At 46.3% G+C, this 49,617-nt stretch carries 45 protein-coding genes, 2 tRNA genes, 2 rRNA genes and 1 pseudogene (1 of these 50 only partly in view); 17 read left to right on the plus strand and 33 right to left on the minus strand.

The genetic code is table 11. The features are described from left to right. Together GLV97_RS07185 and GLV97_RS07190 are read left to right on the plus strand one after the other, a co-directional pair. Nucleotides 1-452, plus strand: the 3' portion of a protein-coding gene (locus GLV97_RS07185) for a DeoR/GlpR family DNA-binding transcription regulator (protein WP_160839451.1). 307 nt of this gene lie to the left of the window's left edge; only the last 452 of its 759 coding nucleotides appear in the window; its start codon lies beyond the left edge, outside the window; its stop codon occupies nt 450-452. Between the two features lie 14 nt (nt 453-466). Further along, complete coding sequence (locus tag GLV97_RS07190) at nt 467-856, plus strand: tautomerase family protein (protein ID WP_160839453.1); 390 nt, start codon at nt 467-469, stop codon at nt 854-856. Between the two features lie 106 nt (nt 857-962). Here the strand turns inward: GLV97_RS07190 and GLV97_RS07195 are convergent, their stop codons facing one another. Both GLV97_RS07195 and GLV97_RS07200 read right to left on the minus strand, forming a co-directional pair. After that, entirely contained in the window at nt 963-1,862 is a 900-nt protein-coding gene (locus GLV97_RS07195; RefSeq protein ID WP_237418585.1) for an ROK family protein, read from the minus strand. 185 nt (nt 1,863-2,047) lie between these two features. Beyond that, on the minus strand, nt 2,048-2,995 hold the full coding sequence (locus tag GLV97_RS07200; RefSeq protein WP_160839455.1) for a nucleoside hydrolase: 948 nt from the start codon (nt 2,993-2,995) through the stop codon (nt 2,048-2,050). Nucleotides 2,996-3,144: 149 nt separating this feature from the next. Here GLV97_RS07200 and GLV97_RS07205 point away from each other — a divergent pair, with 149 nt between their 5' ends. The 4 genes from GLV97_RS07205 (at nt 3,145) to GLV97_RS07220 (ending at nt 7,351) form a co-directional block, all read left to right on the plus strand. Next, a complete protein-coding gene (locus GLV97_RS07205; protein ID WP_160839457.1) occupies nt 3,145-4,560 on the plus strand; it encodes a hypothetical protein in 1,416 nt (471 codons plus the stop codon). A gap of 291 nt (nt 4,561-4,851) precedes the next feature. Next, entirely contained in the window at nt 4,852-5,667 is an 816-nt protein-coding gene (locus tag GLV97_RS07210) for an alpha/beta fold hydrolase (RefSeq protein WP_160839459.1), read from the plus strand. Between the two features lie 147 nt (nt 5,668-5,814). Continuing rightward, the gene (locus GLV97_RS07215; RefSeq protein ID WP_160839461.1) at nt 5,815-5,973 is read left to right on the plus strand and encodes a DUF1540 domain-containing protein; all 159 of its coding nucleotides are present in this window, start codon (nt 5,815-5,817) and stop codon (nt 5,971-5,973) included. 193 nt (nt 5,974-6,166) lie between these two features. Then, nucleotides 6,167-7,351 (plus strand): macrolide family glycosyltransferase, encoded by a 1,185-nt coding sequence (locus GLV97_RS07220; protein ID WP_160889395.1) that lies wholly within the window; start codon nt 6,167-6,169, stop codon nt 7,349-7,351. A gap of 44 nt (nt 7,352-7,395) precedes the next feature. Here GLV97_RS07220 and arsC read toward each other — a convergent pair whose 3' ends face one another. Genes arsC through GLV97_RS07235 form a run of 3 tightly spaced genes read right to left on the minus strand, consistent with a single transcriptional unit; the run spans nt 7,396 to nt 9,498 of the window. Next, nucleotides 7,396-7,818 carry an arsenate reductase (thioredoxin) gene (arsC, locus tag GLV97_RS07225; RefSeq protein ID WP_160839465.1) on the minus strand — a complete coding sequence of 141 codons (423 nt, stop codon included), beginning with the start codon at nt 7,816-7,818 and terminating at the stop codon, nt 7,396-7,398. A 27-nt stretch (nt 7,819-7,845) separates the two neighbouring features. Beyond that, entirely contained in the window at nt 7,846-9,135 is a 1,290-nt protein-coding gene (locus tag GLV97_RS07230; RefSeq protein ID WP_160839467.1) for an arsenic transporter, read from the minus strand. 18 nt (nt 9,136-9,153) lie between these two features. Beyond that, the gene (locus GLV97_RS07235; protein WP_160841246.1) at nt 9,154-9,498 is read right to left on the minus strand and encodes an ArsR/SmtB family transcription factor; all 345 of its coding nucleotides are present in this window, start codon (nt 9,496-9,498) and stop codon (nt 9,154-9,156) included. A gap of 660 nt (nt 9,499-10,158) precedes the next feature. On the opposite strand from GLV97_RS07235, the gene GLV97_RS07240 reads away from it, so the two are divergent. Beyond that, nucleotides 10,159-10,977 carry a pyruvate, phosphate dikinase/phosphoenolpyruvate synthase regulator gene (locus GLV97_RS07240; RefSeq protein WP_160841245.1) on the plus strand — a complete coding sequence of 273 codons (819 nt, stop codon included), beginning with the start codon at nt 10,159-10,161 and terminating at the stop codon, nt 10,975-10,977. Nucleotides 10,978-10,997: 20 nt separating this feature from the next. Then, nucleotides 10,998-13,640, plus strand: a complete 2,643-nt coding sequence (ppdK, locus tag GLV97_RS07245; RefSeq protein ID WP_160841511.1) for a pyruvate, phosphate dikinase — start codon at nt 10,998-11,000, stop codon at nt 13,638-13,640. Between the two features lie 85 nt (nt 13,641-13,725). Here ppdK and xylE read toward each other — a convergent pair whose 3' ends face one another. Next, nucleotides 13,726-15,183 (minus strand): D-xylose transporter XylE, encoded by a 1,458-nt coding sequence (xylE, locus tag GLV97_RS07250; RefSeq protein ID WP_160839473.1) that lies wholly within the window; start codon nt 15,181-15,183, stop codon nt 13,726-13,728. Between the two features lie 902 nt (nt 15,184-16,085). Between xylE and GLV97_RS07255 the strand changes: the two genes are divergently transcribed. After that, the gene (locus GLV97_RS07255; protein WP_160841510.1) at nt 16,086-17,066 is read left to right on the plus strand and encodes a permease; all 981 of its coding nucleotides are present in this window, start codon (nt 16,086-16,088) and stop codon (nt 17,064-17,066) included. Nucleotides 17,067-17,078: 12 nt separating this feature from the next. Beyond that, nucleotides 17,079-17,951, plus strand: a complete 873-nt coding sequence (locus GLV97_RS07260; protein ID WP_160841244.1) for a TIGR03943 family putative permease subunit — start codon at nt 17,079-17,081, stop codon at nt 17,949-17,951. Nucleotides 17,952-17,990: 39 nt separating this feature from the next. Here GLV97_RS07260 and GLV97_RS07265 read toward each other — a convergent pair whose 3' ends face one another. Then, nucleotides 17,991-19,139: an FAD/NAD(P)-binding protein gene (locus tag GLV97_RS07265; protein ID WP_160889396.1), complete on the minus strand. Its 1,149-nt coding sequence runs from the start codon at nt 19,137-19,139 to the stop codon at nt 17,991-17,993. Between the two features lie 536 nt (nt 19,140-19,675). On the opposite strand from GLV97_RS07265, the gene GLV97_RS07270 reads away from it, so the two are divergent. After that, on the plus strand, nt 19,676-21,193 hold the full coding sequence (locus GLV97_RS07270; protein ID WP_160889397.1) for a multicopper oxidase family protein: 1,518 nt from the start codon (nt 19,676-19,678) through the stop codon (nt 21,191-21,193). 59 nt (nt 21,194-21,252) lie between these two features. Here GLV97_RS07270 and rpsN (GLV97_RS07275) read toward each other — a convergent pair whose 3' ends face one another. The 10 genes and pseudogenes from rpsN (GLV97_RS07275) to GLV97_RS07320 form a co-directional block, all read right to left on the minus strand. Further along, nucleotides 21,253-21,522, minus strand: coding sequence for a 30S ribosomal protein S14 (rpsN, locus tag GLV97_RS07275; RefSeq protein WP_160839480.1), 270 nt, complete (start codon nt 21,520-21,522; stop codon nt 21,253-21,255). Between the two features lie 437 nt (nt 21,523-21,959). After that, complete coding sequence (locus GLV97_RS07280) at nt 21,960-22,439, minus strand: flavodoxin domain-containing protein (protein ID WP_160889398.1); 480 nt, start codon at nt 22,437-22,439, stop codon at nt 21,960-21,962. A gap of 463 nt (nt 22,440-22,902) precedes the next feature. Further along, on the minus strand, nt 22,903-24,366 hold the full coding sequence (locus GLV97_RS07285; RefSeq protein ID WP_160839484.1) for a surface carbohydrate biosynthesis protein: 1,464 nt from the start codon (nt 24,364-24,366) through the stop codon (nt 22,903-22,905). Between the two features lie 62 nt (nt 24,367-24,428). Continuing rightward, complete coding sequence (locus GLV97_RS07290) at nt 24,429-25,721, minus strand: DUF4910 domain-containing protein (protein ID WP_202410598.1); 1,293 nt, start codon at nt 25,719-25,721, stop codon at nt 24,429-24,431. Between the two features lie 9 nt (nt 25,722-25,730). Then, nucleotides 25,731-26,510 carry an AAC(3) family N-acetyltransferase gene (locus tag GLV97_RS07295; RefSeq protein WP_160839486.1) on the minus strand — a complete coding sequence of 260 codons (780 nt, stop codon included), beginning with the start codon at nt 26,508-26,510 and terminating at the stop codon, nt 25,731-25,733. 402 nt (nt 26,511-26,912) lie between these two features. Next, a pseudogene (locus GLV97_RS07300) lies at nt 26,913-27,662 on the minus strand (SDR family NAD(P)-dependent oxidoreductase). Nucleotides 27,663-27,908: 246 nt separating this feature from the next. Further along, nucleotides 27,909-29,504, minus strand: a complete 1,596-nt coding sequence (locus tag GLV97_RS07305; protein WP_160889399.1) for a zinc ABC transporter substrate-binding protein AdcA — start codon at nt 29,502-29,504, stop codon at nt 27,909-27,911. Between the two features lie 229 nt (nt 29,505-29,733). Beyond that, nucleotides 29,734-30,912 carry a GTP-binding protein gene (locus GLV97_RS07310; protein ID WP_160889400.1) on the minus strand — a complete coding sequence of 393 codons (1,179 nt, stop codon included), beginning with the start codon at nt 30,910-30,912 and terminating at the stop codon, nt 29,734-29,736. A 111-nt stretch (nt 30,913-31,023) separates the two neighbouring features. Beyond that, on the minus strand, nt 31,024-31,293 hold the full coding sequence (gene rpsN, locus GLV97_RS07315; protein WP_160839496.1) for a 30S ribosomal protein S14: 270 nt from the start codon (nt 31,291-31,293) through the stop codon (nt 31,024-31,026). Nucleotides 31,294-31,352: 59 nt separating this feature from the next. Next, nucleotides 31,353-31,730: a hypothetical protein gene (locus GLV97_RS07320; RefSeq protein ID WP_160889401.1), complete on the minus strand. Its 378-nt coding sequence runs from the start codon at nt 31,728-31,730 to the stop codon at nt 31,353-31,355. Nucleotides 31,731-32,169: 439 nt separating this feature from the next. On the opposite strand from GLV97_RS07320, the gene GLV97_RS07325 reads away from it, so the two are divergent. Next, nucleotides 32,170-33,105: an ornithine cyclodeaminase family protein gene (locus GLV97_RS07325; RefSeq protein ID WP_160889402.1), complete on the plus strand. Its 936-nt coding sequence runs from the start codon at nt 32,170-32,172 to the stop codon at nt 33,103-33,105. 316 nt (nt 33,106-33,421) lie between these two features. Then, nucleotides 33,422-33,883: a DinB family protein gene (locus tag GLV97_RS07330; protein WP_337194086.1), complete on the plus strand. Its 462-nt coding sequence runs from the start codon at nt 33,422-33,424 to the stop codon at nt 33,881-33,883. A 189-nt stretch (nt 33,884-34,072) separates the two neighbouring features. On the opposite strand, the gene GLV97_RS07335 is transcribed toward GLV97_RS07330, so the two are convergent. From GLV97_RS07335 to groES, 4 genes are all read right to left on the minus strand, one after another. Beyond that, nucleotides 34,073-34,519: a threonine/serine exporter family protein gene (locus tag GLV97_RS07335; RefSeq protein WP_160839504.1), complete on the minus strand. Its 447-nt coding sequence runs from the start codon at nt 34,517-34,519 to the stop codon at nt 34,073-34,075. 18 nt (nt 34,520-34,537) lie between these two features. Beyond that, nucleotides 34,538-35,281, minus strand: a complete 744-nt coding sequence (locus GLV97_RS07340; protein WP_337194085.1) for a threonine/serine exporter family protein — start codon at nt 35,279-35,281, stop codon at nt 34,538-34,540. Between the two features lie 572 nt (nt 35,282-35,853). Next, complete coding sequence (groL, locus tag GLV97_RS07345) at nt 35,854-37,488, minus strand: chaperonin GroEL (protein ID WP_160839536.1); 1,635 nt, start codon at nt 37,486-37,488, stop codon at nt 35,854-35,856. Nucleotides 37,489-37,538: 50 nt separating this feature from the next. Continuing rightward, a complete protein-coding gene (groES, locus tag GLV97_RS07350; RefSeq protein WP_027955522.1) occupies nt 37,539-37,823 on the minus strand; it encodes a co-chaperone GroES in 285 nt (94 codons plus the stop codon). A gap of 262 nt (nt 37,824-38,085) precedes the next feature. On the opposite strand from groES, the gene GLV97_RS07355 reads away from it, so the two are divergent. Both GLV97_RS07355 and GLV97_RS07360 read left to right on the plus strand, forming a co-directional pair. Then, nucleotides 38,086-38,796, plus strand: a complete 711-nt coding sequence (locus GLV97_RS07355) for a CPBP family intramembrane glutamic endopeptidase (RefSeq protein ID WP_160839538.1) — start codon at nt 38,086-38,088, stop codon at nt 38,794-38,796. Nucleotides 38,797-38,800: 4 nt separating this feature from the next. Further along, nucleotides 38,801-38,998 (plus strand): YdiK family protein, encoded by a 198-nt coding sequence (locus tag GLV97_RS07360; RefSeq protein WP_160839540.1) that lies wholly within the window; start codon nt 38,801-38,803, stop codon nt 38,996-38,998. Nucleotides 38,999-39,125: 127 nt separating this feature from the next. Here GLV97_RS07360 and GLV97_RS07365 read toward each other — a convergent pair whose 3' ends face one another. Further along, nucleotides 39,126-40,535, minus strand: a complete 1,410-nt coding sequence (locus GLV97_RS07365) for an MDR family MFS transporter (RefSeq protein ID WP_160889404.1) — start codon at nt 40,533-40,535, stop codon at nt 39,126-39,128. 186 nt (nt 40,536-40,721) lie between these two features. Between GLV97_RS07365 and GLV97_RS07370 the strand changes: the two genes are divergently transcribed. After that, nucleotides 40,722-41,543, plus strand: coding sequence for an SDR family oxidoreductase (locus GLV97_RS07370; protein WP_160889405.1), 822 nt, complete (start codon nt 40,722-40,724; stop codon nt 41,541-41,543). A gap of 38 nt (nt 41,544-41,581) precedes the next feature. Here the strand turns inward: GLV97_RS07370 and GLV97_RS07375 are convergent, their stop codons facing one another. Together GLV97_RS07375 and moaC are read right to left on the minus strand one after the other, a co-directional pair. Next, a complete protein-coding gene (locus GLV97_RS07375) occupies nt 41,582-42,241 on the minus strand; it encodes a redox-sensing transcriptional repressor Rex (RefSeq protein WP_160839565.1) in 660 nt (219 codons plus the stop codon). Between the two features lie 14 nt (nt 42,242-42,255). After that, nucleotides 42,256-42,744, minus strand: a complete 489-nt coding sequence (gene moaC, locus GLV97_RS07380) for a cyclic pyranopterin monophosphate synthase MoaC (protein WP_160839567.1) — start codon at nt 42,742-42,744, stop codon at nt 42,256-42,258. Between the two features lie 159 nt (nt 42,745-42,903). Between moaC and GLV97_RS07385 the strand changes: the two genes are divergently transcribed. Further along, nucleotides 42,904-44,838 (plus strand): ABC-F family ATP-binding cassette domain-containing protein, encoded by a 1,935-nt coding sequence (locus GLV97_RS07385; RefSeq protein WP_160839569.1) that lies wholly within the window; start codon nt 42,904-42,906, stop codon nt 44,836-44,838. 322 nt (nt 44,839-45,160) lie between these two features. Here the strand turns inward: GLV97_RS07385 and tsaD are convergent, their stop codons facing one another. The 9 genes from tsaD to GLV97_RS07430 all read right to left on the minus strand — a co-directional run. Beyond that, nucleotides 45,161-46,204 (minus strand): tRNA (adenosine(37)-N6)-threonylcarbamoyltransferase complex transferase subunit TsaD, encoded by a 1,044-nt coding sequence (gene tsaD / locus GLV97_RS07390; RefSeq protein WP_160889406.1) that lies wholly within the window; start codon nt 46,202-46,204, stop codon nt 45,161-45,163. Beyond that, entirely contained in the window at nt 46,201-46,644 is a 444-nt protein-coding gene (gene rimI / locus GLV97_RS07395) for a ribosomal protein S18-alanine N-acetyltransferase (protein ID WP_160839573.1), read from the minus strand. Before rimI ends, tsaD begins: the two co-directional genes overlap by 4 nt. Nucleotide 46,645: 1 nt before the next feature. Then, nucleotides 46,646-47,332: a tRNA (adenosine(37)-N6)-threonylcarbamoyltransferase complex dimerization subunit type 1 TsaB gene (gene tsaB, locus GLV97_RS07400; protein ID WP_160889407.1), complete on the minus strand. Its 687-nt coding sequence runs from the start codon at nt 47,330-47,332 to the stop codon at nt 46,646-46,648. Further along, a complete protein-coding gene (gene tsaE, locus GLV97_RS07405; RefSeq protein WP_160839577.1) occupies nt 47,329-47,784 on the minus strand; it encodes a tRNA (adenosine(37)-N6)-threonylcarbamoyltransferase complex ATPase subunit type 1 TsaE in 456 nt (151 codons plus the stop codon). The genes tsaB and tsaE overlap by 4 nt, the downstream gene beginning before the upstream one ends. Then, on the minus strand, nt 47,785-48,771 hold the full coding sequence (gene thiL / locus GLV97_RS07410; RefSeq protein WP_160889408.1) for a thiamine-phosphate kinase: 987 nt from the start codon (nt 48,769-48,771) through the stop codon (nt 47,785-47,787). A gap of 134 nt (nt 48,772-48,905) precedes the next feature. Further along, nucleotides 48,906-48,982 (minus strand) — tRNA-Asp (locus GLV97_RS07415). A gap of 71 nt (nt 48,983-49,053) precedes the next feature. Then, a tRNA-Met gene (locus GLV97_RS07420) sits at nt 49,054-49,130 on the minus strand. Between the two features lie 36 nt (nt 49,131-49,166). Continuing rightward, nucleotides 49,167-49,280 (minus strand): 5S ribosomal RNA (rrf, locus tag GLV97_RS07425). Between the two features lie 148 nt (nt 49,281-49,428). Next, nucleotides 49,429-49,617: ribosomal RNA gene (locus tag GLV97_RS07430) — 23S ribosomal RNA — on the minus strand; the annotation flags it as partial.

Below are 49,617 nucleotides of genomic sequence, written 5' to 3' on the forward strand. Positions count from 1 at the left end.
CCCACTTCATATTAGATGAACTGCCGTCAGACATGGAGTTCACTCTGATCACGAACAGCCTTGAAGTCATCAATAAAGCGGTCATTTTCCCTAATGTGAACGTTATGATCATCGGGGAAACGTACAAACGCTCAACCAAATCCTTCACGGGAATTACTGATGAACAGACAATTACCAAATTCAACATCAATAAGGCATTCATGTCCGCAACAGCATTTTCCATCAATAACGGAGCCTCCAACTCAGACCTTCTGGAAAACCGCATTAAAAAAGAGGTCTGTGACCGAGCCAATGAAGTATACCTGCTGATTGACTCTACGAAATTTGGAAAAAGCTCCTTGTTCACCTACTGCAACCTGCAGGGTGTGAACACCATCGTTACCGACAGCAGCGTGGATACGTCCTATGCCGAAGAGATTCAAAAAGCGAATAAAACGCTGATTACTGTATAAAGGAGAGGGTCATTGTGCCATTATTGAAATTCCATATGTATGAAGGAAGAACAGAACAGGAAGTGAAGGAGCTGCTGGACGTTACCCATGAAGTGATGGTCAATGCTTTTGAAGTACCAGAAAGAGACCGCTATCAAGTGGTGCACGAACATAAACCATACCAGATGATCATGGAGGATACAGGTCTAGGTTTTACACGATCCGAAAAATTCCTACTGATCCATATGATTTCGAGAAAGCGGACAAAGAAACAGGTGACCTCTTTTTATGAAAACCTGGCTCATGCTCTCGATGAACAATTCGGCATTACATCTGAGGACTTAATGATCTCCATCTCCGTAAATGGAGACGAAGATTGGAGCTTCGGCGGCGGGAAAGCTCAATTTTTGACTGGAGACCTATAAAAAACAGGCATCTGAAATTCATCAGATGCCTGTTTTATTTAGGAGAAAAACGGTTTTCTGAGCGTCAGCCCCTATTCCTATGGGACTGTTACATTACCACCGATTTTTAAAGCGCTTCTGTCCGACCTAAAAGAGCTGCTCCAATCAACCCTGATTTCGTTCCCAGTTCCGCCGGCTCAAGTTTCACCTGATTCCTCAATTGCGGATACAGAAAATCATTCAAACGTTCCCGCAGAGGAACAAGCAGCAGATCTTCCGCCTGCATCACTCCACCTCCGAGAACAAACACAGAAGGATTTACAATGTGAGTGAGGTTGGCAATGCCCATGGCTAAATAGGTGATCGTATCATCGATGATGATGGCCGCTCCTTCGTGTCCTTCCTTCACTTTCCGGAAAACTTCTTCCGCTCCGCCATCGACACCAAGGCGCGCTTTTCCTTCTCTTCCGATAGACGTTCCGGAAGCGAGCGCTTCAAAGGAACCAGCGTTCAGGTTGGACCAGCTCGGACCGTCCGGCTTTAAAATCATATTGCCGATTTCCCCGGCATACCCCTGGGCCCCTTGAACGATTTTCCCGTCGAGGACGTACCCACCGCCGATCCCGGTGCTGATCGTTATGTAGTAACTGGAGCTATGACCACGACCAGCGCCGAATTTCGCCTCAGCGAGTGCAGCCGCATTGGCGTCATTGTCGAGATACACCGGAATATCGACGGCTGCCTGCACTTCATCAACAAGCGGAACATCATCCCACCCCGGTAGATTTGGGGGGCTGAGAATTCTTCCTTCGTGAGGGTTCAGTGGACCTGGAGATCCGATTCCGATGGATGCAATGTCATGGCTGTCCATCAGTTCCTTGATCATGTCGTTCATCTGCTGAATCACATAAACCGGCTCTTTATCCGTTTCGGTACGGATGCTTTTCTCAACAAGAATGCTTCCCTTTTCATCTACGACACCTGCCCGGAGGTTAGTGCCTCCTAAATCAATACCGATGGTCTTCATGGCCATCACTCCTTTACGATTTATCCTGATATATCTACTATACACGGGGCGGCCGCGGCCACCAAATGAAACTTGGGAACAAGCAGGACCTTCTTCCTTTTCATTACCATTATAAAGCAGTCATTACTCTTCTTTTTTTGAGGAATCGCTGTTCTGCATGACTCCCGCCGGCACCCTTACCGGAACTATTCTATAGAAGACAGCACGCGGAGTAAGGTCTGCTTAAACTTATGACGATTGACAGACTCACAGACACGGACGTTTGGTTCACGTCCACTTCTATTATGAATATCGACCATGCTGTAGCCCCGGGTCAGCTTCCCTTGGGTCTCCACTTCGACATAATAAGAATGCGCTCCAGTCATGATAGAAGCATCCGCGGCTATCGCAGCAAGCAGTGTGTCCGGATGGGTCGTTCCCGGGAGGCGGTGGACTTCTTTATTAAACTGCCTTACCACCTGGTTGACGGCTGTGAAAAATCGTGAACCCGCGGTACCCAGCTCCTCAATTTCCCTGTGGTCTTCCTCATCCATGACTGAATAATCCACGCACATATCCCAGCCGACCATCGTAATCGGAACCCCGGCATGCAGGACGATATTGGCCGCTTCCGGATCGACCCAGAAGTTGTATTCAGCGGCGGCTGTAATGTTGCCCAGGGAGTTGTTCGTCCCTCCCATGATGTACACATGTGGAATCAGCGGAATAATACCCGGGTCTTTTTGAAAAGCCATGGCAATGTTGGTCAGCGGCGCTATAGCTAAAAGCTCAATGTCTCCTGGATTGTTCCTGATGGATTCAATGATAAAATCCACCGCATGCTTCGTTTCAGGCCGCTGAACGGCTTGATCAAAAAAGGCATTTCCCATGCCGTCCTTTCCGTGGACCTCCTCGACCGTCCGGTGAGTGGTCATGCCCACCGCATTCAGGGGGCGTTCCATCCCTTTATATACCGGCACCCTCTCCCCCGGGGATGCGACCTGAATCGTATAAAGGGCATTTTCTACTTCCTGATCAAATGCAACATTCCCTCCGGTAATCGTTACACCCTCGACCTTGAAATGATGAAGAGTCGTCAACAGAGCAATTGTATCGTCGCCGGCAGTATCCGTATCAATGATCACACGTCTCATCTTCTTTCCCCCTTATGTATAAATCATTCCTTCCTATTCATCATACTAAAGAAAGCAGCCCCTCGCTTCTGTGCACATCTTAAGATAATTGCGCCGCCATGTGATACGATATGTGAGTCAATACAAAGCAAGAGATGGGAGCATCCACCATGAAAGCAATGGCCAAACGAGGCTACACTTTATTCATCAGCCTCTATGTCCTTATTTATTTTATCGTTTCGTTTACGGGCGGAGAGACCTTGTCCACAGCTATGTCGTTGTTTGGTCTGGCCGCCTTTATCATCGGTTATGTCCTCCTGCCTGTAAAGCAGGCATGGATTTCCTTACTTCTGTTAATCATTGCCCTGATCGTACACCTCGTTGCGGGTACATCGCTCACCCAGGGAGTGGTTGATGGCTTTACAGTGATGAGCGGATTGATTGCGCTTCTTCTTATCGTCCCTGCGATCAGCTGGGTGCTTGAGGAAAAGCCATACATCGAGTCTGTGATCAACTTTGCGCAGAGACTGTTGAATACGAGCCGGAAGTTTTATTTCGGAATGATGGTCATTACTCAGATCATCTCCTACTTCCTGTTGTTCGGATCCATACCAATGGTCTATGGAATGATCAACGATTTCCTCAATAAACAGAAAGGAGAAGCATGGGAGAACTATAAAGGGACGGCTCTGCTGCGGGCCTTCAGTTTAACAACGATGTGGGTCGTCAGTATCCCGAGCTTCATTTTCGCCGTGGATGCCCTCGGTGCCTCACTCGGGTTATCGATTTTGCAGGGGTTCTTTATTTCCTTTGCCGGTATCCTTCTGTCTGTTCTCTTTTCCAAATATCAGGAACGTCACTACGGAGTGGATTTAACGGCCGGCATCCAGGAGCAGCTGGCTGAAATTGCTGAACAGAAAAAGCAGGATTCCCGCGGCAATAAAGACGCCGTCGAGTTTGCTGTATTATTTGTGACCTTGTTCGGATCCATCTTCTTCCTGAATGCCGTATGGGCTGTCGATCTGCTGTTGATCATTCCCATCGTCATTACCGCCTGGGTCATTCTCTACTTCATCGTCCGAGGGCGCACGGGAGCGATCGTAGAGAACGGAAAGGTTTATTTGAAGGAAAGTATTCCAAATAAAGCGCAGCAGTTTTCCATTCTGCTGGCGGCCGGCTTCTTAATTAATGCGGTCAACCAATCAGGATATGGCGAATACATTATCGATGGGTTGTTTTACCTGACCGATGTTGTCCCGTTCCTGAACTTCCTCTGGGTGCTGCCATTTGTTGTTATCGTCCTCGGATTCATTGGTCTGGGACCGTTGACGGTCATCGTTCTTGTATCCGGAATTCTTCAAGGGGTGGAACTTCCATACCCGCCGGAAATTGTCGTTCTCGGCATCACATCGGGAAGCGTAATTTCCATCATGGTATCGCCGCTCATTCTACCGTCTATCATCTTAAGCTCCGTAAATAAATTAAGCATCGTCAAAAACGGACTGATGTTCAACTACAAATATGCAATCGTCTTTTATTTAATGGTGCAGCTGTATCTACAGCTTGTTGTTTTCTTCTTCCTATAATATAAAACGACAGCCCTTCCACCGGTCCTCAGGAGCTGCGACCACTCCCAAAAGAGATTAGGAAGGGCACATGGAGTGTCCGGTCGTGACGCCTGCGGGAACAGCGCGAGCCGCAGGCAGGCATCCACCGATCAGCGAAACGTGACCATTGCAGCTCCATTAGATGAGAAACACTTTTACTCTAAAATCCGACGACAGGCGTTCAGCCTGTCGTTTTTTAGTATGACGGTTCAAAGAAATGGGAATCGGTTGATATGAATAGAATGAGGTAACAACCTTCGGAGGTGGAGCATGAAAACGTATATTGAAGTAGAGCCAGGTGTCGAGTTATATGTAGAAGAGCACGGAGCGGGAGACGCCCTCGTTTTCATACCGGGATTTACTTTCACGACAGAGGTTTTCTCCAGGCAGGTGAACTACTTTTCCAAGACATACCGGACGATTGTCATCGATCCAAGAAGTCACGGGCGCTCGACAATGACGGTTCACGGCAACGATTATGTCACGCATGGAACCGATCTGAAGAAAGTCTTACAAGAGATGAATATCGAGAACCCCACGCTGATCGGCTGGTCATTCGGTTGTCTAACGGTTTGGGAATACATCCGCCAGTTCGGCACAAAAGGAATAAAAGGGCAGGTCCTTATTGATATGCCTCCAAAATCTTTATCCCTTAACGAGAATCGGGACTGGGTAGAAGGAAAGATTGATGATATGGCGGCTGCCTACACCAACTACCTCCGCCATCCTAAGGGACAGCGGGATTTCATTTCGGCTTATGCAAATGGTGTGATGGTCCAGCGGGATTTAACAAATGACGAACTGGCATGGCTCGTGGAACAATCCCTCACGACGCCTTATTACATTGCAGCGAACCTCTTTTCGTCCGGGCTGTTTTCAGACTACCGGGAGGAATCTGAATCAGGAAGTAAACAAATTCCAACGCTGTACGTCGTAGCTGAGCACTGGAGCAGCACGGCCCGCCCTTACTTAAACAAACTTGCTCCGAAAGCAGAGGTCGATGTGCTCGGAGGCCATATGATGTTCTGGGAGCACCCCGGCAGATTCAATACGCTCCTGGAGACCTTCCTTCATAAACAAACCTGACTTCGAACGGCTCTGTAGATTCATCAACAGCGGCCTCCCGTGTCATGGAGGTCGTTTTCCATCATATATATCTATTATGGACGAGGTGTTGTGTAATGGTTAAGAAATGAGGGTATAGGTTTATAACATTCAGGGAGGTGAACCCGAATGGCTTTGGAAGTCCTTTGCGAAGTGAACAACTGTATCCATAATGAAGGTGGAGAAAAATGCGGAGCCCCTGCGATCTCCATCGTAAGCGAATCCGGAAGGACCGCTTCCTCTCAGGAAGAAACCGACTGCCGGACATTTGAAGCAAAAGAAGCGTAACGGTCTCCCTATTCATAGTGGCCTTCACGGCTGCTCTTTTTTTCCACCACACTGATAAAAAGAATCATTTTCACTCTTCTTCCACCTCTCCCTCTTTTCTCCCATTTATAATCATGATGGTTCCCTCCAGCTTCTCCTCCCTTTAACATGAAACGTGAGTGTTGACTCACATTTCATAAAGGAGTGACGAAAATTGGCTGATATCTTGATGATAAACGTCCCTGCAGAGGGCCATGTAAACCCGAGCCTGGGTGTTGCGAAAGCCTTTGTCGACCGTGGAGACAACGTCCACTACATAACTACTGAAAAATATAAAGCCCGCCTTGAAGGTGTAGGCGCACACGTCTATCTACACGAGGATCACCTGTTGATCGGCGGCGTGGATCCTGCTTCAGAAGAAGGCATCCATTTCTTCATGAACGTGATGCTGAAGACCTCACTTGATATTTTATCGATAACGAAACAGCTGGCAGAAGAGATCTCCTTTGATTTTGTCTATTATGATTCCTTTGGTGCAGGTGAACTCGTCCGTGACTACCTGGAGGTCCCCGGCTTCTCATCGTCGGCTTCTTTCCTGATTCCTGAAGACTACCGCAAACGTCTTCCGCTTCATCCGGAAAACACTGGTACACTGGAGTACAGCGAAAAAAACAGACAGTTGTTGGAAACTATGAAACAGGAATACGGAGTGGCGCCATCGTCCATGCTTCAATTCATGAACAATCAGGGCGGACGGACAATGGTCTACACAAGTGCCTATTTTCAGCCCCGCTTAGAGGAATTTGGTGAAGAGAATCACTTTATCGGCCCAAGCTTTCCTGAGCGGAAGGGCGCCCATGATTTCCCTCTACATGAATTGAAGGATGAAAAAGTGCTCTACATCTCGATGGGCACCGTCCTCGATCAAGTAGAGGAATTTTTCAACCAATGTATTGACGCTTTTGCCGATTTCAACGGAAAAGTAGTCATTGCGGCCGGGACATTTGCCGACTTTAACAAAATCAAAAGTGCTCCGGAAAACTTTATCATCCGGTCCTACGTCCCTCAGCTCGAAGTGTTGGAATACACCCATGTCTTTTTGACCCATGGCGGGATGAACAGCGTGAATGAGGCCATTGACCGGGAAGTCCCGATGGTTGTTCTTCCCCGGGATAAAGATCAACCTATGGTGGCAGCAAGGCTTGAGGAGCTTCACGCCGGTTATCCGATTTTCCCGAACGACGTATCGAAAGAAGCGCTGCACCGAGGGGTGGATCAAGTCGTGAATGATGAGGCATATCTGGAAGGAATCCGAAAAATAAAGGAAAGCTTCGATCACTGCGGCGGCCCGCAGGAAGCCCTCGCCGTTATCGATCGGTATCTGAAAAAAAGCAGCTGATAGAAAGAAGCCGGGACTTAATACAGTCCCGGCTTTTCTCATTCTTATTTTTTCTCTTCGGCAAATGTCTTGATGCGGTCGGCAATTTCGTCACGGACACGTTGGAAGACCGCCCATTTTTCTTCCTCTGTCCCTTCCGCTTTCGCTGGATCATCGAATCCCCAGTGGAAACGTGTGACGTGCGGAGGTGTCATCGGGCACTTATCATTGGCATCTCCGCAGAGGGTAATCGCATAAGCCGCGTTATTCAGAACATCGTTATCAATGATCTCAGACTTCTGACCGCTGATATCGATCCCCATTTCATTCATCGCTTTTACAGCGTTCGGGTTTAAGCCGTGGGCTTCAATTCCAGCCGAACGGACGTCGAACTCCTCTCCCAGGTATTCTTTTCCGAATCCTTCCGCTATTTGGCTGCGGCAGGAATTTCCTGTACATAGAAAGTAAATGACTGGTTTGTTAGACATAAGGCAGTTCTCCTTCTTGAATTATAATTATAAAATGAGCAGCCAGACATAAAGGCCGGCCAGTGTAATGAATAAGGTAGGTACGGTAAGAATGACTCCGATCTTAAAGTAATAGCCCCATGAGATTTTCACACCTTTTGTTGAAAGGACGTGAAGCCATAATAAAGTGGCCAGGGAGCCGATCGGGGTTATCTTCGGTCCAAGGTCAGAACCGATGACGTTGGCATAAATCAAGGCTTCTCTCATCGTTCCCGTTGTATTCGTCTCAGCAATCGCCAGAGCATCAATCATTACTGTCGGCATGTTATTCATAATGGACGACAGGATCGCCGCAATGAATCCCATCGATACGGTACCGACAAACAACCCTTGGTCTGCTGTGGCCTGAATCACATCAGCCAGGACATCTGTTAACCCGGCATTACGCAGACCGTAAACAACGACATACATCCCAACCGAGAAGAAAACGATGGCCCATGGGGCTCCCTTGATGACTTCTCCTGTTTTTACAGCGGCACTTCTGCGCGCCATCATTAAGAAGAAGATGGCCACAATGCCGGCAATGATCGATACTGGAATACCAAGCGGTTCACTCGCGAAGTATCCAACTAACAGAACCGCCAGAACGGCCCACGATAAGCGGAACATTTTATGATCCTGGATCGCATCCACCGGCTTTTTCAACTGTGCCAGATCATACTGCCCCGGGATACTCTTTCTGAAAAACAAGAATAGAACGAGGATACTTGCCGCTAAGGAAAACAAGTTCGGTACAATCATCCGGGATGCGTATTCAATAAAGCCAATCTCAAAAAAGTCCGCAGATACGATGTTGACGAGGTTACTGACAATCAGCGGCAGAGAAGTCGTATCCGCAATAAAACCACTCGCCATAATAAACGGAAGCACCATCGCTTCCTTAAAGTTCAAGTTTCGTACCATCGCCAGAACGATCGGGGTCAAAATGAGCGCCGCCCCATCATTAGCGAATAAAGCGGCTACGACCGCTCCAAGCAGGGTGACGTATATAAACATACGCCGGCCATTTCCTTTAGCAGCACGGGCCATATGCAGCGCCGCCCATTCGAAAAAGCCGATCTCATCCAAAATCAGCGATATGATGATAATCGCCACGAACGCGAGAGTGGCGTTCCAGACGATATCCGTCACAGCGAGAACATCCTGAAAATCAACGACACCAAAAATCAGAGCAAGTATGGCACCCGCACAGGCGGACCATCCAATCCCGAGATTTTTAGGCTGCCAGATGACAAAAATCAAGGTAAGTATAAATATAATCGTTGCTATCCATGCCAAATCCAAACAATCCTCCTACTAGTCACACTGGATGCGTTTACCAGCTTTATCCAATGCGATTAACTTTTCTTTTTGATCAGGTATTTGATTTAATATCTCTTCCATAATGGGGTACGTCTCATGACTAGTGTTCAAGGAATAGAAAACCCACTGCCCTTTGCGCTTCTCCTTGACTAAGCCGGCATCCCGCAGCTTCCTTAGATGCTGGCTGACCGAAGGCTGACTCATCTCCAGGACATCTACAAATTCGCAGACACAGCATTCGCCATCTTTCAGCAGTCCAACAATTGTCAGACGGGTTTTATCTCCAAGAAGCTTCAGCGTTTTTGCAGCTTCTTCCAACGTTATTATGGTCTTCTCCATAACATCACCTCAACCATCAGTGTATAAGTATATGCTTATATTTGCAACATGAAATTACCCCTTTTCCTTTTCTTTGTCCTTCCAGGGACTCCATAGGTCCCCCCTATCCTTCGACCGGACAGGACGGCCTGCAAAACGCAGCAGCAAATAACTTCCAATCAGAATAGACCATAAAAACATAAGAGAATCAAAAGGAATCATGACCTCTCCATCCCATATCCCTCACCAGATTTTCGAGTAACCATACACACCCTCCTTAAAATAGTTATATAAGTATATACTTATAAGTTAATAAAGATATGTTACCTCAAGATAAATAGAAAGTAAATATTGAATAAAGAAAACCTTCCATATAAAAACCCCTTTGGCATTCCTTATGTACCAAAAGGGTTGGCTTAGCGCAAAAATCTTTCAAGGAAGGTGCTGATGTTCCCTTTCTCCCAGCAGTCCACAGATGCTGAAAAAACAGACGACTCTATAAAAAACTTCCTATTGTAACTCCCCGGGAATGGTGATATCATACTATCCATAAATAGTATGACACATTAACTTACATTCGCTCATTAGTGTGTCATATTAAGTCGCAATCCAAAAAAGAATAGCGAAATAACTCTAACATCCTCGGATACTGCGGCCATTAACCAAACAGGGAGAGGTCTTGTGACTAAACAAATAACGGTATACATTGTTTCGGACTCCGCGGGTGAGTCCGCCGATCTTATGATTAAGACAGTCATGAGTCAATTTACTGGTCAGGATATCATCATGAAGCATTTTTCCTATGTGCAGGATCATCAGGAAATGGAAAATGTCATCACATTAGCCAAGTACAACCCTTCCATCATCGCCTATACGATCGTCACGCCCGTGCTCAAACATTATCTTGATCAGCGTGCGGAAGAAGAAGGAATGACGGCTGTGGATATGATGAATCCGCTCATGGATGTGTTTTCTCAAAAGTTTCTAATGGAACCCACCTGTGAACCAGGACAGATCAGAAAGCTGGACGAAGACTACTTCAAGAGAATCGAAGCGATTGAATTTGCCGTAAAGTACGATGACGGCCAGGAAGCAAGAGGGTTGAACCAGGCAGATCTTGTACTCGTCGGTGTCTCCCGGACATCCAAAACACCGTTATCGATGTATTTAGCGAATAAGAAAATTAAAACCGCCAATGTGCCGCTTATCCCTGAGATTCCGCCACCACCGGAACTTTTCTCAATCCCTGGAATCCAATGCATCGGACTGATCATCACTCCCGAGAAACTGAACGACATCCGTAAAGAACGGTTGAAAAATCTCGGACTTACCGGCCCGGCCAATTACGCTTCACTGAACAGGATTTTGGACGAGCTGGATTATGCGCAGAACATTATGAAACGCATCGGGTGTCCAATCATCGACGTATCCAATAAAGCCATCGAAGAAACGGCTGACATTATTTTAGATCTATATAACAAAAGGGGGAGTTTTGCGTGATAGAGAAAACATTCGTTTATATGTTCGATCAAATAAAAAAGGCAGGTAAGGAACTGTTGGGAGGGAAAGGAGCCAACCTGGCAGAAATGACGAAAATCGGCCTGCCGGTTCCTTACGGTTTTACGATCACGACAGATACGTGCCGCTCCTACTACGACTCCGGCCAGCAGCTTCCCGAAGAGGTCGAAGGACAGGTGCTTGATGCGCTGAAAAAACTGGAGGAGACCACAGGCAAGGAGTTGGGCAGTCCATCAAATCCCCTTCTCGTGTCTGTCCGTTCCGGTGCGGTTCATTCCATGCCCGGGATGATGGACACCGTTTTGAACCTTGGCATGAATGATGACACGGTCAAGGGGATGGCCGAACTGACCGGAAACCCCCGTTTCGCCTATGACTCCTACCGCCGCTTCATTCAAATGTTCAGTAATGTCGTTTTAAAAGTGGATCACTATCATTTTGAGCAGCGTCTCGAAAACGCACGGGCTGAAAATGGATACACTTCTGATACGCAAATCACTGCAGAGGATTGGAAAGGCATCATCGAGGATTTCAAATCCATTGTCAGCGCCCAGACCGACCGGACTTTCCCGGAGGACCCGAAGGAACAGTTGTTTCTCACTATCCGGGCTGTTTTTGACTCCTGGAACAATCAGCGTGCCGTTTTATACCGCCGTCTCAACCAAATCCCAGGCCACCTCGGAACAGCCGTCAATGTCCAGAGCATGGTTTTCGGTAACATGGGCGAAGATTCCGGTACAGGTGTAGCGTTCACCCGAAATCCGTCCACCGGCGAAGCCAAGCTATACGGAGAATACCTCATCAACGCCCAAGGTGAAGACGTCGTTGCCGGCATCCGTACCCCACAGCCAATCGCCAGCCTGGAAGACGACATGCCGGAGGTCTATCAACAGCTGGTGGACACGTGTAATCTGTTAGAAAATCACTATAAAGATATGCAGGATATCGAATTCACGGTGGAACGCGGACATCTATATATTCTGCAGACCCGCACAGGAAAACGCACAGCTCAAGCCGCCATCCGGATTGCCGTTGAGATGGTACGGGAGCAGATTATGGACAAGCGCGAGGCCCTGCTGCGCGTAGATCCGGATCAGCTCCACCAGCTCCTCCACCACCGCATTGATCCAGGACACGGGCGCCCTCAGATCGCATCAGGACTGCCGGCATCTCCAGGAGCTGCCTCTGGACAAGTCGTTTTTGATGCCGATGAAGCCGAAGAACTGGCCGGAAACGGAAAGAAGGTCATCCTCGTCCGCCCGGACACGACACCGGATGATATTCACGGCATTGTAGCAGCACAGGCTGTCGTCACAAGCCGCGGCGGAATGACCAGTCATGCGGCCGTTGTCGCCAGAGGCATGGGGAAAGCGTGCATCTGCGGCTGTGACTCCATCAAGATTGATCTTGAAACCGAACAGTTCACCACAGGATCTGTCACGATCAAGCACGGCGATCTGATTACGATCGACGGAGGCACTGGTGATATTTTCGACGGAGCCATTCCGATGATTGAGCCGGAGCTTTCCGATGAATTCCAGCTGCTCCTTCACTGGGCCGATGAGGAAGCTCATATGGGTGTGCGGGCCAACGCCGACAACCCAGTCGACGCTGCCAAAGCTTTGGAATTCGGTGCAGACGGCATCGGGCTCTGCCGGACCGAGCACATGTTCATGGACGCTTCCCGGCTGCCGACGGTACAGAGTATGATTTTGTCAGAAACGACCATCGAACGGAAAGAAGCATTGGATAAGCTGCTGCCGATGCAGCAGGAGGATTACGAGAAAATCTTTGAAGTCATGCAGGGACATCCGATTACGATCCGCTTGTTGGATCCACCACTCCACGAATTCCTCCCTGATAAGGAAGAACTGCTCGTCGACGTAACAAGACTTTCCTACACGGATCCTGACTCGCAGGAACTGCAGACGAAGAAAGACATGCTGCGTAAAGTGCGGCTTCTGGAAGAATCCAATCCGATGCTCGGCCACCGCGGCTGTCGTCTCGGTATGATCCATCCTGAAATCTATGAAATGCAGGTCAGAGCCGTCTTCCAAGCCGCGGCCAATGTTATGAAAAAAGGAATCACGGTCATCCCCGAAATCATGATCCCTTTAGTAACCCATGTCAACGAACTGAAACACATGCGCCGACTCGTCCTGAACATCAGCCGTCAGGTGGAAGAGCAGGAAGGAGAGGCGTTTCAATACTCGATCGGAACGATGATTGAAACGCCGAGAGCCGCGTTAACGGCCGACCAGGTCGCACAGGAAGCCGACTTTTTCTCCTTTGGAACGAACGACTTGACCCAGACCACATTCGGGTTCAGCCGGGATGACGCAGAAGGGAAATTCCTCCACCATTACGTCGAAAACGATGTCCTTCCACAAAATCCGTTCGTATCACTGGATCAGGATGGCGTCGGGAAATTGGTAGAAAGCGGCGTGAAGCTGGGCCGTCAGACGAAGCCATCTTTAAAAACCGGCATCTGCGGAGAACACGGTGGCGAGAAGACATCCATCCAGTTCTGCTTTAACCTGGGGATGGATTATGTCAGCTGCTCCCCTTTCCGGGTCCCTTCCGCCCGGCTGGCAGCAGCTCAGGCATCCGTTCGTCATTCACTCCACGTTCCGCAATATCAATAATAGAAGAATCAAGATATTTTCCACAAAAGAAAGGACGCTGAACCGCCCCTCCGAGGTGTTTGTTCAGCGTCCTTTTTCTATGAAATTACCAGGATACCTTTTTCCCGCTCAGCTTCTTCACACCGATTTCTTTGGTTTGCTTTTTCTTCTGCTGTTTACTGAGCCAGTACTGCTCGATTTCTTCGAGTGTCTTCCCTTTCGTTTCCGGAACGAGCTTCCAGACGAAAGCAAAGGATAGAACACACATCAGGCCGTAGAGACCATACGTGAAGCCTGCACCCAATTCAAGAAGAGTCGGGAACGTCGTTGACACGAGCAGGTTACTTCCCCAGTTCACCGCAACGGTCAAAGCCATGACCTGCCCACGGATTTTGTTCGGGAATAGTTCTGATGCGAGCACCCATGTCAACGGACCGAAAGATAAGTTGTAAAATGCCACAAACACCAGGATGGAAATCAGTGCGCCAATGCCCATCGATCCGGCGAATGACAGGGCAGCAATGCCGAACATCCCCACTGCCATTCCGACAGAACCGATAAGAAGCAGTCGCTTACGACCCACTTTTTCAACGAACATAAGAGCAATCAGGACGAAGATGAAGTTTACAACACCAATCATGATCGTCTGCAGCATGGAGCTGTCTGAAGATGCACCCATGTTGGCGAAAATACGCGGCGCGTAATAAAGGATAACGTTGATTCCGACGAATTGTTGAGCGATTGCCAGCAGCAGTCCTACAGAGACGACCAATTTACCATAAGAGAAGATGCTCGTTTTCGTCTTATCAAGCTTGTCAACGGCCTGTCTGATATTTTTATAAATCTCCCGAGCCGCTTCTTCAGAGCCGTTCACTTTCTTAAGAATATTCATCGCTTTTTTATCCTTATTTTTCATAACCAGATAACGCGGCGTCTCCGGTACGAGGAACAATAATCCGAAGAACAACAGAGCCGGTATAGCTTCTGAAGCAAACATATACCTCCAGCCAATATCATTGATCCAGCTCATACTTTGTCCTGCAACGATTCTCCAGTTAATAATGTATACAACCAGCATCCCGAAAATAATCGCGAGGTTATACAGAGTGACCAGCTTCCCTCGGATTTTCGCCGGTGCCGTTTCACTGATATACAACGGCCCCAGTCCGGATGCAAGCCCTACGCCGATACCACCAATGATTCTATAAATATTGAACATAATGAAAAGACCCATGGTCGGTTCACCTTTAGTAAAGAATAAAAACTCCGGTGAACTGGAAAGGAGTGCGGAAAAGAAAAACAGGACAGCCGCAACGATCAGTGAATTCCTCCGTCCAATCCGATCGGAAATCATCCCGCTCATCAATCCACCAGCAATACAACCAATCAAAGCACTGGAAACCGTCAACCCTTGAAATAATTTACTCAATCCTAAACTATCTATGAAGTAGACTTCCAGAGACTGTTCTGCACCAGAGATAACAGCTGTATCATAGCCGAACAAAAGCCCTCCCAATGCTGCAATGACTGATAAGAATATAATATACGTCCGACTTCGTTTCATCTGCTTGGAACATCCTCTCTTAGTAATTCGATGACTATAACAGTACGTTGCTTGAATGATATGGAATGCATTCCATATTGATTACCTCCTGAAAGCTCCTGCTCCCTCCTTCAGCCTTTGAACTTCAATAAATAGGTAAATATGAAATCTTAGCTATACATTTCTCTGAATCTCGACTTTTAAAACATTCCCTATAAAATGAAAGGGTTTACAAAATAACTTTTATACGCTGAATGTGCCCGCACGCCTGGGATAGACGGTTCTTAGAAAAAATTTACTATTGATTGTTATTTTGAAGTTTATAATAAGTTTATAACATTTATAAAAAGTTTAGTTCTTTATGAAGAACAGACAATTGTATGCGATTACATAAATAAAAAAAGACGAACTCCCTTTGATTAGGAATCCGTCTTTTTTTCAGCTTTTGCATAGGTGGGAATCATAAGTGACCCTATGATGAACACAGCGTAGGAAAGGATCCGGATAACATCATAATAGTCTCCTGACTTGAAGTATGCCAAGTTGATTATCATTGAGGCTGCGCTTGAAACGACGAATAGGGCCCCCCACTTTTGTTTGGTCATTACCCCTCTCACTCCAATCATTTTTCACACCCTTCATTTACCAAATTGCGGTAATTGAGTTACTTGTTTTATGGAGATTTACAAAAAAGTTCTTCATGCATGTACTCTTCGTTCACCTTTATCTATTCTTCCAAATCTCTATTAAACAAATTGTAACCACTACGAATTAACCTCCCTTTTCTATCATATACTTTTCTTGTATCTAGCATGGACAAAGCTGTTAATTCCCGGTTGACCGTACATGTATATAATCGAGGGATTACGATTCACATTCAAGGAGGACTGCATTTGTACCAGGATCACTCTTCGCCATCCAGTATGATTTATTTACTATTGGTCGTCTTTTTCGCTCTCTTTCTTTTTGGGGACACCCTCCCTTTTGAGGCCTTGTTTTCCATCCCGCCTTCTTTATTGGATTTAAACACGATGTTCATCAGCATTGTATTGGAAGCCATCCCCTTTGTCCTTCTGGGGGTGTTTATATCTGCCATTATCCAAACCTTTTTAAAAGAAGAAACGCTTAAAAAATTCATACCCGCCAATCCCTATCTCGCTCTGTTCCCTGCAGTTGCCATTGGAGCTGTCTTTCCGGTATGTGAATGTGCGATTGTCCCGATTGTCAGAAGGTTGATACAAAAAGGGATGCCCCTCCATGTGGGAATTGTCATCCTTGTCTCCGCCCCTGTCCTGAATCCCATCGTGTTTTTGTCGACGTTTTATGCTTTCCAGACGGACCTCAGCATTGCCTGGGCACGCATGGGGCTGGCCTTCGTCGTCTCTCTACTAGTGGGCGCAGTGATTTATCAATTTTTCGGGAATCGCTGGCAGCTGAATAAAGCCACGACCGAAGCCATGAATCACCATCACAATCATGCTCACGCCAACGATCGGGGAGGTAAGATAGCAGAAACCTTCCAGCATGCCAGTGATGAATTCTTCGACATGGGAAAGTTCCTCATTATTGGAGCTTTATTTGCCGGTATCGTTCAAACCTTTGTCGCAAGGGAAACGTTGATGGAGATCGGAAACGGGGCATTGGCAGGACCCGCAGTGATGATGGGACTTGCCTACATCTTATCCTTGTGTTCAGAAGCTGATGCCTTTGTGGCTTCTTCTTTTAAAGGACTCTTTTCTTCGACCTCTATTCTTGCTTTTCTCGTTTACGGACCGATGACGGACTTAAAAAACACGATTTTAATGCTGGCTTATTTCAAAAAAAGGTTTGTCCTTGCCTTTTTAGTGATCGTCACCGTTGTCGTTTACGCCGTCAGCCTGTGGTATGACGCATTCTTTATATAAAGGAGGAGGAAGATGAACCGGCCCTCGCATCAATTTTTGAGAAGCATTATTTTATTTGGTTTCGTATTATTTCTCATCAAGCTCATGGTCTCAGGAGATATTCAAAAGTTTATCGCTCCCCGCATGATGCCTTATATGTATTTCACCTTAATCGTTTTGGGAGTTCTTGCGAGTATCCAATTTTTCAAGAGTGGGTTTGAAGAACAAGGGGATGACTGCGGATGCGGTCACGACCATGATTACTCCAAATCCAGACTCCGTTCCACCATCATTTACTTATTATTCATTATCCCGGTGATGACCGGGATGATGTTTTCCGACCATGTGATTGGAAGTTCAGCTGCTTCCAATAAAGGATTCAAATATGAAATGCGCGGTGGATCCGACTCATCTGATATCAATGCCCCTGATCAAACGGCTGAAGCAGATACGTCGGAACAAACCGAAAACCCGGCCATCCTTACTGCCGAAAAAAGATACCCTGAGCTATCCAAAGAACTGCAGAGCACAAATTCCATACACATGACAGCCGACAACTATATTGGCGCGATCACATTAATGGAAGACGATATGGACCCTTATGTGGGGAAAAAGCTGACGACTCACGGATTCGTATTCCGGGATGACAACTTCCCGGATAACCAAATCGTCATAGGGCGGTTCGGGATCAGCTGCTGTGTGGCCGATGCAGGAATTTACGGCATCCTCGTTCAAGGGGAGAACCTTGAACAATATAAAAATGATACCTGGGTGGAAGTAACAGGAACGCTTGAAAAAGTAGAGGCGAATGGCTGGGAGCTTCCTCTCATCCAGCCGGAAGCGATCAAACCGATGGAGACGCCTCCGGAACCGTACGTCTATGAGGACTTAGAGTTTGGCGGATAACTAAAAAGTCACAGCCCTGACCGGCTGTGACTTTTTATATCAGGCAGACCGTACAATTCGCTCCGCTGATTTACGCGCACCCGCTATATTTCTTGCTGCAGGACCGATTTCCAGTTCAGCAAGAGCTCCTGCGACATACAACCCTTCCTTCCATTCCAATGAAGTCGAAACGATAGGGAATCCGCAGGGAGCGCATGGCAGACCGCACTGTTCAATGAGAGGATCCAGCCACTTCTGCCCGGGAAGACCCGCTTCCGCTCCTGTAGCCAGAACGATAGAGTCTCCCGACGCAAGCTGCTCACCTGTCAAATGAAGATTGAAACCATGCTCCCCTTTCACAGCTTTTTCTACTTCCCCGGTATATATCTTTAATCTGGAGGCACTCCCCTGCCGTTTTAACTGAACATGGAGATCTCTTGTAATAGAACCTTTATGTCTTGCCTGTTGGATCAACCGCCGGCGCTGGTCATAGCAGGTCACTTTCTCATAGTCGTTTAAAAACTTCGGTCCAAGCCACCCGGGATCGCTGTCAAAATCCTCTATGCGGAAGGGATGACGCTTCACTAAAGAAACAGCTGCCACCGAGGTTTTGTTCGACAAGGTGTTAGCCAGGTGAGCCGCCGTCATCCCTCCTCCAACAATGACAACGCGGCCTTTTTCAGGAAGAGGGGTCTGCATATCAAACACATGAGTGACAGAAAACTCCCCTTCACGAGCCCAGTCTGGATAATGCGGGGAATGATTGACACCCACAGCCAGTACCACCTTCTCCCCTTGGACGAGAGAACCATCTTCATGAAACACATTCCAATGGTTATGTTCTTTGGAAATGCCATTGACTGCCCCCTGCTTCCAGCATTCTTCCAGGCGCACATCATCAAACACATCCAGGCTGTGCTGATTAAACATGTCCAATTGAGGTCTCGCATACCTCCCTCTGAAAGGCTGGGCGAAGTCACAGCCTTTGGCATATTTGTTAAGGCTGTATGGATCTGTGTCCAGGTGGTGGACAGAAGGAGACCTTAAGTGAGACATTCCGATTTTTTTCGTTAACGCCTGCCACACGTGCATGGGCCCGGGATAGGGATCAATGATCAACAATTCTTCGTTTCCTGCTTTTTCTTCGAGAAGCCCCCTTGCTACACAGCAGCCTTGAACGCCACCACCAATAATGATCCACTTGTACATAACCATCGATCTCCTTTACTTTACCAGCTGGACTTTTTCATATATGACGCCCGGCCTGCGTACCATGTCTCCGAGCTGAAAAAAATGATTAATCAAAGACTCGCAATATAAAAAGTAATCATTACTATTTAAAATTGACGAAAAATTTTTGACCTATCTCTTCCCCTTCTCTACTACCTACGTTTATGTACAAGTTAAACGGTAATGATTACTTTTTAGAATCGTACCCTTATTTAATCACAAGATCCCCATTTTGGCAATCCTTTGATCGATCTCTCTGGTACGTTATGAAAAAACCCCTCAAGAAGTTCATAACCTTTTGAGGGGTTCCTGTAAGGACACTAAATACTCAGCTGTTAAACCACTGATGGATAGTAGTGATTTTTGTTCATTTTCCCATAATGTTATCAGTAGTCATACATTTTATCAATTTGGAATCCATGGATGAATGGAAAGGCGCTGTCTGAACAAGAGGCGTAATTCTCTCCCCCGTTCAATAAACTAGAATATCCAAGCAACGTTTAGGAGCGATTCGTATGTTAAAAAAGTTCGTCGATTCCCTTCCCATCATGAAAACCATGCGTCCGGCAGGCTGTCTTCACGGTGTCCCCTATTTTGAAGTGACCATGAAGCAAACATTCCAGAAACTGCACCGAGACCTCCCTCCTACAAAAGTGTGGGGCTACAACGGGCAGTATCCAGGGCCGACATTTCACGTATGGAAGCATCAGCCGATCCACGTCTTATGGAAAAATGAACTGCCTGACCGACATTTTCTCCCGATTGATACAACCGTTCACGGAGCAGAAAAAAACCAGCCGGAAGTACGGACCGTCGTACACCTGCATGGAGGGGTGACGCCGGATACCAGTGATGGCTATCCAGAAGCCTGGTTCACCCGTCACTTTAAAAAAGTGGGCCCTTACTTTTCTCATCGAATGTACACCTACCCCAATCACCAAGACGCTGCCAACCTCTGGTACCACGACCACGCCATGGGGATTACCCGTCTCAACATTTACGCCGGTCTTTCAGGGATGTATATCGTCCATGATGAAAATGAAGTCCGATTGAACCTTCCCTGCGGCCCCTTCGATCTCCCATTGATCATCCAGGACCGTTCGTTCCGGGAAGATGGCAGCCTTTACTATCCATCACGACCAAATCAGCCGGAAACGGCTCCCACCCCTTCGGTCATCCCCGATTTTTACGGAGACACCATTTTAGTGAATGGAAAAGTATGGCCCTATTTAAATGTCGAACCTAGAAAATACCGGTTTCGTATCCTGAATGGGTCAAACGCCCGATTCTACAGGTTTTCCCTTTCCAACGGTGCTCCTCTTATCCAGATCGGCACCGACCAGGGACTGCTTGAAACCCCCGTACGCGTTCCCTCTCTCGTATTAGCTCCTGCTGAAAGAGCGGATGTGATCATTGATTTCTCCACTTGTTATGGGAAAACCATTATCCTGGAGAATGATTTCGAATCCAAGGATGGAAAAGCGGATCCAGAAACGACAGGAACGATCATGCAGTTCCGAGTCAATCAGCGTCTTTCCCGCACCGATCACAGCTCCATCCCTGGATGGCTCGCTCCTGTTCCAAGATTTACACATGTGGACAGAACCCGGACACTGAAACTGAACATGCGGAAAGATTCATACGGACGTAATATTCACCTGTTGGATGACCGCTTATGGTCGGACCCCGTTACTGAAGTTCCAAAGCTTGGACAGACAGAAGTGTGGAGGATCGTAAATGGAACAGAAGCGATCCACCCGATCCACCTTCACTTGGTCCGCTTCCAAATCCTTGACCGCCAGCCTTTCGATGTGGATGTTTACAAACAGGAAGGAAGAACCGTTTTTACAGGTCCGCGTGTGCCCCCGGATTGGAACGAAAGAGGCTGGAAGGATACTGTCCGTTCCCGCCCCGGTGAAGTGACGCGGATCATCATGAAGTTCGGCCCCTATCCCGGCTTGTTCGTGTGGCACTGTCATATCTTAGAGCACGAAGACTATGAGATGATGCGTCCATACTATATCAGGACATAGAAAAAGCGCATGGTTATCTTCCGCTTCAATAAAAACGGAAGGAAACCATGCGCTTTCGATTACCAGCTGGCTTTTTTTACACCAGGGATCTGTCCTTTATGGGCGTAGTCTCTGAAAGCAATACGGGACATATTAAATTTCCTCATATAACCCCTGGGCCTGCCGGTTACTTCACAGCGGCCTTTCAAACGTGTAGGGGAAGAATCGCGAGGGAGTTTTCGAAGGGCTTCATAGTCGCCCTTCTCTTTCAACTCCTTCCGCAAGTCCGCATATTTCGCTACCATCGCCTGTCTCTTTTTCTCTTTTGCTATTTTTGATGCTTTCGCCATGTTAGATCTCCAATCTTTTATAAAAATACGTCCTTATCTAAACTTGAAGGATTCATAATAGTAGTCACCAAATAAAATGTAATCATTACTATTTAATTTGAGGGAAATTTTTTTGAAATTGACTCTTAGTATAGAGATGGCTCCCATCACCAAAATCGTAATCATTACGTTTTATATAGTGTAGTTCTATTTAATCATAGAATGATTCGTTTAGCAAACTTCGCGCTTATGATAAATGCCCTATCCTTTTCCCTCATATCAAATTCTTCTCTTTTATGGGTTGAAGGGAGAGAAGTGATGCCGAATTTTTATAAATTCAGAGAGATTGTTTTCTTCTTGTAACTGAATCAAGCGCACGGGAACTCTAACAAAAAGGAGACATAACCAATGGCTGCAGCTCATGTCTTTTCATCCGACTGTTTCTCACCAGCAGATTTTCATTTTTTGTTCAACGTTTCTGCAAAATGCTCGATGCCTGACACTGACAATTTGGAAGCATTACGAGAAATACCATTGGCTTCGAGAATCATTTTTTCTAAAGCACTCAATTGATCCAACTGCAGTTCATAACCAAAAGCTTCTTTCGCAGAAGCATAGGCATAGAGGGGATCAGGAAACGCATCTTCCAGTTCCCGCTCCAGCGTGAAAACGTCTTCCGCTGCAGCCAGAATGAATAAACCAACCTGCCTCTCCATTAATGTGTGCAGATGACAAACCGCATAGGAACTGAGCTCCATGGAGATCTGACCATTATAGATGGGGCCGCCGAGGATCACCCTGTCATAGGAATGAAGGTCGATTCCCCAGGCGTCTTCCACTTTAACGGCTGCGACTTCCCCTTCTAATCGATCCACCAGCAGCTGAACGGCTTTTTTTGTGCTTCCATGTTTGGATGTGTACACAATCAGTGATTTCATTCTGCTTTCCTCCTGACGCACGGCCTGCTTGGATGTTTCTTTCACCACACACCGTCCATTTTAGACACTTCTTTATGTTCATTATTTCACATATGATTACACTTCTACTTTACCTCTTTTTCATGAAAAATGGTGCACGTATTTTTGTCAGCTCCGTGGCAGAATTGTTGCTGGTTTGTGAACAAAAGAAAGACTACCGGAAATCATTGTCGACCTTTGATGATTTCCCAGGAAATATTACTCTCCTCTCCTCGGAAAGAAGACATGATTCACCAGCCTTCATGGTAATAAAACAGCACCCTGCTATAATCAGGCAGAGTCCAGCTGTATAATGACGGCAAAAATATATCACAGCTTTTAATTTCAAATAAAAATGAAAGAACGGATTCCTTGTGGAACCCGCCCCTTTCACATAGTCACGAAATGAATGCACGCATACTTTTGTCATCAGCTTTCTATTCCCTTAATCCAACCTGATCTCACATATTTTATTTTTAAACAAACGAATGTTAATGTCATCCTGATCGTTCTCTATGGATTGTATTTTATCAATGAAATGACGTATCTCGCTTGTGGTCAAACTGGGTAAGTATTCCATAGCAAGCGGGTTTTTATAAATCTTTTTACTCAATTCCTTCTGCAGCTTTTTCTTGAACCTCGGAGACATGTGGATTCTATTCGTACCAGACGGTTGAACAGGCAGGGTCTTTAAATGTCTGATGATGTTTTGATATGCAAAGGTATTTCCGACTCCTGCACTGTACCTTGATAATAATGCGTTTTTTTCCAGTTCTCTATACTTATTATCCCTGAAATTATAGGTTTTAAGTTCATGATCAATGAATGTACATACACGTTCAGCATTGTACATTTTAATACTCAAATCATCCGGTAAATGACTCTTATACGTCTGAACAGGAATATAAGAAATGACAGGTTTTTCAAGCAGGAAGCTCTCAGCTCCTGTGGTGCAGCCATTATGGATGACCAGCTTTGAAGCTAAAATCCAATTCACGACATTCCCTTCCCTGATGATCGACACATTCTTCAGCCCTGATAAGTCTTTCCTGTATACATCTGTAATGTCACTTGGATGAGGTCTGATGATGATTTTATATTGCGGATACCTATGACTCAGGTCTCTGACTAACGCTATGAATCCCCTGTACAAGTCTCCATATTCTTTAATCTTTTCTGTCCCGTACATCATCTGATAACGCTTCATACGATTGGTGTCTATGGATCCATCTTCATTAATCGTTTTCGTATAAGGAGGGAATCTTGTATTGATAAGAATAAAATCGCCATGTTTACCTTTTAAATTCGTGACTTCCTCAGCGAATATAGGGCGGTATTTTCTTTTCAGTAGATCAAATCGTGCGTTTCCAGTTATCACACATTTGCTTTTAAACTGTGGATAATGATCCACGATGACCTTTTTTTGTATTTCACCCCAGCAGAATTCATAATCTAGTAGTTTAAGACTTTCATGACTAAGATATCCATTAATATATAGGTTCTTTTCTGATAAGGGAAATCCCTCTTCCTCTAAATTGACTACGGCATGACCATACTTCTTTGCTTCTTTGAACCTTCTGATTTTATCTTTCGTGCCCACTCCTTTATCCAGAAAAATACCCGGCGGAAAAAACTCCAGACATTTTTCAATGGTAAGCGTATGGCCCAGGACAACATTGTACCCCTCTTTGAGTAAATAGTAAGCCAATAATAGCTTGGCATCCAATTCCCTGACTTTCGTTTCGATGACGATATACACCCATTTTCTCGAGCTCTTTACGATCTTTCTTCTCCTGCTTTTATTAGAACTCTTCCTGTTTTTATTCAAACCCTTCTTCCTTTTTGTTTTCCTAGGCTTCAGTTTAAATTGGGAGGAGTCGATCACACGCACTCTTTTATTTTTTGCCAATTCTCCACCTCATTTAATCGGATGATATGAAATCAATCTCTTAGTGACAGGTCAGGCAGCTCCTAATGGGGCATTTTTATCAGCAGATCATTTTCCGTTAACTTCTCAATAATGGGATACAAACTTTCCAATGGGACATGGATTCGATTACTTATATCAATAAGGTCATTCTCACCATCTGCATAAGCGATAAAATTCATCATATCTCTCACTGCTTTTCCAGATTCTTTTGTACTGAGGGTGGAACGTAAGCCTCTCTTACCTAATTGAGGTTCACCTAAGCATTTCACCTTATACACCTCGTTCTGTTCAATCGCCTGTAGACATTGTTGGTAAATGTTGTAGCTTCCCTGCAAGCCATGAGCAGTGACCAGATTCAGGTTATCATCTGATGTATGATACTCCGGATATTCACCGTATTTTGTTCTCATAATACTTGCTACAGGCAGATCGATTCCGGGGCTGCAGTATTGACGTTCGTCACTTCCTCTTTCAAGGAATGAATACTTCACGAAGTCCATTTGATTGGTTTTTAATATGTTTAAAGCTGCTTTATCCGCAAGCGTATTTCCGTATCTGGACGGTAAGAAAGAATATCCCCTTTCATCCCCTGTACACGTGATGTTATACCCGGCAATGATCTTCTCTTTCATTTCGTCCATATGTTTACTTAGATAAGTGATTGATCCAATGGTTTCCGGAACAAAGACGATTCTATATGTATACCTTCTCTTCCGACCCAACAGCCATTTCGCTAAAAACGTTGTTAAAACCGGGCCCGAAAGCTCATTATTCGCCATAGAAGGATGACATATATAAGTGGATAAAAAGACCTCTTTCCTGGACCGGCCTGGAATGACCAATTCTCCATAGGTCAAACTGCCATCTTTCAACTCACTATCTATCACGACTTTGTACTCTTCATCCTTCAACGTTTCCCTCTGCTCATGAGACATACAAAAGCCCCAATAATCATTGTAGTAAGAAGTGACATAGGGGATCACACTCGGCTGGTCCTCCAATGAAAACAAATGGTTCTGCAAGTATTCCAGGGATACTGTCTTGTTAACAGGACGGGAATAACTGACCAAATGCAGGTTATTTTCCCTGAAATCAATAATTCTCTCGCCTTTTTCATTCATGACGTACGCATCTTTAACATTCCACTCCTGAGGTATTTCCCAATCCAATACTTTCGTTCCCGTGGGGACCTCGATGATGTCCAAGGGAATCGTTTCTTTCAGAATGCGTAAGGTTTCTCTTACTCCTTCCCCGGTGATACTTCGGCATATAGGAAAAAGTCTCTTCATTAATTCATACATATCCTCTCCAACCTGTCTTTCCCTTCTAGTCATGATAACCTCCTAGCTTTGATGATCTATACTAAACAGCTTTCCTGCTCCATTGTGGATGATGTCTTCCCTGATCACTTCGTAAGCCTCAAACAAGTGGATGAAGCAGAACGAGACACCATTGATGGTTTTACATTTTGAGATGTTTCTTTTTTCCAGTTCCTCCCCTATTGGATTAATTCTTGTGACAACGGATTTGTCGAGGTCCCTGACATACATCGTGTATGTCCGTACACTTCCCCTGCCATTTTCATCTATATAAAGGCCGGAAAACGGCTTCATGAATCGGTATGTTACTTTCTCCATTTCTTCAACATAATGAACGAATGTGAATGAATGCTGGTAACTTAAGCCGATGATCAGCATTTTCGCTTTCTTTTTATGTAAGTAGGCAAATGGGGAATCACTGCCAAAAGAACTTATGTTATTCATTTGATACAGCTTGTTTTTATCTCTGCCCCACACGGCAAATGAATAGATCGGGTGTCGTGTGCGGACAAAATCCTTTCTTTTTAAAGCAGCGTTCGTTAATGCCCCTGTCTTAGAAACCGTGTGGTGATAATCGAAGGTTCCACCCTTACAAAAATCCCAGTTAAATGTCGGAAACAGCAGTGTGCCATTTCCACCCACTTTGTTTATCAAACCATCAATAAATGTATGAACCTCAAACTTTTCTCCATTCCTCAGTGCCTCAACCGCTAATCGGGTAATATCAGAACCAACTAAAACCACATCACCTTCACTGATATCAAGAAGCTCTACAATATCTTTGGTTTTTTCAAATTTAGACATGGGCTCCTCCGCTTCGTTGGGTTTAACAATCAAGAAAAAGTTTTTCCTCCACTCCAATACTTTCACAAAAATAACTATGTTCAGGCCTGCAGGATATGTATCAAAAATGACGGTGAACTCCATAGGAAAACTTCTTATAAAGATATGCAGAACCATCCGTGTGAAGAAGTCCGTGGTGCATTTATACGGTTCTCTTTGGGTTTCTTTATCAGGTGTCGCTTACATGGATCCTTACGTAAGGGAGATGACTTTTAAATCAGGAATGAAGCGTAATTACAAAAAGCCTCATCGTGGTTTATAAACCACGATGAGGCTTTTAAGATAATGAAACCATTCACTTAATAAGGAGTAAAACCACTTGTTATTTGAATGGTACTATCCTATATTTCCACAAAGGTACAGCTATTCTCCCTCATTCACTCCAAGCGTCATGCCTCCATCCACTACAATTTCCGTACCGGTGCAGTATGAACTCTCATCAGATGCAAGAAATGCGGCAGCGCGGGCAATTTCAACCGGCTGTCCAATGCGTCCAAGAGGAATCGAATCGTAAAACGAGGGAACTCCCTCTCCCTGGGTAGCCATTTCCGTCTCAATACCACCGGGGTGGATCATATTCACCCGGATCCCTTTCTTCCCTAATTCAATCGCTGCTGCTTTCGACATCGCTACAACCGATGCTTTCGTTGCGGCATAAGCGGATGACTTGGCAATGGGAGCGAACGAAGAAATCGATAAATTGTTGATGATGGACCCTTTCCGCTGTTTCTCCATTTGAGGTGTAACAGCCTTCATCCCTCGAAAGACCCCGAGCTGATTCACATCAATCATCTCCTGGTATTCCTCCATGGAGATCTCCTCAAATGGTTTACGGATCAGAATTCCAGCATTATTGATAAGGACGTCGATTGCTCCGAACTTTTCTACGGCTTCGTTTACTGCCTCTTCCCAATCCTGACCTTTCGTAACATCCAGCTGAACAGGATAGGCATGGTCTTCCCCTATTTCTTATGCTATTTCTTGAGCATTCTCAAGGTTCCTCGCGCCTACGATGACCTTCGCTCCCAGCGTTGCAAGATGCTCGGCCATCGCTTTGCCCTGCCCTCGATTGGCTCCCGTGATCAAAATGACTTGGTTCGTTAAGTCGGCCATACGTTTCCCTCCGTTTATTCATTCATGATTCAGGATTCAAATTCAATTTCGTTCCTATTCGCAAAAACTGATTATACGTACAGAAGCCGTCCTTGTCTAATCCATAAGCGGCAAGAAAGAAGCGTCTGCATACCCCCGGAACCTTTTCGCTTCCCATTTCATTACAGAATCCCGCCAATCTAAAATAAGCTGGAGACCATACCATTGGCCTCCAGCTTAACGTTTATGATAGTGAAAAAGTGATGATTAGTGAGCCATCATTTCATGGGCGATCTCATGACCATCCATGTCTGATGGATAATACGTCGGCCAGTTTGTCACTTCATCCAATAAAGCTTCACGGTCATCTCCCCAGTAAAGGTGGTAGTGATCCGCATCAGTTGGAGCAATACTGTGATCGCTGAACTGGATGTATTGAGGAAGATCCCCATCCTCTTCCGTTAACTCATAAATATAACGGACCCCTCTATTGCCTGCTTCATAGGTAAGGATTTCATAACCATCATAGGTATAGGTTCCCGACGACTTTTCTCCATCTTCGAAGAACGTTACATCATTTCCATCAAAAATAATGCGTTCCACATCGGTTTCATAACCGATCTTATAGTACTCTTTATATTCTTCCGCTGTCATGTCTCCATCATTCTCAGCCTTATGGGCAAACACTTCATCAAGTGTTCCATCCTGAAGATAAGGGTACACAGACTGCCAGTCCCCTTCCCAGTCTGTCAGCTCACGATCCTCCACCTGCCCATCTTCAAAGTACCCATCATAAATCTGCTGGGCTTCTTCGTCATCCGCATGGCCATGGTTATGGTTGTGTTCGCTGTGTTCTTCTGATTCAGAAGATTCCTCTGAATCAGACGGTTCTCCGGATAACCCTTCTGTCAATACTTCTAAATTGCGCTGCATCAGAGTGAAATAATCCTCTTCATTGTTGATATCTTCTTCCGTCAATACAGACAAATTGTGAAGACGCAGAGATTCTGCCCCGATTTCTTTTCTAACGACATCCGCAACTTTAGGGGTAACATTCTGCTCAAAGAATACGTGTTTGATGTTATGCTGTTCAGCCGTTTCAACTATGGCTTCCAAATCTTTTTGAGAAGGTTCATTGGTCGGGCTTAAACCGGAAACAGAAACCTGCTCGACGCCGTAGGATTGTTCCCAGTATCCATAAGCGGCATGAGAAACGATGAATTTATTCTTTGGTGCAGCTTCCAATTGATCGTGGAATTCCTGATCCAGCTCTTCTAGGTTACTTTTTAGTTCCTGGAAGTTTTCATTATAAGTGTCTTCCTGCCCGGGATTCAGTTCAACCAGTGTATCTTTGATATTCTCAGCTACCTGAATAGAAAGGACGGGGTCAAGCCAGACGTGCGGGTCCTGGTCCCCGTGATTATGTCCAGCGTGTTCATCCTCATGAGAGCTTTCCTCTTCCTCATGGTTATGAGCATGCTCTTTTAATTCAATCCCCATGGATGCTTCCAGAATTTTCACGTCTTCAGATTTAATAGAATCTGAGATTTTTTCGGCATAAGGTTCTAACCCGGCACCGTTGTAAATAAATGCGTCTGCTTCTGCCATTTCAATCATTTCTTTTGATGTTGGTTCATATGTGTGAGGATCTGAACCCGGAGGCAGAATCGATTGCACATCCGCCTGCTCCCCTGCAATCTGCTCGGCAAAATACTGAAGGGGATAAACCGTCGTATAGATATTCAATTCTTCAGAAGCATCGGATTGTTCCCCTTCTTCACTACTGCTTGATTCTTCTTCTCCACATGCGGTAAGTAATAAAATAAATGCAAATAAACCAACTGCGCCAAATATTTTTTTCATTATTTCTCCTCCTTCTTATGTACCTCAATTATCCTATCGTAATGATTACGAATTGTAAATGGTAATCATTACGATAGATTCCGCAAATTTCAGCCAGCCTAAAATCATTGAATACCTTAACCCAAAACTTAAAATATATGCTGATCTTCACCGCTCATGATTAAGACTTGAAGCAACGCTTGGTGTAGGGCATCGCAGCCTCTATGAGGTTGTGATGCCTTTAGTTATCTCAGTCGGTAAAGGATGGTAGTGGGTCATGGAGATCGTGCCAGTCCAATCTCATTTCTTCATCTGTCAGCAGGCAGTGATCGAGTCCCTTGATGATTTCTTCCTTATCCATTTTCATACCGATAAATACCAGTTCCGTCATACGATCTCCATATTCATCATCCCATCGTTCGGCTAACTCTGGTTCTTCTTTCAGGATTTCTTCCTGTTCTTGTTCTGGATACACCGCTATCCAGTCCCCGACTCCTTGGATAACGAGAGAAGGTCCAGCCTGAGATAACAACCCAGACGTGTCATTTCTCGAAGCCAGCCAGAAGAATCCTTTGGATCGAACGATTCCTTCCGGCCAGTTCTCCAGCCAATTCATCCAGCGTTCCGGGTGAAACGGCCTCTTCCTCCGATAAACTAAAGAGCCAATCCCGTATTCTTCACTTTCCGGGACATGTTCTTCATTTAGTTCTTTTATCCACCCTGCTCCCTGAATGGCTTGTTCAAAATCAAATAAACCTGTATTCAGAACTTCATGGAGAGGCACTTGGCTGTAAGTCGTATCCACAACTTTGGCATGAGGATTTAATTGTTTGATAACAGCCTTTAATTCCTCTCTATTGACTTCTTCTACTAAATCGATTTTATTCAAAAGAATGACATTCGCGAATTCAATTTGGTCGATTAATAGGTCGATCACTTCTCTAACATCGTTTTCATCAGCCCCTTGATTACGGTCCAGTAAGGTTTCTCCTGACCCATAATCATCCCAGAAACGATTGGCATCGACGACGGTTACCATGGTGTCTAACCGGCAGTGGTTACCAAGGTTGATTCCCAGTTCTTCATCTTCATACGTAAAGCTCTGGGCAACGGGAATGGGTTCTGATATTCCGGTGGACTCAATAACGATATAATCAATGTCCAGGTTGGAAAGCTTTTCTACCTCCTTAATTAAATCGTCCCTCAGCGTACAGCAGATACAGCCATTCTGTAATTCAACCAGCTTTTCCTTTGTCCGGCTGAACCCACCCTGCTTAATCATACCTGCATCTATGTTGACTTCACTCATATCATTTACAATAACCGCAATTTTTAGGTCCTCTCTATTGTGTAACAAGTGGTTTAACAGCGTCGTTTTTCCGGACCCTAAATAACCACTCAAAACGGTTACTGGTATCTTCTTTGGCATGTTTTCTCCTCCTTAGCGGATGGCATGAGTCATTCCGCCGCTCCTCCAGCACCCTTGAATTCGAGCACCAATGATGATTTACTCAGCTATTCATACCCGCACCCTTTTCGCTTACCAGCTTGATTTTTTCACACCTGGAACCTGTCCTTTATGAGCATATTCCCTAAAAGCAATACGGGACATTTTGAACTTCCTCATATAGCCGCGCGGTCTCCCGGTCACTTCACACCTGCCGGTCAAACGAGTGGGAGAAGAATCACGCGGAAGCTTCCTTAGTGCTTCGTAGTCTCCTTTCGCTTTTAGTTCTCTTCGAAGATCAGCGTATTTCGCTACCATTTCCTGTCTCTTTTTTTCTTTTGCTACTTTTGATTTCTTAGCCATTTAAAATCAACCTTTCTTTTATATGTAATGATTACTATTTAACTTAAAGCAAAAAAAATTCACTTCTGCAAACGATCAACACGGGGAATAGATACAAAAAATACTTTATGATTTTCTTTCAACTGTGACCTGGAGAGAACAAATTCCGTGCAATCTTTCCACTTAACCGCGTCCATCATCGGTATAAGCTGGCGGCTGATCTCTTCTTCTACCTGCTTCATGACGTTCAGAAGTTCAAACAAAGTCATATTGAAATGTTTCGCTGCGTGCTCATGCGGCGAAACACTCCTGAGATGAGTCATAAATTGTTCTCGAGAATCAACTTCCTCTGCAATATCATCTTCCATCTTTATCACATAATGATATAGATCTTTCTGTTGTTCAGGCAGAGTGCTGAGAATGTTCTCCGTTAGGATTTTCTGTAGATATTCACTCATGATCTCACCTCTGTATGTAACCTTGGCCTCTTAGAGAAGCTGGGTTACGATTGCCGTTTTCATTTCGTGACACACTCCATTTATTCTCCTCATAGACAACCTGCAACAAATCTAACTACGTGCAATAAATAGTAATCGTTACGATTAAATGAAGAATACTGTTATTAAATCATAATTTCAAATCCTTGGCAACAACTTTCTTGTACATTAAAAAATCTTTGTTAATCCATATAGCAGAATCTCTCCTGTTTTCTTCTATTTTTATGCCCAATTAATATCCGCAAACATTGTTCCATAATCATAAGTGGTCTCCCCTTCCCGCCTCAAAATTCCATGCTCTCTAATGACGTTTTATAGTCATACACCAGATTCAGCAGGACTTTCACTTGTTCAGAAAGATTTGATAGTATCTGTAGTAAATCATAAAGGAGGGATAGTCATGAAAGTCATATCGAAAGAAGAGATTACGAGTAATTTTTCTATGAAGGAAACGATGGACAGCATCGAATCTTTTTACGCCAAAAAAGAGAGCGAATTCATTTCGCCGGACCGAATGCATATAGAAGATGGGGAGAATACGGCTTTGCTGATGCCGGCCTTTTATGGAGATTATTACTCCACGAAACTTGCAGGCGTTGCTCCTGAAAACAAAAATGCTGGAAAAGACACAATCCACGGCTTGATGGTTCTGAATGACCGCAAGACGATGGAACCCCTTTTCTTGTGTGATGCCATTGCCATTACGGCCCTTCGTACGGGCGCTCTGGGAGGGCTCGGAATCAAATACATGGCTAAAGCAGACGCGGAAACGTTAGGCATTATCGGAACCGGCACACAAGGATGGAGTCACCTGGAATCAGCCCTTGCTGCCAGAGATATCAAACATGTACATATTTATAACCGCACCGAAGAGAAAGCCCATCAGTTTAAAGTAAAAGCAGAGACCCGCTTTCCGCAAGTCACGTTTACCGTTTCCTCTGTAGAAGAATTAGCCAGACAGTCAGACATTATCGTAACAACTACGACCTCCACCACACCTGTACTTCTTGAATTACACGATTCAGATTGGAAAGGCAAACTCATTGTAGGAGTCGGCTCCTTCCGCCCTTCCATGCAGGAAATCTCTGATCAAGTACTAAGAATCGCTGATGAAGTATTTGTAGATGCCAGATCAGCCCTGCATGAATCCGGGGATATGATCCAGGCCGGGCATTTACGTTCGGGCTTAGAGAACTCCTGGGACCTCGAAAAAATCATCACCGAAAATGATCCGCCGCAGGATTTAGAAGAAAAGACGATCGTTTACAAATCTGTAGGGGCTGCCATATTTGATTTAGTTGTTGTTCAATCGATATATGAAAAGCTTTATAAGTAAGAGATATCTGTCATTGCTTTGGTCGATGCCTTTTCCCCCCATTTGGCTGAAGCTTTGCTGGATGGGGGATAAGTGCCTTTGCAGTAAACCCTTTTTTCTTTTACCCGCTGCGCACAAGTCTTCATGTGTGCACCAGCGGGTACTGATGTAGATTCCCCTTACCCATGTTCTTTATAGATCTAAAATGATCAGTTCCAAAAGCTCGGGCTCCGCTTCGGGCTTCTTTTACACCCTCGTTCATCTCATGTGATAAAATCAAAAAAGAAATCGTAATTTTTACACACCTAAGGGAGGAGCAATCCTGGATCAGTCATTCATTAAAACGAGAGAAAAGTTGATCAGTTTGCTAAGGCATTTAAATGATTACGAGTTAAATACTGCTACGGAACTTGGAGGTTGGACGGTTGCACAGGTGGTCGATCATCTGGCAGTGGCTGAGGTGAATTTTCTAGGGCTGGTGGAGAACGCTATGAAGCAGAAACACATAGGACATGCTGAGGAAAAAGATTTCTCCATCCTGCGGGATCGTTCCGTGAAAATGAAGGCACAGCAGGAGCCTTCCACTGTCCACAAAAATGCAGAATACTGCATCCAATTGCTGCAGAACTCAAGAAACGCAACCGAAGCTTTTTTAAATGAGAACAAATACATCGAACGATATGTCGTGTCCCATCCGCGATTTGGAGATATTCCTGCCAACAGCATTTTCACTCTCATAGCCGAGCATGAACAACGCCACATTGAGCAGATTGAAGAGATTTTAGAGGCTATTAAGTAAATCATTGTTCACATGTTATTTGAGGATACAGTGATACGTGCCCATGTTTTCTCGCCTTTTAAATAATGGAATATCCTTTACGCTGCTCGGCAGTCATACCTGCCTGCAAACTATTGTAGCTGAATGCCAAAACAGGGATTAATTCCGTGGATTATAAAGACAAACAAAAGCGCAAGTGAGGCTCACCCATTACCTCATTTGCGCTTTTGTTTGTCTTATCTTTTTTATAATCTGATTAAGCACTTCCGAGAACACGAGCCCAAATGCAATAGCACCAGATATCATAAAAGCTTTCGCTGCAATAGAGATTGCGGCGCTGTAGTCATTTTGTACAAAGTTCCGCATCGCGTCATAAGCGAGACTTCCTGGTACGAGAGGAATAATCCCTGGTACGCTAAATATAATCATAGGCGTTTTGTTTATCCTTGCCAGCATCTGGCTGACCATGGCAATAACAAAGGAGGCGGTGAGTGTAGCTGGGACACTGTCGACTTCTCCCCATACTAAGGATATGTAAATGACCCAACCAATCATGCCGACAAGACCGCATTTGATGATTGTATTTCTTGGCGCCTGATAGATGATCCCAAAGGCAGCTGATGCAAAAAAGCTTGCTATGGCGTATTCAATCAACATAGTCATTCCTCACGATCTCTAAAATAGTGCAAACATCACAGCAATACCTGCCCCAATTGCAAAAGCTGTTAAAAAAGCCTCCGCCCCCTTGGCGAGTCCTGAGATCAGATGGCCTGCCATCAAATCTCTTACAGCGTTGGTGATGAGCAGACCAGGGACCAACGGCATGATTGAACCGATAACGATCTTATCCACTTCCTTCCCAATACCGAATGAAAAAAGGGAGAAGGCTGTAAAACCGATCAACAATGAAGCAACGAATTCAGCAACGAATTTAATTTCAAATAAACGAATAAAGTTAATCAATGCAATAAACCCCAGTCCTCCTGCTAAGCAGGCTGGCAGGAAATCGTACCAGCTCCCCTGAAACATGATAGTAAAGAAACCACTTGCTAACGTGGCAGCGATGATTTGCATGCGCATGGAATAGTCTGTAGGACTGGTTTCAATCGTTCTGAGCTCTTTATACGCTGCTTGAGTAGACAATTCCCCACTTGCAATCTTTCTGGAGACATTATTCGCAAGGTTCACTTTCTCGAGATTTGTCTCTCGTGCCGAAACTCTTACTAATTTTGCATGGGCACCAGGGCTGATCGTAAACATAATCCCAGTAGGTGTTACATAACTTTGGGATTCATCCCGTCCGAAAGATTGGGCAATCCGCGTCATCGTATCTTCCACACGATAGGTTTCTGCTCCATTTTGCTGCATGATCTTCCCCATTAATAAACATAACTCAATCAAGTCCTCTGTATCCTCCACTCGGTCACCTCCATTCGTATTCCAGTATGTTTAGTGTAATTATTCCTATACTAAAAGCTTAAACCCTTAAGATTTCCACCATCGCGAAATTTTTTCACTTTCTTTTGAAAAAATGGCCGGATCTTAGCTCCATATTTGTTCTTAACGGCTTCCCAATGTTGATGTTCATCAAAGAATATTCGTCGTAAAATATTCCTCCATACAAGTACAATATCACATCACCCAGGGCTGGAGTATTGTGCATTCTTTACTTTGAACAAAACTAATAAAAGAACTATCAGGAAAAGAGGTATGCATTAGCCCCCTTTTACACCTAAGCTTCTTTACTGTATAAACCATTCGGCTATGAGGACTTTAGATATTCATAATATCTGCTCTTTTTTCCGTTGGCTAAAATGTACTGCCTTCTAAAAAAACTGAAATAAAAAAGCACAAAAGGACTACATCCTTTATTTAGGAAGTAGTCCTTTGATTACTAACTATTTATACATGACTTGAAGAGTTCCAGAGACTTTTTTTGTGTTTCAAACTGTTTATAGAAAAAGCCTATTACATAAGTGGTTTGAGCGTTATTACATCATGCCGCCCATTCCGCCCATGCCACCCATATCCGGCATACCGCCACCGGAGTTATCTTCTTCTGGGTGATCCGCTACGACCGCTTCAGTAGTCAAGAACATAGCGGCTACGGATGCTGCGTTTTGAAGCGCTGAACGAGTTACTTTGGTTGGGTCAACGATACCCTGCTCAACCATGTTTACCCATTCGCCTGTGGCTGCGTTGAAGCCGACGCCGACTTCTTCGCCTTTCAGACGCTCAACGATGATGGATCCTTCAAGACCTGCGTTGTGGACGATCTGGCGGACCGGCTCTTCAAGCGCACGTAAAACGATGCTTGCACCTGTCGCTTCGTCGTCGACAAGGCCAAGGCCTTCGACAGAGTTGATGATGTTGACAAGCGCTGTACCACCACCGGCTACGATGCCTTCTTCTACAGCTGCTCGAGTAGAGTTCAAGGCGTCTTCGATGCGTAGTTTACGCTCTTTCAATTCTGTTTCTGTAGCAGCGCCGACTTTGATGACAGCTACGCCGCCGGAAAGTTTAGCAAGACGCTCCTGCAGTTTTTCCTTGTCGAATTCAGAAGTCGTTTCTTCTGCCTGGGCACGGATTTGAGCGACACGGGAAGAGATCTGCTCAGGGTTTCCGGCACCTTCGACGATGGTTGTGTTTTCTTTAGTGATGACCGCTTTGGACGCGCGTCCAAGCTGATCGATGGTTGTATTCTTCAATTCAAGACCAAGATCTTCTGTGATGACCTGGCCGCCCGTAAGTGTCGCAATGTCTTCAAGCATCGCTTTACGACGATCACCGAAGCCTGGAGCTTTAACAGCTACCGCGTTGAATGTACCGCGCAGCTTGTTCACTACAAGTGTAGCAAGTGCTTCGCCTTCAACGTCTTCAGAGATCAATAGAAGCGGCTTGGACTGCTGAACCACTTGCTCAAGGACAGGAAGAACTTCCTGGATGTTGTTGATCTTCTTATCTGTAATTAGAATGTATGGATCTTCAAGAACCGCTTCCATCTTATCCTGGTCAGTGACCATGTAAGGAGAAGCATAGCCGCGGTCGAACTGCATACCTTCAACCACTTCAAGCTCAGTGTTGAAACCTTTGGATTCTTCAATCGTGATAACACCGTCGTTACCTACGCGCTCCATAGCTTCAGCGATCAGCTGGCCGACTTCGTTGTCAGCAGCAGAGATGCTTGCGACCTGCGCGATGGAATCGCGGCCTTCGATCGGCTTGGAGATTTTGCGAAGCTCTTCCGTTGCTACAGCTGTCGCTTTCTCGATTCCTTTACGGATACCGACAGGGTTCGCACCGGATGTTACGTTTTTAAGACCTTCGCGGATCATCGCCTGAGCAAGAACCGTTGCTGTCGTCGTACCGTCACCGGCCACATCGTTGGTTTTGGAAGCAACTTCGGATACAAGCTGAGCACCCATGTTTTCGAAGTGGTCTTCCAGCTCGATCTCTTTTGCGATCGTTACACCATCATTTGTAATGAGTGGAGAACCGAATTTTTTATCAAGAACGACGTTACGTCCTTTTGGTCCGAGTGTAACTTTAACAGCATTTGCTAATGTATCTACACCACGCAGCATGGAGCGGCGTGCGTCTTCACTAAATTTGATTTCTTTAGCCATTTAAAATGCCCTCCTCATTAATATCGTATGTTTAAGTAATTTTGAAGAATTTACTGAATGACAGCAAGTACGTCGGATTCGCGGAGAATCAAATATTCACTGCCTTCATACTTCACTTCGGTACCTGCGAATTTGGAGTAGATCACGCGGTCGCCGGTTGCGACTTCAAGTGCTACTTTCTCGCCGTGTTCGGTTACGCGGCCGTTACCGACAGCAACAACTTTACCTTCCAACGGCTTTTCCTTCGCAGAATCCGGAAGTACGATTCCGCTTGCAGTAGTCTGCTCTTCTTCAACTAGTTCAATGACAATACGATCACCAAGTGGCTTTAACAATTAGGACACCCTCCTTGATATGGTTGTTTCAGATTTTGGTCGTTTATTAGCACTCGACATAGGTGAGTGCTAACACAATTCTTATCATAATCAATTCACTTCTGTTTTTCAAGTAGAAACTCTAGAAATTTATCCAAGTTTTTCGACAAAAATCGCACGTTCCTGCGTATCGCTTACGTGTGGTTTTGAAACTGTGATAAAATACATAAAGTATGTAGTGCAGGAAGTGTTCCTGCTGCTGAATAAAAGGAGTCGTAAACGTATGCCCAAACGATATTGGTATATCATTTTAACTTATGTAGTGACACAGCTTTCCACAGTTGTCTTCGCTCCGCTTCTGATGGCTGCGGGACTTGAGCAGTTTGACGCGATTGCCATCTGGTCGGTCGTCAGCTTTACAATCGCGACATTGATCATTCTGCTGCTGCTCCGTCCGGAAAGAAAGGATGCGTACGCACGCGATGAAAAAGCCGGTGCCGGAAAAGTCATTCTCTGGTCGATCGCCGGCGTATTTCTCGCTTTATTCGCACAAGCGATTGCCGCCACCATTGAACGCGAGGTGTTCGGTGTGCCGGCTGGTTCGGAAAATACGATGGGCTTGATGGAAATTGCCCGGGAAGCCCCGCTTTTCATTCTACTCCCTGTTGTGTTCGCTCCGATTACAGAAGAGATTATTTTTCGTAAAATTATCTTTGGAGAAATTTACAAACGTACGAACTTCCTGCTTGCGGTCCTCGTTTCCGCGCTCGTATTCGGTGCGTTCCACTTCGACTTTAAGCACATGTTAGTCTACTTCTCCATGGGTGTTGTATTCGCCTTCCTATACGTCAAAACAAAACGAATTATTACACCAATCGTGGCTCATATGGCGATGAACTCGTTTGTTGTCGCAACCCAGTACTTTTTGACAGAGGAAGATATCCGCCGGATGCAGGAGCAGATCGAGACGATCTTCATTGGAGGGTTATTCTAAATCTATGAGAACATCTCCATTATTCATGGCGCTGTTGTATTTTTCCTTAGGGATTGCCTTTACGTATATTGCCGCCCAGGCAGCGGTTGAAACGATCTGGAATGCAACGACGATCATTTTGTCGCTTGTCGCCACCTTCAACATTGCCGTGGCCGTTCGTTTATACAACCTTCATAACAAAATTAAGAATACGAAGAAATAAGAAAAACGCAGGCGTGATGCCTGCGTTTTTTTATGTTTATTAAGGTGGCCGTGCCTGCGGGCAGTCATCCACCGATAAGCGGAACACGACCATCCACATACTTTCCAGGCGAGAACAAGCCCTTTAATTATGCTTCCTTTTCATCCTCATTCGGAACGCCTTTCAGAATAAAGGAAAACGGCAGCGCAATCAGCAGCACAACAGCCGACACAAGGAAAGCTTCATTTAATGTCTGCAGGGTGGCTGCCTGCATATCAATATCTCCTCCTGCGGAAATCTGCGCGCGGCGGACTTCATAATAAATAGAGAAAAAGACGATACCGAGCGAGGAGGAAATCTGCCGGATGATGTTGTTCATCGCACTTCCCTGTGCGACCAGATGCTCAGGAATGGCATTCATTCCGGACGTCGTCGCCGGCATGTTCCCCATCCCCATGCCGAGACCGCGCACCGTATTCAAGGCGAGAATCATCCAGTATGGGGTGGAAAGGTTCAGCATCCCAAGACCGAGCGTCGCCAGGGCCATAATCGCAAGACCCGGCGGAACGACGTACTTCGGCCCCTTTTTATCAAGGATCCGTCCGCCGATCGACATGAACACTCCGCTCGCAGCGGCTGCCGGCAGGAACAACAGCCCTGTCATGACTTCATTCAAGCCGTAGACATTTTGAATGAGCAGCGGCAGCAGGAAAATCCCTGAGAACAATCCGATCGACGCAGCCGAAGTCACCACGATCGACACAGAATACGTCGGTACCTTGAAGACCGATAGATTGAGAAGCGGATCGTCCTGACGGTTTTCGTAATAGACAAACAGAACGATTGCCAACAATCCGACCACCACAAGTGTCAGGTTCAACGGATCCATCAATTTATCCAATGTCCGCCCGCGCCCGAGCGCGAACAACACGGATCCGATACCTAAGGAAATGATAAGAAACCCGACAAGATCGAACTTCTTCTCCGGATGAGTTTCCGTCCGCTCCAGAAACTTCGCGGATAAAATCAGCCCCGTCAGGCCGAACGGAATGTTGAAGGCGAACAGCCACGGCCAGTCCACATACTGGATGAGCAGTCCCCCGACGGTCGGACCGATCGCTGGAGCGACCATCGCCGCAACTCCGTATACCCCGACCGCGAGCCCCCGCTCATGTCTCGGGAATGAATTGAAAATGAGCGCCATGGCAATCGGCAGCATCAAGCCCCCGGCCATCCCCTGGATTGCCCGGGAGATGATCACCATGCTGAGCGTGGAGGAAAAGAAGCCCGATAACGAACCGAGGATGAAAATAAACAACCCGGTCAGATAGACCTTCTTTTTCCCAAACCGGTCAGCGAAATAGCCGGTCAGCGGCATCGTCATCCCCATGGCGACCATGAAGATCGTTAAGATCCACCCGACGGCTACGGCGTTGGAATCAAAGATTTCAATGAACCGCGGTAAAATCGGGTTCAGCATACTATTATTTAAGATGACGGTAAACGTTCCAAACAGAACCGATATGACGACAAGCCATTTATTCGGCAGCTTACTCATAGATGTCCCTCACTTTCTGTCGATTCGTACACTATTATCTACTATACCACCTCGGAAACGGATTAACCCTTCCATCCGCCATTCCCGCTTGTTTTTCATCAAATGAGCAGTGTAAGCGTTCCCTTATGTTTCCAGTCTATAACCCCTGGGTACCATACAATCAGATGAATAAAGGAGGAAGATCATATGGGACGTTTAGATAATAAAACGGCGGTCGTTACAGGAGCCGCAACAGGAATCGGAAAAGCGACCGTGAAGCTTTTCGCACAGGAAGGCGCCCGCGTCATCTGCGCCGATGTCGATGAAGAGGATGTCCGCGAAACGGTTGAAGAAATCAAAAACAATGGCGGACAGGCAGAATCGTACGCCCTGGATGTATCCGAACAGGAAAGCGTCCGCGTTTTTGCCAATTATGTAGAGGAAACGTACGGAACGATTGATGTGCTGTTCAACAACGCCGGCGTCGATGAAGAAGGCGGCAAGGTGCACGAATATCCGGTCGATTTATTCGATCAGATCATTTCCGTTGATCTTCGAGGCACCTTTTTAGTCAGTAAATATCTGCTTCCCCTCATGTTTGAAAAGGGTGGTTCGATCATCAATACATCATCCATGTCCGGACAGGCGGCTGATCTGGACCGCTCCGGCTACAACGCAGCCAAGGGCGGAATCACCAACTTTACCCGGGCGATGGCGATTGATTACGCACGCCAGGGCATCCGTGTAAATGCCGTATCCCCGGGCACGATTGAAACCCCGCTTGTGGATGAACTGGCCGGTACGAAAAAAGAAGAGGAAGGCCGTGAATTCCGGGAAGCACAGAAATGGGTGACACCGATGGGCCGCTTAGGAAAGCCGGAGGAAATCGCCTCCGCCGCCCTCTTCCTTGCTTCTGAGGAAAGCTCATTCATCACCGGCGAAGATCTTACCGTGGACGGTGGACTGACCGCCTACACGTGGCCGGGAAAAATGCTGATGGACAACAGCTGGAAAGAAACAGCTGAGTAACAAAAAAGACTTAGAGCAGACAACGCTCTAAGTCTTTTTTATGCTTCATCCAGCGGTTCATCCTCCATCAGCGGGTAATGCTTCAGGAAGTAGACGAGGGCCTGCAGTTCAATCGCAAGATCGATATGATGCACCCGCACACGTGATGGAACACTGATACGCGCCGGGGTGAAGTTGAGAATCCCGCTTACGCCCGCTTCCACAAGGCGTTCTGCTATGCCCTGGGCGGCGGAAGCCGGAACAGTTAAGATGGCCACCTCAAGGTCGCCGAGCTTATTTTCCAAGTCATCGATGTGATGCACCTGGACACCGCCGACTTCTGTACCGACCCGCTCCTCATTGGCATCAAAGGCCATTTCGATTTTTGTGTTGTTGTTTTTCGTAAAGTTGTAATTCAGAAAAGCCGTCCCCAGGTTCCCTACACCAATCAGGGCGACCTTCGTCGTTTCATCCTGATCGAGCGTCTTTCTGAAGAAGGACAGCAGATACTCTACATTGTATCCGTACCCTTTCTTACCGAGGGCGCCGAAGTAGGAGAAGTCCCGTCGGATCGTAGCGGAGTCGACTTTCACCGCCTCACTCAGCTCCTTCGATGATACACGCAGCTTTCCCTGACTGTGCAGGTTATTCAAGAAGCGGTAATACAGGGGCAGCCGCTTGGCTGTCGCCTGGGGAATTTTCGCTTGTTCCATATCCATTGCTCCGACCTCCTTTAACGATCCGTTCGTTTATAGTCGCCATTTTTGCCACCGGTCTTCTCCGACAAATACGTCGGTCCGATGACCATCCCTTTATCAACGGCTTTACACATGTCATACACTGTAAGCGCAGCTGCAGAGGCAGCCGTGAGCGCTTCCATTTCCACGCCTGTGCTTCCTTTCGTTCTGGCGGAAACCTCGATGATCAAACGCGGTTTCTCTCCCTCAAGCTCCCAGTCAAAGGAAATATCGACACCCTTCAACGGCAGGGGGTGGCACATCGGAATCCAGTCCGGTGTTTTTTTGGCAGCCATAATTCCGGCCACCTGCGCGACAGACAGAACGTCACCCTTTTCCATCGTCCGTTCTGTAATTTTATGATAAATCTCCTTGTTCACTTCTACACTTGTGAAGGCGACAGCCGTCCTTACGGTATCTTCCTTGCCGGATATATCCACCATCCGGGCACGGCCTTCTTCATTGAAATGACTAAATTCCGCCATTGGCACGTTCCCCTTTTTCTACATGGTTCTGATTGAAACACTACTCTTATTCTACCAAAAAATCAAACAAGAGTCGCCAACGATCGCTTTTCAGACGGGGGATTCTGTTGCTAGCGGGTATGAGGATAAGATACACTTAATTCATCGAGGTGAAACGACATGATTCTCATGCAGCTGAATCAACTGACGAAGCGTTTCGGCGCCGAGTTGATTTTAACGAATATTAAATTGGAAATACAAAAGAATGACCGGATCGCCATCGTCGGCCGGAACGGGGCAGGAAAATCGACCCTGTTGAAAATTATGGCCCAGGAGATGAGCTACGATTCCGGAGATTTGTTCAAACCGAAAGATACATCCGTCGGTTACTTGGAGCAGCATACAGGCCTGCAGTCCGATAAATCGATCTGGGATGAGATGGAGCAGGTTTTCGACCATTTGAAGGCTCTGGAAAAAGAACTCCGCTCCATGGAAGGACAGATGGCCGATCCTGCATTGATGGAAGATCAGGCGCGCTATCAGCAGCTGCTGAAGGACTACGACCGGAAGCAGGAGCAGTTCAAGACAGCGGGTGGTTATCAGTATGAAGCCGATATCCGCGCCGTATTGAACGGACTCAACTTCAAGGACTTTGATTGGACTACCCCGATTTCCACATTAAGTGGTGGTCAGAAAACACGGCTGGCACTCGGGAAACTGCTGTTGACCAGTCCCGATCTTCTGATTCTTGATGAGCCGACCAACCACCTGGATATCGATACACTGAGCTGGCTGGAAAACTATCTCCAGGGCTACCCGGGAGCTGTAGTCATCGTCTCGCACGACCGCTACTTCCTGGATAAAATCGTCGATACCGTATACGAAATCGCGTTTCAATCGTCGAAGAAGTATCACGGCAGCTACAGCGACTATTTAAAGAAAAAGGAAGCCGACTTCGAGCAGGAAATGAAACGCTTTGAAAAGCAGCAGGAAGAAATCAAACGGATGGAGGACTTCATTCAGAAAAACCTCGTCCGTGCCACCACAAGTAAACGGGCCCAGAGCCGCCGTAAGCAGCTGGAGAAGATGGATAAGCTCGACAAACCGAAGGAAGACAACCTGTCCGCGAAGTTCAGCTTCCAGGCCGCCAGAAGAAGCGGCAATGATGTACTGAAGCTGAGAGACTATGCCTTCCGCTATTCAGACAGCTCATCTTATTTATTCGATAACCTGACGCTTGATTTGAACCGCGGTGACTCTGTGGCGCTCGTTGGACCTAACGGCGTCGGAAAAACAACCCTTCTCAAAACGCTTGTCGGCGAACTGGAAGCGACGAAAGGGAAAAAGCTGATCGGCACCAACGTCCAGATCGGGTATTATGACCAGGAACAGCTGAAGCTTCAGTCAAAGAAAACCGTGCTGAACGAGCTGTGGGACGATTACCCGATGAAAAATGAGAGAGATATCCGCACCATTCTCGGCAACTTCCTGTTTTCCGGGGAGGATGTCCTGAAGCCGGTTTCCGCTTTAAGTGGTGGAGAAAAAGCACGGCTTTCCCTTGCCAAGCTGATGATGCAGGAAGCCAACTTCCTCATTCTTGATGAGCCGACCAACCACCTGGACCTGGACAGTAAAGAAGTACTGGAAGCGGCACTCGTCGACTATCCAGGCACCCTGCTGTTCGTTTCCCATGACCGTTACTTCATCAACAAGATTGCGGATCAAGTCGTGGAGATGAAGCCGGAGAACACCCGCCTGTTCCTCGGGGACTACGATTATTATGTGGAGAAGAAGCAGGAAGAATACGAACTGCAGCAGCTGGAAGAGGCTGAACGCGCCCAGGAAACACCGGCGGAAAAGCAGGCTCCTCCGAAGAACAGCTTTGAAGAAGATAAGGCCGTTAAACGTGAGGAACGCCGCAGAAACCGCCGCATCGCTGAAATTGAAAAGGAAATCGAGGAAGTAGAAGCCGCATTGGAAGAAAATGAAGAGCTTCTCTGTGATCCGGATATTTATCAGGACCACGAACGCTCCCTCGAAATTACCGAAGACAATAAAGAAAAGAATACCCGTTTAGAAGCTTTAATGGAAGAATGGGAAGCTCTTCATGAGTAAATAAGAAAGCCGGCGGATCATCGCCGGCTTTTTTAGACCGTTGAAAAAGGAACGGGTTTTATGATGCTTCCGAAACACTTCCCGGCATCCTGTGCTCCTTCTCTGAACACTGTGAACCACTATTCAATATCCACAAAGTTTTCAACAGATCCACATGCGTATTTACAGTTCTCAACAGGGTTATTCACATTATCCACAGGAATGACCTTGTTTACCCACATAAAATGGCAGCGTTTTCTTCCCAATATCTACTTGCCCACAACCTTTTATTGGAATTCTCACTTATACACATGTGGATAACTAAACAAAAGAAAGCTCCCCTTTAGGAAGGAGAGCCTGTTTTTCTTGCTCCGTACATCTCAAGATCAAGTCCCGGGTTGGCATTCAAATCCCATCCCGAACGGTGCCCTTGATTGAATGCCACAGCACCGGCCGCAGCAATCATCGCTGCATTGTCCGTGCATAAATGAAGCGGCGGAATGAGCAGTTCTGCCTCACTGTTCTCGAATTTTTCCTCCAGCGCTTTTCTTAATCCTTTGTTGGCGGCCACCCCGCCGGCAACGATCATCTGCTTCACACCGTATTCCTCCGCAGCACGTAGAGCTTTCGTAGATAGGACATCGACAACGCTGGCCTGGAAGCTGGCCGCAACGTCCTCGGCCTTCAGCTCTTCCCCACGCTGCTTCGCCTTATGGAGACGGTTAATGACGGCTGACTTCAATCCACTGAAGCTGAAATCATAGGATCCATCCTCAAGCCATGCCCGTGGAAAATCGAGCGTTTCCTCCCCTTCATGAGCCAGACGGTCGATATGCGGCCCGCCTGGATAAGGAAGCTTCAGTGTGCGTGCTACTTTATCATAAGCCTCACCTGCTGCATCATCCCGCGTTGCGCCAATAATTTCAAACGAGCCATGCTCACGCATCAGCACCAGCTCCGTATGCCCTCCGGAGACAACGAGAGCCAGCAGCGGGAACTGAAATTCTTTTTCCAGACGATTGGCATAAATATGACCGGCAATGTGGTGTACACCAACGAGCGGCTTTTGTTTCGCAAAAGCGAGCGACTTGGCCGAATTCACACCGACCAGAAGGGCACCGACTAACCCCGGCCCTTCTGTCACAGCAATGGCATCCATATCATCAATCGTCATGCCCGACTCATCCAGAGCCTGCTGGAGCGTAATGGTCATTTGTTCAATGTGGTGACGTGACGCGATTTCCGGGACCACTCCACCAAATCGCTTATGGCTCTCAATCTGCGAGGCTACGACGTTGGTCATCAGCTCGGTTTCATTTTTTACGACGGCAACGGCTGTTTCATCACAACTCGTTTCGATCGCCAGAATGTATTGATCTTCGTTCATTTTAATCCCACCCACATAACGAGCGCATCTTCCCCATTGTCTGTATAATACCTCTTCCGTACACCACCGGGAACAAGACCGAATTTGCGATATAGACGCTGGGCAGCCATGTTGGAAACACGGACTTCCAGGGAAAGCTGGACAGCCCCCCGCTCGACGGCTTCCCGGCACGTGTGGCCGAAAAGCAGTTCGCCGTATTTGTACCCGCGGTATTCAGGAAGAATAGCAATGTTGGTAATATGCGCTTCATCGATAATTAACCACAATCCACAATACCCGATGATTTTCTCATCCTCTTCCACTACATAATAGAAGGAATAGGGATTGTCGGTCATTTCCTTTTCAAACGTTTCCTGTGACCAGGGGACAGCAAAAGACGCTTTTTCCACCTGCATCACAGCTTCGACATCGTCAATGGTCATTCGCCGGACGGACGCCATCTTACTTGTTCTCCTGTTGGGCCAGCCATTTCGCCTCTGCTTCTGGAAGGCGCAGATAATTCGGAACAAGGTCATGCAGCGGCCCCGGCTCCTGTTCAGCACCGGCAGCTGCAATTAATGAAGGTCTTGCAAATTGGTAAGGGGCAGCCGGAATGACAGCCTGGCTCCCGAGGACTTCAAGAATCCGTTCCTTATGCACAGCTATATCCTGGCTGATAAAGAGAACCTGTTCCCCTGACTCTTTCAGTTCCTGAAGCCAGTCCTCCATCAGCATGTTGCGCTCCTCTTTCACAAGGTTCATCTCTCCATCATACAACCCGGTATAAACAAGACCGCGTCTGGCATCGAAAAACGGGCTGATATGTCCTTGAAAAAAGGCTCCCTGACGTGCGGCTGCCTCCAGGCTGGATACGCCGACCACAGGAATTCCAAGCGACCATGCCATTGTTTTGGCCGTCGTCAGCCCGATACGGACTCCAGTATAGGACCCGGGCCCGTGAGCGACAGCAATCCTGTCCAGTTCTTCCGGCTTCATCTCTGTATCCTTCATAACCTGGTCAATGGCCGGCATCAACCGGATGGAATGGTTCTTTTTTATATGGGTCACATATTCCCCGGCTACATCACCGTCTCTGAGAACAGCGACACCCATTACGTAATTCGAGGTATCGATCGCTAATATATTCATGACAAAATCTCCTTACATACCTGTTCCAATCGAGGAGAGGCTGTTTCAAAGTGAAAGACACGTACGGTATCATCCAGGTACCGGATTGTGATATCCAGACGCTCTTGGGGAAGATACTCCTCAATGAACTGAGCCCATTCCACAACTGTAACCCCGTGCCCGTCAAAATACTCATCAAAGCCGAGGTCTTCATCGCTGTCTTCCAGTCGATAAACGTCCATATGATAAAAAGGCACACGCCCCTGATATTCCTTAATGATCGTAAAGGTCGGGCTGTTAATCGTCCGCCGCACGCCAAGACCTTTCCCGAGCCCCTTCGTAAACGTCGTCTTCCCTGCTCCGAGGTCTCCTTCAAGGGTGAGTACATCACCCGCAGTCAGCTTTTCTCCAAGCCGGACAGCCATATCATTCGTCTCTTCTACTGAACTGCTTCTCCATTCAAATGCAGTCATTTACTCACCCTCTTCCTTTAAATGTGTATATCCGGAGGCCGCGAGTCTTTCCCGCCTTCCGTCTTTATCCAGCCATACACAGGGGCTGGGTGACCTCATATTCTGAACATAACCGATTTTGGTTACACGAACCCCTGCGGATTCAGCCGTTTTTTCAACAGTGGGCCAGTCTTTCTCCGGAACCGTGCCAAGCAGTTCGAAATCTTCTCCACCGGAGAACATCCATGCTTGATAGTGGTCAGGATAACATGTTGACAGAGCTTCAGAGTAAGGAACGGCCTCATGATTGATAATTACTTCCACCTGCGAAGCTTCAGCAATTTCATTGGCTTCACTGGCGATTCCATCACTCACATCATTCAGAGCAATCCTTTGTAAGGATGACAGAGACGAGGCTGTTGTAATTCTCGGCTCCGGTGTACGGTGACGCCTGATCAGATAATCATGGGCTTTGGAGCAGGCAGCTTGCCCAGAAAGCAGATATTCCAAGCCGCCCCTTGAATCTCCAAGCGTACCGGTAACAAAAAGAAGATCCCCCGATTGGGCATGAGACCGGTAGCGGGCTTTATCCTTGGCTACAGATCCGATCACGGTCACGGTGAGCGAAAGCTCCTTTCCGGCCACGGTGTCGCCGCCGATCAAGTCGACAGCATATTTGTCAGCGAGCTGTTTCATCCCTCGATAGACCGATTGAAGTTCTTTCTCTGACCAGCATCTTGGAACCGTAATCGAAACCATGTAAAAACGGGGCGTACTCCCCATCGCAGCCAGATCACTTAAATTAGCAGCGAGCACCCGCCAGCCGATATGTTCCGGCTCCATGGTTTCCCTTGTAAAATGGACACCCTCGACCATCGTATCTACAGCAGTTACAAAATCACCGTCTACCGGACGAATGACAGCTGCATCATCACTGATCCCCTTGATGACCGAGGACTGACGGTAAAACTTCGGTTGTATGGAACGTATAAATGAAAACTCATCCATCATTCTAACCCTTTCCGCACGTTATGATTACTCCTAGTATACCAGGACACGCCCTGTAATAAAAAAATCCATAATAAAAGCCTTAGGAAAGCATCCTAAGGCTGTATGTATAACATTTAAAAGTTTAATAATAGTGGCGGTCCGGACGGGACTCGAACCCGCGACCTCCTGCGTGACAGGCAGGCATTCTAACCAACTGAACTACCGGACCAGCATATGGAAAATCCATTTTAGACAAAAAAATTTTTGGAAGCGCCTGTGAAGCACGACCAAGAAATCATTTGGTTGCGGGGACAGGATTTGAACCTGTGACCTCCGGGTTATGAGCCCGACGAGCTACCAGACTGCTCTACCCCGCGATATTGTGGGAATGTATCCCATGAAATAATGTATCAATCTGGCGACGTCCTACTCTCACGGGGGTAAACCCGACTACCATCGGCGCTGAAGAGCTTAACTGCTGTGTTCGGCATGGGAACAGGTGTGACCTCTTCGCCTTCATCACCAGATCTTTTTTAACTCCTTTTTTTCAAGGACAAGAACTATTATACTGTATCTTGTTTTGAAAATCAAGGTGTTTTTGAAAGTTTTTTTTTGAAAACCCTCAAAACTGGATAAGGAAACATTCATTGATCAAACATCATTCACGAAGTTCATATAGATAAGTCATCGATCCATTAGTATCCGTCAGCTCCACGTGTCACCACGCTTCCACCTCGGACCTATCAACCTCATCGTCTCTGAGGGATCTTATCTGCTCGAAGCAGAGGGAAATCTCATCTCAAGGGGGGCTTCATGCTTAGATGCTTTCAGCACTTATCCCGACCACACGTAGCTACCCAGCGA

This window comes from Halobacillus litoralis, assembly GCF_009856355.1.
GTDB lineage: Bacteria > Bacillota > Bacilli > Bacillales > Halobacillaceae > Halobacillus > Halobacillus litoralis_B.

Bases quoted from the DNA above. Each gene is read 5' to 3' on its own strand.
- GLV97_RS07195 (WP_237418585.1), bottom strand. From the start codon at position 1,862: ATGAAGACCATCGGTATTGATTTAGGAGGCACTAACCTCCGGGCAGGT.
- GLV97_RS07200 (WP_160839455.1), bottom strand. From the start codon at position 2,995: ATGAGACGTGTGATCATTGATACGGATACTGCCGGCGACGATACAATT.
- GLV97_RS07205 (WP_160839457.1), top strand. From the start codon at position 3,145: ATGAAAGCAATGGCCAAACGAGGCTACACTTTATTCATCAGCCTCTAT.
- GLV97_RS07210 (WP_160839459.1), top strand. From the start codon at position 4,852: ATGAAAACGTATATTGAAGTAGAGCCAGGTGTCGAGTTATATGTAGAA.
- GLV97_RS07215 (WP_160839461.1), top strand. From the start codon at position 5,815: ATGGCTTTGGAAGTCCTTTGCGAAGTGAACAACTGTATCCATAATGAA.
- arsC (WP_160839465.1), bottom strand. From the start codon at position 7,818: ATGTCTAACAAACCAGTCATTTACTTTCTATGTACAGGAAATTCCTGC.
- GLV97_RS07235 (WP_160841246.1), bottom strand. From the start codon at position 9,498: ATGGAGAAGACCATAATAACGTTGGAAGAAGCTGCAAAAACGCTGAAG.
- ppdK (WP_160841511.1), top strand. From the start codon at position 10,998: ATGTTCGATCAAATAAAAAAGGCAGGTAAGGAACTGTTGGGAGGGAAA.
- xylE (WP_160839473.1), bottom strand. From the start codon at position 15,183: ATGAAACGAAGTCGGACGTATATTATATTCTTATCAGTCATTGCAGCA.
- GLV97_RS07255 (WP_160841510.1), top strand. From the start codon at position 16,086: ATGATTTATTTACTATTGGTCGTCTTTTTCGCTCTCTTTCTTTTTGGG.
- GLV97_RS07260 (WP_160841244.1), top strand. From the start codon at position 17,079: ATGAACCGGCCCTCGCATCAATTTTTGAGAAGCATTATTTTATTTGGT.
- GLV97_RS07265 (WP_160889396.1), bottom strand. From the start codon at position 19,139: ATGTACAAGTGGATCATTATTGGTGGTGGCGTTCAAGGCTGCTGTGTA.
- GLV97_RS07270 (WP_160889397.1), top strand. From the start codon at position 19,676: ATGTTAAAAAAGTTCGTCGATTCCCTTCCCATCATGAAAACCATGCGT.
- rpsN (WP_160839480.1), bottom strand. From the start codon at position 21,522: ATGGCGAAAGCATCAAAAATAGCAAAAGAGAAAAAGAGACAGGCGATG.
- GLV97_RS07280 (WP_160889398.1), bottom strand. From the start codon at position 22,439: ATGAAATCACTGATTGTGTACACATCCAAACATGGAAGCACAAAAAAA.
- GLV97_RS07290 (WP_202410598.1), bottom strand. From the start codon at position 25,721: ATGACTAGAAGGGAAAGACAGGTTGGAGAGGATATGTATGAATTAATG.
- GLV97_RS07295 (WP_160839486.1), bottom strand. From the start codon at position 26,510: ATGTCTAAATTTGAAAAAACCAAAGATATTGTAGAGCTTCTTGATATC.
- GLV97_RS07305 (WP_160889399.1), bottom strand. From the start codon at position 29,504: ATGAAAAAAATATTTGGCGCAGTTGGTTTATTTGCATTTATTTTATTA.
- GLV97_RS07310 (WP_160889400.1), bottom strand. From the start codon at position 30,912: ATGCCAAAGAAGATACCAGTAACCGTTTTGAGTGGTTATTTAGGGTCC.
- rpsN (WP_160839496.1), bottom strand. From the start codon at position 31,293: ATGGCTAAGAAATCAAAAGTAGCAAAAGAAAAAAAGAGACAGGAAATG.
- GLV97_RS07320 (WP_160889401.1), bottom strand. From the start codon at position 31,730: ATGAGTGAATATCTACAGAAAATCCTAACGGAGAACATTCTCAGCACT.
- GLV97_RS07325 (WP_160889402.1), top strand. From the start codon at position 32,170: ATGAAAGTCATATCGAAAGAAGAGATTACGAGTAATTTTTCTATGAAG.
- GLV97_RS07335 (WP_160839504.1), bottom strand. From the start codon at position 34,519: ATGTTGATTGAATACGCCATAGCAAGCTTTTTTGCATCAGCTGCCTTT.
- groL (WP_160839536.1), bottom strand. From the start codon at position 37,488: ATGGCTAAAGAAATCAAATTTAGTGAAGACGCACGCCGCTCCATGCTG.
- GLV97_RS07355 (WP_160839538.1), top strand. From the start codon at position 38,086: ATGCCCAAACGATATTGGTATATCATTTTAACTTATGTAGTGACACAG.
- GLV97_RS07360 (WP_160839540.1), top strand. From the start codon at position 38,801: ATGAGAACATCTCCATTATTCATGGCGCTGTTGTATTTTTCCTTAGGG.
- GLV97_RS07365 (WP_160889404.1), bottom strand. From the start codon at position 40,535: ATGAGTAAGCTGCCGAATAAATGGCTTGTCGTCATATCGGTTCTGTTT.
- GLV97_RS07370 (WP_160889405.1), top strand. From the start codon at position 40,722: ATGGGACGTTTAGATAATAAAACGGCGGTCGTTACAGGAGCCGCAACA.
- GLV97_RS07375 (WP_160839565.1), bottom strand. From the start codon at position 42,241: ATGGATATGGAACAAGCGAAAATTCCCCAGGCGACAGCCAAGCGGCTG.
- moaC (WP_160839567.1), bottom strand. From the start codon at position 42,744: ATGGCGGAATTTAGTCATTTCAATGAAGAAGGCCGTGCCCGGATGGTG.
- GLV97_RS07385 (WP_160839569.1), top strand. From the start codon at position 42,904: ATGATTCTCATGCAGCTGAATCAACTGACGAAGCGTTTCGGCGCCGAG.
- tsaD (WP_160889406.1), bottom strand. From the start codon at position 46,204: ATGAACGAAGATCAATACATTCTGGCGATCGAAACGAGTTGTGATGAA.
- rimI (WP_160839573.1), bottom strand. From the start codon at position 46,644: ATGGCGTCCGTCCGGCGAATGACCATTGACGATGTCGAAGCTGTGATG.
- tsaB (WP_160889407.1), bottom strand. From the start codon at position 47,332: ATGAATATATTAGCGATCGATACCTCGAATTACGTAATGGGTGTCGCT.
- tsaE (WP_160839577.1), bottom strand. From the start codon at position 47,784: ATGACTGCATTTGAATGGAGAAGCAGTTCAGTAGAAGAGACGAATGAT.
- thiL (WP_160889408.1), bottom strand. From the start codon at position 48,771: ATGGATGAGTTTTCATTTATACGTTCCATACAACCGAAGTTTTACCGT.